At 73.8% G+C, this 57,281-nt stretch carries 50 protein-coding genes, 1 pseudogene and 1 riboswitch (1 of these 52 running past the window's edge); of the genes and pseudogenes, 19 read left to right on the top strand and 32 right to left on the bottom strand.

Features of this window, described 5'->3' with window-relative positions:
• The 3 genes in view from ACF073_RS34815 to ACF073_RS34805 are tightly spaced (each overlapping or abutting the next) and all read right to left on the bottom strand, a layout consistent with a single transcriptional unit that may run on beyond the window.
• Positions 1-1,088: the 5' portion of an NAD(P)/FAD-dependent oxidoreductase gene (locus tag ACF073_RS34815; RefSeq protein ID WP_392075476.1), read on the bottom strand. 274 nt of this gene lie to the left of the window's left edge; 1,088 of the gene's 1,362 nt are visible here — the first part of the coding sequence; its start codon is at positions 1,086-1,088; its stop codon lies beyond the left edge, outside the window.
• The gene (locus ACF073_RS34810) at positions 1,085-2,488 is read right to left on the bottom strand and encodes an FAD-dependent oxidoreductase (RefSeq protein ID WP_392075475.1); all 1,404 of its coding nucleotides are present in this window, start codon (positions 2,486-2,488) and stop codon (positions 1,085-1,087) included. Before ACF073_RS34810 ends, ACF073_RS34815 begins: the two co-directional genes overlap by 4 nt.
• The gene (locus tag ACF073_RS34805) at positions 2,485-3,915 is read right to left on the bottom strand and encodes an FGGY family carbohydrate kinase (RefSeq protein WP_392075474.1); all 1,431 of its coding nucleotides are present in this window, start codon (positions 3,913-3,915) and stop codon (positions 2,485-2,487) included. The genes ACF073_RS34810 and ACF073_RS34805 overlap by 4 nt, the downstream gene beginning before the upstream one ends.
• Before the next feature lie 276 nt (positions 3,916-4,191).
• On the opposite strand from ACF073_RS34805, the gene ACF073_RS34800 reads away from it, so the two are divergent.
• The 9 genes from ACF073_RS34800 (at position 4,192) to ACF073_RS34760 (ending at position 15,465) form a co-directional block, all read left to right on the top strand.
• The gene (locus ACF073_RS34800; RefSeq protein ID WP_392075473.1) at positions 4,192-5,178 is read left to right on the top strand and encodes a hypothetical protein; all 987 of its coding nucleotides are present in this window, start codon (positions 4,192-4,194) and stop codon (positions 5,176-5,178) included.
• Between the two features lie 230 nt (positions 5,179-5,408).
• Positions 5,409-6,947: an amino acid permease gene (locus ACF073_RS34795; protein WP_392075471.1), complete on the top strand. Its 1,539-nt coding sequence runs from the start codon at positions 5,409-5,411 to the stop codon at positions 6,945-6,947.
• A gap of 187 nt (positions 6,948-7,134) precedes the next feature.
• Positions 7,135-8,226: a mechanosensitive ion channel family protein gene (locus ACF073_RS34790; RefSeq protein ID WP_392075470.1), complete on the top strand. Its 1,092-nt coding sequence runs from the start codon at positions 7,135-7,137 to the stop codon at positions 8,224-8,226.
• 167 nt (positions 8,227-8,393) lie between these two features.
• The gene (locus tag ACF073_RS34785; protein ID WP_392075469.1) at positions 8,394-8,714 is read left to right on the top strand and encodes a hypothetical protein; all 321 of its coding nucleotides are present in this window, start codon (positions 8,394-8,396) and stop codon (positions 8,712-8,714) included.
• A 117-nt stretch (positions 8,715-8,831) separates the two neighbouring features.
• Positions 8,832-9,494: a hypothetical protein gene (locus ACF073_RS34780; protein WP_392075468.1), complete on the top strand. Its 663-nt coding sequence runs from the start codon at positions 8,832-8,834 to the stop codon at positions 9,492-9,494.
• Between the two features lie 224 nt (positions 9,495-9,718).
• Positions 9,719-11,938: an NADP-dependent isocitrate dehydrogenase gene (locus ACF073_RS34775; protein ID WP_392075467.1), complete on the top strand. Its 2,220-nt coding sequence runs from the start codon at positions 9,719-9,721 to the stop codon at positions 11,936-11,938.
• A gap of 196 nt (positions 11,939-12,134) precedes the next feature.
• A complete protein-coding gene (locus ACF073_RS34770; RefSeq protein WP_392075466.1) occupies positions 12,135-13,454 on the top strand; it encodes a bifunctional o-acetylhomoserine/o-acetylserine sulfhydrylase in 1,320 nt (439 codons plus the stop codon).
• Positions 13,455-14,594 (top strand): homoserine O-acetyltransferase, encoded by a 1,140-nt coding sequence (locus tag ACF073_RS34765; protein WP_392075465.1) that lies wholly within the window; start codon positions 13,455-13,457, stop codon positions 14,592-14,594.
• Positions 14,595-14,673: 79 nt separating this feature from the next.
• Complete coding sequence (locus tag ACF073_RS34760) at positions 14,674-15,465, top strand: N-formylglutamate amidohydrolase (protein WP_392075464.1); 792 nt, start codon at positions 14,674-14,676, stop codon at positions 15,463-15,465.
• Positions 15,466-15,510: 45 nt separating this feature from the next.
• On the opposite strand, the gene ACF073_RS34755 is transcribed toward ACF073_RS34760, so the two are convergent.
• Genes ACF073_RS34755 through ACF073_RS34745 form a run of 3 tightly spaced genes read right to left on the bottom strand, consistent with a single transcriptional unit; the run spans position 15,511 to position 18,061 of the window.
• Positions 15,511-15,999, bottom strand: coding sequence for a hypothetical protein (locus tag ACF073_RS34755; protein WP_392075463.1), 489 nt, complete (start codon positions 15,997-15,999; stop codon positions 15,511-15,513).
• Positions 15,996-16,634, bottom strand: a complete 639-nt coding sequence (locus ACF073_RS34750; RefSeq protein WP_392075462.1) for an RNA polymerase sigma factor — start codon at positions 16,632-16,634, stop codon at positions 15,996-15,998. The genes ACF073_RS34755 and ACF073_RS34750 overlap by 4 nt, the downstream gene beginning before the upstream one ends.
• Positions 16,631-18,061 (bottom strand): S8/S53 family peptidase, encoded by a 1,431-nt coding sequence (locus ACF073_RS34745; RefSeq protein WP_392075461.1) that lies wholly within the window; start codon positions 18,059-18,061, stop codon positions 16,631-16,633. Before ACF073_RS34745 ends, ACF073_RS34750 begins: the two co-directional genes overlap by 4 nt.
• Positions 18,062-18,137: 76 nt before the next feature.
• Between ACF073_RS34745 and ACF073_RS34740 the strand changes: the two genes are divergently transcribed.
• Complete coding sequence (locus ACF073_RS34740) at positions 18,138-20,750, top strand: CHAT domain-containing protein (RefSeq protein ID WP_392075460.1); 2,613 nt, start codon at positions 18,138-18,140, stop codon at positions 20,748-20,750.
• 55 nt (positions 20,751-20,805) lie between these two features.
• On the opposite strand, the gene ACF073_RS34735 is transcribed toward ACF073_RS34740, so the two are convergent.
• Entirely contained in the window at positions 20,806-22,530 is a 1,725-nt protein-coding gene (locus ACF073_RS34735; protein WP_392075459.1) for a LuxR C-terminal-related transcriptional regulator, read from the bottom strand.
• Between the two features lie 95 nt (positions 22,531-22,625).
• Here ACF073_RS34735 and ACF073_RS34730 point away from each other — a divergent pair, with 95 nt between their 5' ends.
• Positions 22,626-23,741, top strand: a complete 1,116-nt coding sequence (locus ACF073_RS34730) for a M12 family metallopeptidase (protein ID WP_392075458.1) — start codon at positions 22,626-22,628, stop codon at positions 23,739-23,741.
• A gap of 119 nt (positions 23,742-23,860) precedes the next feature.
• On the opposite strand, the gene ACF073_RS34725 is transcribed toward ACF073_RS34730, so the two are convergent.
• The 11 genes from ACF073_RS34725 to ACF073_RS34675 all read right to left on the bottom strand — a co-directional run bounded on the left by ACF073_RS34725 (position 23,861) and on the right by ACF073_RS34675 (position 34,388).
• Positions 23,861-24,991 (bottom strand): LLM class flavin-dependent oxidoreductase, encoded by a 1,131-nt coding sequence (locus tag ACF073_RS34725; RefSeq protein WP_392075457.1) that lies wholly within the window; start codon positions 24,989-24,991, stop codon positions 23,861-23,863.
• Positions 24,992-25,003: 12 nt separating this feature from the next.
• On the bottom strand, positions 25,004-26,095 hold the full coding sequence (locus tag ACF073_RS34720; protein WP_392075456.1) for an LLM class flavin-dependent oxidoreductase: 1,092 nt from the start codon (positions 26,093-26,095) through the stop codon (positions 25,004-25,006).
• On the bottom strand, positions 26,092-27,471 hold the full coding sequence (locus ACF073_RS34715; protein ID WP_392075455.1) for an NtaA/DmoA family FMN-dependent monooxygenase: 1,380 nt from the start codon (positions 27,469-27,471) through the stop codon (positions 26,092-26,094). The genes ACF073_RS34720 and ACF073_RS34715 overlap by 4 nt, the downstream gene beginning before the upstream one ends.
• Positions 27,472-27,496: 25 nt before the next feature.
• Positions 27,497-28,735: an LLM class flavin-dependent oxidoreductase gene (locus ACF073_RS34710; RefSeq protein ID WP_392075454.1), complete on the bottom strand. Its 1,239-nt coding sequence runs from the start codon at positions 28,733-28,735 to the stop codon at positions 27,497-27,499.
• Positions 28,736-28,858: 123 nt separating this feature from the next.
• A complete protein-coding gene (locus ACF073_RS34705; RefSeq protein WP_392075489.1) occupies positions 28,859-28,972 on the bottom strand; it encodes a putative leader peptide in 114 nt (37 codons plus the stop codon).
• Positions 28,973-28,986: 14 nt separating this feature from the next.
• On the bottom strand, positions 28,987-29,817 hold the full coding sequence (locus tag ACF073_RS34700; protein ID WP_392075453.1) for a GNAT family N-acetyltransferase: 831 nt from the start codon (positions 29,815-29,817) through the stop codon (positions 28,987-28,989).
• A gap of 65 nt (positions 29,818-29,882) precedes the next feature.
• A complete protein-coding gene (locus ACF073_RS34695) occupies positions 29,883-30,902 on the bottom strand; it encodes an ABC transporter substrate-binding protein (RefSeq protein ID WP_392075452.1) in 1,020 nt (339 codons plus the stop codon).
• An 84-nt stretch (positions 30,903-30,986) separates the two neighbouring features.
• Complete coding sequence (locus ACF073_RS34690) at positions 30,987-31,778, bottom strand: amino acid ABC transporter ATP-binding protein (RefSeq protein ID WP_392075451.1); 792 nt, start codon at positions 31,776-31,778, stop codon at positions 30,987-30,989.
• Positions 31,775-32,758, bottom strand: a complete 984-nt coding sequence (locus tag ACF073_RS34685) for an amino acid ABC transporter permease (protein WP_392075450.1) — start codon at positions 32,756-32,758, stop codon at positions 31,775-31,777. Before ACF073_RS34685 ends, ACF073_RS34690 begins: the two co-directional genes overlap by 4 nt.
• A gap of 354 nt (positions 32,759-33,112) precedes the next feature.
• Positions 33,113-33,223, bottom strand: a riboswitch (SAM riboswitch).
• 77 nt (positions 33,224-33,300) lie between these two features.
• Positions 33,301-34,188, bottom strand: a complete 888-nt coding sequence (locus ACF073_RS34680) for a glutathione S-transferase C-terminal domain-containing protein (protein ID WP_392075449.1) — start codon at positions 34,186-34,188, stop codon at positions 33,301-33,303.
• 77 nt (positions 34,189-34,265) lie between these two features.
• Positions 34,266-34,388, bottom strand: coding sequence for a putative leader peptide (locus ACF073_RS34675; protein ID WP_392075448.1), 123 nt, complete (start codon positions 34,386-34,388; stop codon positions 34,266-34,268).
• Between the two features lie 141 nt (positions 34,389-34,529).
• On the opposite strand from ACF073_RS34675, the gene ACF073_RS34670 reads away from it, so the two are divergent.
• The 7 genes from ACF073_RS34670 to ACF073_RS34640 all read left to right on the top strand — a co-directional run bounded on the left by ACF073_RS34670 (position 34,530) and on the right by ACF073_RS34640 (position 41,735).
• Positions 34,530-35,690 carry an NAD(P)/FAD-dependent oxidoreductase gene (locus tag ACF073_RS34670; protein ID WP_392075447.1) on the top strand — a complete coding sequence of 387 codons (1,161 nt, stop codon included), beginning with the start codon at positions 34,530-34,532 and terminating at the stop codon, positions 35,688-35,690.
• The gene (locus ACF073_RS34665) at positions 35,687-35,989 is read left to right on the top strand and encodes a (2Fe-2S)-binding protein (protein ID WP_392075446.1); all 303 of its coding nucleotides are present in this window, start codon (positions 35,687-35,689) and stop codon (positions 35,987-35,989) included. Before ACF073_RS34670 ends, ACF073_RS34665 begins: the two co-directional genes overlap by 4 nt.
• A complete protein-coding gene (locus tag ACF073_RS34660; protein ID WP_392075445.1) occupies positions 35,982-37,379 on the top strand; it encodes an NAD(P)/FAD-dependent oxidoreductase in 1,398 nt (465 codons plus the stop codon). Before ACF073_RS34665 ends, ACF073_RS34660 begins: the two co-directional genes overlap by 8 nt.
• 106 nt (positions 37,380-37,485) lie before the next feature.
• The gene (locus ACF073_RS34655; RefSeq protein ID WP_392075444.1) at positions 37,486-38,382 is read left to right on the top strand and encodes a dihydrodipicolinate synthase family protein; all 897 of its coding nucleotides are present in this window, start codon (positions 37,486-37,488) and stop codon (positions 38,380-38,382) included.
• Positions 38,383-38,394: 12 nt separating this feature from the next.
• Complete coding sequence (locus tag ACF073_RS34650; RefSeq protein WP_392075443.1) at positions 38,395-39,396, top strand: proline racemase family protein; 1,002 nt, start codon at positions 38,395-38,397, stop codon at positions 39,394-39,396.
• A 12-nt stretch (positions 39,397-39,408) separates the two neighbouring features.
• Positions 39,409-40,104, top strand: a complete 696-nt coding sequence (locus ACF073_RS34645; protein ID WP_392075442.1) for a GntR family transcriptional regulator — start codon at positions 39,409-39,411, stop codon at positions 40,102-40,104.
• Between the two features lie 200 nt (positions 40,105-40,304).
• Positions 40,305-41,735 (top strand): amino acid permease, encoded by a 1,431-nt coding sequence (locus ACF073_RS34640; RefSeq protein ID WP_392075441.1) that lies wholly within the window; start codon positions 40,305-40,307, stop codon positions 41,733-41,735.
• Positions 41,736-41,784: 49 nt separating this feature from the next.
• On the opposite strand, the gene ACF073_RS34635 is transcribed toward ACF073_RS34640, so the two are convergent.
• The 5 genes from ACF073_RS34635 to ACF073_RS34615 all read right to left on the bottom strand — a co-directional run bounded on the left by ACF073_RS34635 (position 41,785) and on the right by ACF073_RS34615 (position 46,708).
• On the bottom strand, positions 41,785-42,999 hold the full coding sequence (locus tag ACF073_RS34635; protein WP_392075440.1) for a sensor histidine kinase: 1,215 nt from the start codon (positions 42,997-42,999) through the stop codon (positions 41,785-41,787).
• A gap of 31 nt (positions 43,000-43,030) precedes the next feature.
• Positions 43,031-44,785 carry a cation acetate symporter gene (locus tag ACF073_RS34630; protein WP_392075439.1) on the bottom strand — a complete coding sequence of 585 codons (1,755 nt, stop codon included), beginning with the start codon at positions 44,783-44,785 and terminating at the stop codon, positions 43,031-43,033.
• Between the two features lie 52 nt (positions 44,786-44,837).
• A complete protein-coding gene (locus ACF073_RS34625) occupies positions 44,838-45,215 on the bottom strand; it encodes a hypothetical protein (RefSeq protein ID WP_392075438.1) in 378 nt (125 codons plus the stop codon).
• A gap of 137 nt (positions 45,216-45,352) precedes the next feature.
• A complete protein-coding gene (locus ACF073_RS34620; RefSeq protein WP_392075437.1) occupies positions 45,353-46,162 on the bottom strand; it encodes a LytR/AlgR family response regulator transcription factor in 810 nt (269 codons plus the stop codon).
• A 375-nt stretch (positions 46,163-46,537) separates the two neighbouring features.
• Positions 46,538-46,708, bottom strand: a complete 171-nt coding sequence (locus ACF073_RS34615; protein ID WP_031170336.1) for a hypothetical protein — start codon at positions 46,706-46,708, stop codon at positions 46,538-46,540.
• Positions 46,709-46,847: 139 nt separating this feature from the next.
• Between ACF073_RS34615 and ACF073_RS34610 the strand changes: the two genes are divergently transcribed.
• On the top strand, positions 46,848-47,021 hold the full coding sequence (locus ACF073_RS34610) for a CsbD family protein (protein WP_392075436.1): 174 nt from the start codon (positions 46,848-46,850) through the stop codon (positions 47,019-47,021).
• A gap of 97 nt (positions 47,022-47,118) precedes the next feature.
• On the opposite strand, the gene ACF073_RS34605 is transcribed toward ACF073_RS34610, so the two are convergent.
• The 9 genes and pseudogenes from ACF073_RS34605 to ACF073_RS34565 all read right to left on the bottom strand — a co-directional run bounded on the left by ACF073_RS34605 (position 47,119) and on the right by ACF073_RS34565 (position 57,071).
• Entirely contained in the window at positions 47,119-47,457 is a 339-nt protein-coding gene (locus ACF073_RS34605; RefSeq protein WP_392075435.1) for an STAS domain-containing protein, read from the bottom strand.
• On the bottom strand, positions 47,454-48,740 hold the full coding sequence (locus ACF073_RS34600) for a PP2C family protein-serine/threonine phosphatase (protein ID WP_392075488.1): 1,287 nt from the start codon (positions 48,738-48,740) through the stop codon (positions 47,454-47,456). Before ACF073_RS34600 ends, ACF073_RS34605 begins: the two co-directional genes overlap by 4 nt.
• A complete protein-coding gene (locus tag ACF073_RS34595) occupies positions 48,740-49,543 on the bottom strand; it encodes an alpha/beta fold hydrolase (protein WP_392075434.1) in 804 nt (267 codons plus the stop codon). The genes ACF073_RS34600 and ACF073_RS34595 overlap by 1 nt, the downstream gene beginning before the upstream one ends.
• Positions 49,544-49,749: 206 nt before the next feature.
• Complete coding sequence (locus tag ACF073_RS34590) at positions 49,750-50,595, bottom strand: RNA polymerase sigma factor SigF (protein ID WP_392075433.1); 846 nt, start codon at positions 50,593-50,595, stop codon at positions 49,750-49,752.
• Positions 50,596-50,764: 169 nt separating this feature from the next.
• A complete protein-coding gene (locus ACF073_RS34585; RefSeq protein ID WP_392075432.1) occupies positions 50,765-51,457 on the bottom strand; it encodes a carbon-nitrogen hydrolase family protein in 693 nt (230 codons plus the stop codon).
• Positions 51,458-51,490: 33 nt separating this feature from the next.
• A complete protein-coding gene (locus tag ACF073_RS34580) occupies positions 51,491-53,038 on the bottom strand; it encodes an AMP-binding protein (protein ID WP_392075431.1) in 1,548 nt (515 codons plus the stop codon).
• 278 nt (positions 53,039-53,316) lie between these two features.
• Positions 53,317-53,499 carry a hypothetical protein gene (locus ACF073_RS34575; protein WP_392075430.1) on the bottom strand — a complete coding sequence of 61 codons (183 nt, stop codon included), beginning with the start codon at positions 53,497-53,499 and terminating at the stop codon, positions 53,317-53,319.
• Between the two features lie 189 nt (positions 53,500-53,688).
• Positions 53,689-54,525: pseudogene (locus tag ACF073_RS34570) on the bottom strand (sensor histidine kinase); the annotation flags it as partial.
• Between the two features lie 1,112 nt (positions 54,526-55,637).
• Positions 55,638-57,071: an erythromycin esterase family protein gene (locus tag ACF073_RS34565; protein WP_392075429.1), complete on the bottom strand. Its 1,434-nt coding sequence runs from the start codon at positions 57,069-57,071 to the stop codon at positions 55,638-55,640.
• Positions 57,072-57,281 lie beyond the last annotated feature (210 nt).

The following is a 57,281-nucleotide window of genomic DNA, read 5'->3' as shown; positions in this document are numbered from 1 at the left end:
CAGGGTGCGCCCGCCAGGAAGTCCAGGACCGCGCCGGCCGCCCGGACGCCCTCGCGGGCCGCGGTGCCGGCCGGCTCCACGGCGTGCAGCAGGTTGCCGGCGGCGAAGACACCGGGGCGCGAGGTGTGCGCCGAGCCGCCGACGGCGGGGCCCCGGGTGCCGGGGTCGAGGGCGAGGCCGCCGCGCCGGGCCAGCTCGTGCTCGGGGACGAAGTCTCCGGTGAACACCACGGTGTCACAGGGCAGGACGGTCGTACGGCCGTCCCGGTGGCGGACGCGCACACCGGACAGCCGGCCGTGCCCGAGGAGTTCGGTGACGGCGGTGCCGGTGAGCAGCGGGACGCGGTCGCGCAGCCGGGCCGCCTGGGCGCGGGCGCGGCCGGTCTGGGCGCGCGGGTGTTCCGTGACCAGGGCGACGACCTCGGCGCCTGCCGCGCGCAAGGTGCCGGCCGCCGCGTAGGAGATGTCCGCCGCGCCGGCCACGACCGCGCGGGTGCCGATGTGCTGCCCGAACAGGTGGACCGCCTGCTGGAGTTCACCGGTGGTGTAGACGCCGGCGGGGCGGGTGCCGGGCACCAGCCGTGCGGTGCGCGGGCGTTCACGGGCGCCGGTGGCGAGGAGGACCGCCCGTGCCTCGATCGTCTCGGGGCCGCCGGGGCCGACGGTGCTGAGCACGGGTCCCGCCGTCGCCCAGTCCAGTGCGGTCACCCCGGTCCTGAGCGTGGCTCCGGACCGCTCGGCGGCCTCCGTGAGCAGCCGGGCGTAGCCGGGTCCGGTGAGCGGGTGGGTCCAGGTGCCGAAGCCGCCGTGCGCGCAGTGCCGGGGCACTCCGCCGGGCCGCGCCTCCCGCTCCAGCACCTCCACGCGCCCGGCACCCGCGGCGGCGAGCCGCGCGGCGGCGGCGAGCCCCGCGGGTCCCGCGCCGACGACGAGAACGTCGACACGACGCGGAACGGAGAGGGACGAGACGGACGAGAGGGACGGGAGGGACGGGAGGGACGAGGCGTCCGGGGCGGTCCGGCCGGCCGGTTCGCCTGGCCCGCCGAGACCGTCCCCGCGTGCGTGCCGCCCGGTTCCGTCGCCGCTCACGCCCGGCCCCGCTCGAACAGCTCGCGGACGGTGGCCCCGCAGTAGAACCCCTGGCAGCGGCCCGCCCGGGCGCGGGTGCGGCGGCGCAGGCCCTCCAGGCTGCGCGCGGGGACCGTGGCGGCCAGGGCGTCGCGGATCTCGCCGCGGGAGACGCGCTCGCAGTGGCAGACGAGCGTGCCGTACTCGGGGTCGGCGGCGATGAGTTCGGGCCGCTGGTAGGGGCGCGGGCAGGCCTCGCCGAGGTTGGGCATGGTCAGTGGCTCCGGCTCGCGCACCGGGCCGAGGTCGAGCCCGCCGGCGGCCAGCAGCCCGGTGACATGGGCGGCGATGGCCAGGGACGCGGTCAGGCCGGTGGAGCGGATGCCGCCGACGGTCACGTACGCCTGCTCGGGGTGTGCGGCGATCGCGTAGTCCTCGTGCCCGGTGGCCGCGCGCAGCCCGGCGTAGACGGCGGTCACCTCCTCGTCGACGAGGGCGGGCAGGACGCGCCGGCCCTGCTCGCGCAGCGCGGCGAGGCCGTCGGCGGTGGAACCGGTGGCCCGTTTGTCGCGCAGGTCCTCGGCGGTGGGGCCGAGCAGGACATTGCCGTAGACGGTGGGGGCGACCAGGACGCCCTTGCCGAGGGCCGTCGGTACGGGCAGCAGGATGTGCCGGACGAGGGGGCGGGCGAGCTTGTCGTACACCAGGAGCTGGCCGCGGCGCGGGGTGACGGTGAAGTCCTCGTGTCCGAGCGCGCGGTCCAGGGTGTCGGCGTGCAGTCCGGCGGCGTTGACGAGGTGGCGGGCGTGCAGGGCGCCCCGGCCGGTGGTCAGCCGGTGCCCGTCCGGGGCCCGCCGCACCTCCCGTACGGCGGTGTTCAGGTGCAGGTCGGCGCCGGCCCGGACCGCTTCGGTGGCGTAGGCCAGGGTCGTCGTCCAGGGGCAGATGACGCTCTCGCCGGGGACGTGCAGGGCACCGAGCGCGCCGGGGCCGAGGTGCGGTTCGCGGGCGTACAGCGCGTCGGGGCCGAGCAGGACGGTGTCGTGGTACGCGTTGCGCCCGGCCTTCTCGGCGAGCCGGGGCAGCGCGGCCAGTTGCTCCTCGTCCCAGGCGACCAGCAGGGCGCCGACCCGTTCGACGGGGATGCCGGTCCGGGCGGCGTAGGCGCCGAGCCGCTCGTACCCCTCCCGGACCAGCCGGGCCTCCAGGGTGCCCGGCGTCGCGTCGAACCCGGTGTGCAGGATCGCGGTGTTCGCCTTGGAGGTGCCCTGGCCGACATCGTCCTGGGCCTCCACCAGGGCGATCCGCAGCCCGGGGCGGAGGGCGAGTTCGCGGGCGATGGCGCAGCCGACCACACCGGCGCCGACGATCGCCACGTCGTACGGCGTCGACGGCAGCGGACCCTCCGCGGTGACGGTCATGAGCCGAGCAGGGTCGCGACCGCCGAGCGGAAGCCGGCGCGGCGTTCGTCGGCCAGGCCGGCCGGGATGCGGGGTTCGTACACGGCGGCGGGCTTCCAGTCGGGCAGGGCGTCGTCGACGGCGAGCGCGGGGTCCGCGCCGAGGCGGGCGAGGGCGGCGGCGCCCAGCGCGGTGGCGTCCGGCAGCGCGGACACCTCGACCGGGCGTTGCAGCAGGTCGGCCTGGGTCTGCATGAGGAGCGCCGAGCGGGTGAGGCCGCCGTCGACGCGGAGCGTGTCCAGGGGTGCGCCCAGGTCGCTCGCGGCGGCCTCGGCGAGTTCGGCGACCTGGGCGGCGATGCCCTCGCACAGCGCGCGCACCAGGTGCCCGGGGGTGGTGTCGAGGCCAAGCCCGGTCAGCGAGCCGCGCAGATCGCCGCGCCACCAGGGGGCGGCGAGCCCGGCGAGGGCCGGGACGAAGGTGACCCCGCCGCTGTCGGGGACGGCGCCGCCGACCGGATCGAGGTCGGCGGCGGAGGCGATGACACCGAGGTCGGTGAGCCAGCGGACGGCGGAGGCGGCCGTGTAGACCTGTCCGTCCAGGCAGTAGCTGGTGTGTCCGGCGAGCCGCCAGGCCACACAGCTGACCAGGCCCGAGCCGCCGCGCCGGGGGCGGTCGCCGGTGTGCGCGAGCAGGAACGCGCCGGTGCCGTAGGTGCACTTGGCGGCGCCGGGGCCGGTGACCCGCTGGGCGAGCAGGGCGGCCTGCTGGTCGACGCAGAGTCCGGTGAGCGGGATCTCCCGGCCGAACGCCGTGGTCGTGCCCACCGGTCCGGCCGCGTCGGTGACCTCGGGCAGGCGCTCGTCCGCCAGGCCGTAGAGGTCGAGGGCGCGCGGGGACCAGGCGGCGCGGTCCAGGTCCAGGAGCTGGGTGCGGCCCGCGGTGGCGGCGTCGGTGGCGAAGGCGCCGGTGAGGCGGTGGACCAGCCAGACGTCGGAGGTGGTGACGACGCCCTCGCGGGTGAGCCGGCGGCGGATCCAGGCCATCTTGGGCGCGGCGAAGTACGGGTCGAGGGGCAGGCCGGTCAGCTGCCGCAGTTCCCCGGCGTGCTCGGCGAGTTCGGCGCAGACGGTCTCGGCACGCCGGTCCTGCCAGACCAGGGCGTCGGTGAGGGGGCGTCCGGTGGCCGGGTCCCAGGCGAGGACGGTCTCGCCCTGATTGGCGAGGCCGAGCGCGACGACGTCCTCGCCGGCCTCGGCGAGCGCGCGCCGGCCGGCCTCGACCACGGAGTCGTACAGCTGAGCCGGGTCCACCTCGACCAGGCCGCCGGGCAGGTACCGGGGGCGCACCTCGGCGAAACCGGCGCCGAGAACGCCGCGTTCGGGACAGACCACGAGCGCCTTGGTGCCGGACGTGCCCTGGTCGACGGCGAGCACCGGCCCCGTCATCGCGTATCCTCCGCTCCGGCCCTGAAGATCACCGCGCCAGCCTGCCGCCGCGGCGGGTCCGGCGTCAAGGTCTTGCGGTGTCCGCCGCCCGAACCGGCCCCCGCGGCCAACTTGGCTTGCGGGATGGTTGACTTGGCAACAATGGTACGGCGGAACCTCCACCTCTATAGTGACCGCCGACCGCAGGAGAACATCTTCATCACCGCCCAGGGGAGGGCTGTTGCATCGTCACCCCGCCACCTCGCCCGTGCCCCCGTGGCAGAGGGACGGCGGCTGATGGCCAGAGAAGGAGCCCGCCCCTCCTACGACCCCGCCGGCCCCGACCACGCGCTGCGCGCCGCCCTCCAGGACCTGCGTACGGGCCGCTGGATGGCCATGCGCACACTGCTCGCCGAGACCGTCGAGTGGTGGCAGTGGACCCAGCGCACCCAGGTCCTGGCCACCGCCGCGGCCGGCACCGACGTGGTGCGCGCCTGGCTCGCCGAGGAGCCGGGCAGCGTCCACGCGACGGTGATGCACGCCCGGGTCGCCGTGGAACGGGCGCTGCGGGCCCGGCGGGAGCAGCACCGCCGCACCCATGAGCTGTGGATCGAGGCGTGGGACGCCGCCCAGTCGGCCACCGTCACCGCCCCGCGGGACCCGGTGCCCTGGGTGTGTCTGCTGGCGCTGGCCCAGCTGGATCCGGAGCAGCGCTGGGACGAGCACCGGACCGCGGCGCCGGAGCCGATGCTTCCGCCGGGCCCCTGGGGGCTGCTGGCCGAGGCCGGAAGGCGCGACCCGTTCAACCGCGAGGCCCATCACCGGATGCTGCAGTTCCTCTACGCGCGTGGCGGTTCCGGCCGGCTCGCGGAGGCGTCCGGGTACGCCCAGTGGGCGGCGGGGCAGGCCCCGCCCGGCTCGGCGCTGCATCTGCTGCCGCTGTACGTCCGGGTCGAGCGCTACCGCCGGGACAGCGGGCACGACGCGGCGCTGGACCTGCACTGGGTGGCGGAGGAGGCGGCCCGCGAGGCGCGGCGCGCGCTGGACTCCTGGTTCGAGCGGACGCGGCCCGTCGAGCGCGCGCTGCCGGACCTGAACCATCTGGCGCACGCCCTGTGGGGCTGCCTCCAGTTCCCGGACGCGGCCCGGGTGTTCGAGGCGATCGGGCCGTACTTCACGCCGCCGCCCTGGATGTACCGCACCCCGGACCGGGACCGTGCCGTGGAGGTCTTCGTCCAGGCCCGGGACCGCTGCCGGGGCACGGCGGACGGTTCCCGCCCCTGACGTACCGGACACCGCGCGCGCGAAGTCCCGGACGCCGGCCCGGGACCGCCACGCCCGCCCCTCGTACACTCCGCCGCACCACACCCGCTCGACCGCACCCCCGCACCACACCCGCTCGACCGCTCCCCCGCACCACCCTGTGAACGCTCCTCCGCACCACCCCTTTGAACGCTCCTCAGCACCGCCCTGAACGTGCCCGTTCGAAACTGTTGATCTCCGGAGGTCTCCGCGTGTCCCCCACCCCCGATCCCTCGTCCGCCCCCTCCCCCGGGCTGCCGCAGCAGGACGAGGAGCAGCGCCTGCGCGAACTCGGCTACCGGCCGGTGCTGGCCCGCCGCATGGGCGGCTTCGGCAACTTCGCGATCAGCTTCTCGGTGATCTCGATCCTGTCCGGCTGCATGACCCTGTACGGCTTCGGCCTGAACACCGGCGGTCCCGCCGTGATGCTGTGGGGCTGGGCCGGCGTCGGCCTGTTCGTGCTGTGCGTCGGCCTGGCGCTCGCCGAGGTCACCAGCGCCTATCCGACCTCGGGCGCCCTGTACTACATGGCCGACCGGCTGGGCGGCCGGCGCTGGGGCTGGTACACCGGCTGGCTGAACCTGCTCGGCCTGCTCGGCGCGATCGCCGGCATCGACTACGGCGCCGCCCTGTTCACCGGCGCGTTCGCCAACCTCCAGTGGGGCTTCGAGCCGACGCCCGGCAAGACCATGCTGATCTTCTGCGTCATCCTGCTGCTGCACGCGACGCTGAACCTGTTCGGTGTGCGCCTGGTCAGCGTGCTCAACTCGATCAGCGTGTGGTGGCACCTGGCGGGCGTCGCGCTGATCGTGGGCGCGCTGGCGATCTTCCCGGACCACCACCAGTCGCCGTCCTTCGTGTTCACCAAGTTCGTCAACGAGACCGGCTGGGACAACCCGCTCTACGTCGCCGCGATCGGCCTGCTCCTCGCCCAGTACACCTTCTCCGGCTACGACGCCTCCGCCCACCTGTCGGAGGAGACCTCGCACGCCTCCGTGGCCGCGTCGCGCGGCATCGTCCGCGCCATCTGGGTGTCCTGGCTCGCCGGCTTCGCGCTGCTGGCCGGTCTGACCTTCGCCATCCAGGACTACGACGCCACCCGCGCCACCGACACCGGGGTGCCGCCCGCCCAGATCCTGCTCGACGGCCTCGGCACCGACGGCGCGAGCGCGCTGCTCCTCGTCGTCATCGTCGCCCAGCTGTTCTGCGGGAACGCCGAAGTCGCCGCCGCCAGCCGGATGGTGTTCGCGTTCAGCCGGGACGGCGCGCTGCCCGGCTCGCACCTGTGGCGCAAGGTCAGCGAGCGCACCCAGACCCCGGTCGCCGCCGTCTGGCTGTCCGTGGTCGTCGCCGGGGTCCTCGCCCTGCCGTCGCTCTACTCGGCGACGGCGTACAACGCGGTGACCGCCATCAACGTCATCGGCATCACCCCGGCCTACGCGATCCCGGTGTTCCTGCGGCTGCGCGCGGGCGACCGCTTCCAGCGCGGGCCCTGGCACCTGGGCCGCTGGAGCAAGCCGATCGGCTGGATCGCGGTCGTCTGGGTGGCGTGCGTGACGATCCTGTTCTGCCTGCCGCAGGCGTCGCCGGTCACGGTCGACACGATGAACTACGCCTCCGTCGCCCTCGCCGTGGTCCTGATCCTCGCCAGCGTCTGGTGGTACGTCGCCCGCAGGTCGTACGGCACGCCCACCACCGCCGCCTACGGCAGCGACCGCGACCAGGCGGAACTCGCCGAGGGCATCGTCTGAGCCGTCCGGCCGAAGAGCGCCGGTCCTGGTACGAACTGGTGTGCCGGATACGGCAGGATGAACGAGCGCGCCGGTCACCGGAGTTCCGGGGCCGGCGCGGTCGCACTTCCCGGACTTCGAGCAGGTGAACCGTGACGAGACTGCACAACCCGTCCTCCGCAGAGGCCGTGCGCCCCGGAGGTGACCGGTGAACCGCGCGCTGACCCTGGACGACCTCGTCCTCGCCGGCATCGCCCTGGGTGCCGGCCTGGTGCTCGCCTTCATGTCGCGCACCCTGCTGCGCTGGCTGGCCAAGCACGCCAAGCGGACCCGCTGGAGCGGCGACGACGTCATCGTGGACGCGCTGCGCTCGGTCGTGCCCTGGGCGGCGATCGCGGGCGGCGCGGCGGTGGCGGCGGCCGTGCTGCCGCTCACCAGAAGCGTGCAGCACCACACCCACCAGGTGCTCCAGGTCTGGCTGATCATCGTGGTGACGTTCTCCGCCGCCCGGGTGATCGCCGGTCTGGTCCGCTCGGTCACCCAGTCCCGCTCGGGAGTGGCGGGCTCGGCGACCATCTTCGTCAACATCACCCGGGTCCTGGTCCTGGCGATCGGCTTCCTGGTGGTCCTGCAGACCCTCGGCATCTCGATAGCGCCGCTGCTCACCGCCCTGGGTGTCGGCGGCCTCGCCGTCGCCCTGGCCCTCCAGGACACGCTGGCCAATCTCTTCGCGGGCATCCACATCCTCGCCTCCAAGACCGTCCAGCCGGGCGACTACATCCGGCTCAGCAGCGGCGAGGAGGGCTATGTCGTGGACATCAACTGGCGTCAGACCACGGTCCGCCAGCTCTCCAACAACCTGGTGGTCATCCCCAACGGCCAGCTGGCCAAGGCCAACATGACCAACTACACGCGCCCCGAGCAGGAGCTGACCGTCCTGGTGCAGGTGGGGGTGAGCTACGACGCGGACCTGGAGCACGTCGAGCGGGTGACCGCCGAGGTGGTCACGCAGGTCATGACGGACGTCACGGGCGCCATGCCCGACCACGAGCCCGCCATCCGCTTCCACACCTTCGGCGACTCCCGGATCGGTTTCACGGTGATCCTCGGCGTGGGCGAGTTCAGCGACCAGTACCGGATCAAGCACGAGTTCATCAAGCGCCTGCACCGCCGCTACCGCGAGGAGGGCATCCGCATCCCGGCCCCCACCCGCACGGTGGCCCTACAGCAGGGCACGGTGGTGATTCCGCAGCAGCGGACCGGCCAGGACGCGCTGTCCGAACCCTCCCTGGGCGACTAGGGGCGGACGCGGGGGCGGTGTCCCGCTATCGGCGGGGAAGGAGCCCGGTCCCGCCCTAAGGTCGGCTCGGCAGAGCGTGAGGGCGGGCGCGTCGCGCAGGCGGTGGCGAGGCGCCCGCCGCGGTGTGCGAGGGGGCTGGGGCGAGCGGTGGCCGACGAGCCGTCCTGGTGGCGGCCGACCTGGCGATCGCGGTGTTCGCCGGTGTGCTGTCGTTCCTGAGCTGGGACCGGGCGGATCAGGTGGCCGGTGTGGTCTCCGCCCTGGCCGGTGTGGCCGCCCTGGGAGCCGGCGTGTACGCCGTGCTGGCCCCGGCCGCCGCCGTACGGGTGGCGCGGACGGGGAGGGCGACGTCGAAGGGGCGCGGGGACGCGAACACCGGTCTGCTCTCCTCCGGACCGGCCGCCGCGCTCGGCCCGGTGTCCGTAGGCGACACCGGTGACGCGCGGGCGGACGGCGGTACCGCGAACACCTGCGTCCGGCAGCGGTAGCGGCGGGCCCTGGGCGAGGCGGGGCGTACGGCCGAGGGATCCCGTGTCGCCCGCCGTGCGCGGGAGGTCGCCGAGGCGGCACCCGGCGGCTACGGGCGCCTGCTGGACCTCACCCGCGTGGCCGAGGGCGCACCGCACGGGGTGTGCGGACGAGGGGGACGCGCTCCTCTGCCGCCAGCTGGACGAGGCCGGGCGGCGGAACTGGCGGCGGAGATCCTCGGCCTCGCGCTCGCCTCGGACAGTCCGTCCCGCCCGAGCTGGCGGCGGTACAGCGCGGCCGGCGCCTTCCTCGCCGCGGGAGAGCCCGACGCGGCCCTGGGGCTGCTCGGGAGCCTGCCGGCGGACATGGTCCCCGAGTTCCTCGCGGACATGGTCCCCGAGTTCCTGAGCTCGGTCGTGGAGGGACTGGCGACACAGGGGGACCTGGAGCGCGCCACACGGATCGCCGCGGAGACCGACGACCCGGCCATGGCCGGGCGCGGCCTCGGGTTCATCGCCGCGGGTACGGCGGCGGCCGGCGACGACGCCCGTGCCGTGGAGCTGCTCGACGCGATCATCCGCCCCGCCGTCCGGGATCGGGCGGTACCGGAGCTCGTCGCGGAGCTGTGCCGGGCGGGTGCGCGGGCACCGGCGGGTGCCCTGGCCTGCACCGTCACCGATCCCCTGAACCGGAGCAGGGCCCTCGCGGCGGCCGTCCGGTCGCTCGGCGCCGTACCCGAGGGGCGCGGGCTGCTGGCCCAGGCGCTGTCCCTGGGCCCCTGGGCCCCTGGGACCAGCTGATCCAGGAGATCGCCGAGGTCGCCCCGGAACACCTGGGGCCGCTGGCGGACCTCGCCCCGCGGAAGCCCGTATCGAACATGCGTGCATAGCGGACACGGCACGCCCCCTGATCGCACGGGTGCGGGCGGACGGCATCTTTTCCGGCCAGGACCCCTGTCGAGCCCACCCCGATCACGAGATATCTTGATGTCGAGCAATGTTGCAGACGTGGAGCGGAGCACCCGGTGACTGACTCGACCATCATCTACACCTACACAGACGAGGCCCCGGCCCTGGCGACGCACTCGTTCCTGCCGGTGATCAAGGCGTATGCCTCGCAGGCCGGTGTGCCCGTGGAGACCCGCGACATCTCGCTGGCCGGGCGCATCATCGCCGTCTTCCCGGAGTACCTGAACGAGGACCAGCGCATCCCCGACGCGCTGACCGAGCTGGGCGAGCTGGCCAAGACCCCCGCGGCCAACATCATCAAGCTGCCGAACATCTCGGCGTCCATCCCGCAGCTGAAGGCCGCCATCGCCGAGCTGCAGGACAAGGGCTACGCGCTGCCGGCCTACCCGGACGACCCGAAGACCGACGAGGAGCGCGAGATCCGCGCCCGCTACGACAAGATCAAGGGCTCGGCCGTCAACCCGGTCCTGCGCGAGGGCAACTCCGACCGCCGCGCCCCGGCCTCGGTGAAGAACTACGCCAAGACCCACCCGCACCGCATGGGCGCCTGGACCACCGAGTCCAAGACCGACGTGGCCACCATGGGTGAGAACGACTTCCGCTCCACCGAGAAGTCCGTGACCATCGCCGAGGACGGCGCGCTGCGCATCGAGCTGGTCGGTGACGACGGCTCCACCACCGTGCTGCGCGAGTCCGTACCGGTCCTGGCCGGCGAGGTCGTCGACGCCTCCGTGCTGCGCACGGCCGCCCTGCGCGAGTTCCTGACCGCGCAGATCGCCCGGGCCAAGGAGGAGGGCGTCCTGTTCTCCGTGCACCTGAAGGCCACGATGATGAAGGTCTCCGACCCGATCATCTTCGGTCACGTGGTGCGCGCGTTCTTCCCGAAGACGTTCGCGAAGTACGCCGAGACCTTCGCCGCGGCCGGCCTCACCCCGAACGACGGCCTCGGCGGCATCCTCAAGGGCCTGGAGAACCTGCCCGAGGGCGCCGAGATCAAGGCGTCCTTCGACGCGGAGATCGCCGAGGGCCCGACCCTCGCCATGGTCGACTCCGACAAGGGCATCACCAACCTGCACGTGCCGTCGGACGTCATCATCGACGCCTCCATGCCGGCGATGATCCGCACCTCCGGCCACATGTGGGGCCCGGACGGCCAGGAGCACGACACCCTCGCCGTGATCCCGGACTCCTCCTACGCGGGTGTCTACCAGGCGGTCATCGAGGACTGCCGGGCCAACGGCGCCTACGACCCGTCCACCATGGGCTCGGTCCCGAACGTCGGTCTGATGGCGCAGAAGGCCGAGGAGTACGGCTCCCACGACAAGACCTTCGAGATCGCGGTCACCGGCACGGTCCGGCTGGTCGACGCGGCCGGCAACGCCGTGATCGAGCAGGCCGTCTCCGCGGGCGACATCTTCCGCGCCTGCCAGACCAAGGACGCGCCGATCCGCGACTGGGTCAAGCTGGCCGTCACCCGCGCCCGCGCCACCGGCGACCCGGCCGTGTTCTGGCTGGACGAGGGCCGTGCCCACGACGCGCAGCTGATCGCCAAGGTCGAGCAGTACCTGGCGGAGCACGACACCGAGGGCCTGGACATCAAGGTCCTCTCGCCGGTCGAGGCCACCAAGCTGTCGGTGGAGCGCATCCGCCGCGGCGAGAACACCATCTCGGTCACCGGCAACGTCCTGCGCGACTACCTGACCGACCTCTTCCCGATCCTGGAGCTGGGCACCAGCGCCAAGATGCTGTCGGTCGTCCCGCTGATGGCGGGCGGCGGCCTGTTCGAGACGGGCGCCGGCGGCTCCGCGCCGAAGCACGTCCAGCAGCTGGTCAAGGAGGACTACCTGCGCTGGGACTCCCTCGGTGAGTTCTTCGCGCTCGTCCCGTCCCTGGAGCAGTACGCGACGGTCACCGGCAACACCCGCGCCAAGGTCCTCGCCGACACCCTGGACCGCGCCACGGCGACCTTCCTCAACGAGGACAAGTCCCCGACCCGGCGCGTCGGCGGCATCGACAACCGCGGCAGCCACTTCTACCTCTCCCTGTACTGGGCGCAGGAGCTGGCCAAGCAGACCGACGACGCCGACCTCGCCAAGGCGTTCGCGCCGTTCGCCGAGGCCCTCGCCGCCAACGAGACGGCGATCGTGGACGAGCTGATCGCCGTCCAGGGCAAGCCGGCCGACATCGGCGGCTACTACCAGGTCGACGCGGCCAAGGCGGACGCGGTCATGCGCCCGTCGGCCACCTGGAACGAGGCCCTGGCGTCCCTGAACTGACGCCCGCCGTCTGACGGTTCGCGAAGCCTCCGCCCCGGCCGGCACCACCCGGCCGGGGCGGAGCCGTGTCCCGGCACCGTTACGGCGGCATGTCGTGTGTGACGTCCTCATGTCACCTTCCGCGCAAGCCTGTCCGGCCGTGTGCCCGCGTGCTTACCTCGTCGCACATCAGCGCCCTCCCCGCACGAGGAGCACCATGAGCACGCAGCCCGACACCCCCGACAGCGCAGGCTGGTCCTTCGAGACGCGGCAGATCCACGCCGGGGCCGCCCCCGACCCGGCGACCGGTGCCCGGGCCACGCCGGTCTACCAGACGACGTCCTTCGTCTTCCGGGACACCCGGCACGCGGCCGACCTGTTCTCGCTCGCCGAGCCCGGCAACATCTACACCCGCATCCACAACCCCACGACGGACGTGTTCGAGCAGCGGATCGCCGCCCTCGAGGGCGGTGTCGCGGCGGTGGCCGTCGCCTCCGGGCAGGCGGCGGAGACACTGGCGATCCTGACCCTGGCCGGGGCCGGGGACCACATCGTCTCCAGCACCTCCCTGTACGGCGGCACGTACAACCTGTTCCGGCACACGCTGCCCAGGCTGGGCATCGAGGTGTCCTTCGTGGACGACCCCGACGACCCGGCGGCCTGGCGGGCGGCGGTCCGGCCGAACACCAAGGCCCTGTTCGCCGAGTCGCTCGGCAACCCGCGCGGCGACGTCCTCGACGTGCGGAGGGTCGCCGACGTGGCGCACGCGGCCGGAGTGCCGCTGATCGTGGACAACACCGTGCCGACGCCGTATCTGCTGCGGCCCCTTGAGCACGGCGCCGACATCGTCGTGCACTCGGCGACCAAGTTCCTCGGCGGGCACGGCACCGCGATCGCCGGCGTGGTGGTGGACGGCGGCACCTTCGACTTCGGCGCGCACCCCGAGCGCTTCGCCGACTTCAGCGAGCCCGACCCCAGCTACCACGGCCTGCGGTACTGGCCGGCGCTCGGCCCCGGCGCGTTCGCGGTGAAACTGCGGGTGCAGCTGCTGCGCGACCTCGGGCCGGCGCTCGCCCCGCACTCGGCGTTCCTGCTGCTCCAGGGCGTGGAGACGCTGAGCCTGCGGATCGAGCGGCACTCCGCGAACGCGCAGGCCCTCGCCGAGTGGCTGGAGCGGCGCGACGAGGTCGCCGCCGTCCACTACCCCGGCCTCCCCTCCAGCCGCTGGTACGAGAGGGGCCGGCGGTATCTGCCGCGCGGCGCCGGAGCGATCGTCTCCTTCGAGCTGCGCGGCGGGGTGGAGGCGGGCAAGCGGTTCGTGGACGCCGTCGAGCTGTTCAGCCATCTCGCCAACATCGGTGACGTCCGCAGCCTGATCATCCACCCGGCGTCCACCACGCACAGCCAGCTCACCGAGGAGCAGGCGGCGGCGACCGGCACCACCCCGGGCCTGGTGCGGCTGTCGGTCGGCATCGAGAGCCTCGCCGACCTCAAGGCGGACCTGGAGGCCGGCTTCCGCGCGGCCAAGGGCGCGTAGGTGGGCGCGGGCGCCACCGCCGGGGTGCCGCCTGCCACCGGGGCCTGGCGGGAGGGGGACCCGCCCGGACGGCGCCGGTGGTACGCCGCCGAGCAGCCGCTGCCCCTGGAGTCGGGGGGCGAACTTCCCGGTGTGCGCCTGGCGTTCGAGACCTGGGGGCGGCTCGCGCCGGACGCGTCGAACGCCGTGCTGGTGCTGCACGCGCTCACCGGGGACAGCCACGCGGCCGGGCCCGCCGGGCCGGGACACCCCACCCCGGGCTGGTGGGACGCGCTGATCGGCCCGGGGCGGGCGCTGGACACGGACCGCTGGTTCGTCGTCGCGCCGAACGTCCTCGGCGGCTGCCAGGGCAGTACCGGTCCGGCCGCCGCCCGCCCGGACGGCCGCCGGGCCTGGGGCGGTGCCTTCCCGTTCCTCACCCAGCGCGACCAGGTCTCGGCGGAGGCCGGGCTCGCGGACGCGCTCGGCATCGGCCGGTGGGCGCTGGTCCTCGGGGGCTCGATGGGCGGGATGCGGGCGCTGGAGTGGGCGGTGTCGCGCCCGGAGCGCACCGACGCCCTGCTGCTGCTCGCGACGACGGCGGCGGCCAGCGCGGAGCAGATCGCCTGGGCCGGCATCCAGTTGCACGCGATCCGCGGAGATCCGCACTGGCGGGGCGGCGACTACCACGACACAGGACACGGACCGCACACCGGTCTCGGCCTGGCCCGCCGGCTCGCCCATGTCACCTACCGCAGCGAGCCCGAGCTGCAGGCCCGCTTCGGCCGGCTCCCGCAGGACGCGCAGGACCCGTGGCGCGGCGGCCGGTACCGGGTGGAGTCCTATCTCGACCATCACGCCGCCAAGCTGATACGCCGCTTCGACGCGGCCAGTTACGTCGTCCTCACCGAGGCGATGAACGCCCACGACGCCGGGCGGGGCCGGGGCGGGACACGGGCCGCTCTCGCCCGGGTGACCGCGCGCACCCTGGTGGCCGGGGTCGACTCCGACCGGCTCTACCCGCCGGACCAGCAGCGGGAGCTGGCCGCCCTGATCCCGGGCGCGGACCGGCCGCGTACGGTGGAGTCGCCGTACGGACACGACGGGTTCCTGATCGAGACGGAGCAGGTCGGCGCGCTGGTGCGGGAGTTGCTGGGCTGAACACGGACCCCCCTGTTGTCAGTGCCGTGTGACACCTTGATCCTGCACCCCACCACTGACAACACCCCTGGAGCAGCCCGTGACCCGGTCAGCGCCCGCCTTCGAACTCCTGCCCGGCGCCGCCGAGTCGCCGGTGCTGCTCCATGTGCCGCACTCGGCACGGGCCGTACCGCGCGAGGTGCGCGAGGGCATCGTGCTGCCCGAAGCGGAGCTGGCGCGGGAACTCGACCACATCACGGACGCGCACACCGCCGAACTCGCCGAGCGGGCCGCCTCGCTGGCCGGGCTCAGACCGTGGCGGTTCGTGAACGGGCTGTCCCGGCTCGTCGTGGACCCCGAGCGGTTCCCCGACGAGCGGGAGGAGATGACGGCCGTCGGCATGGGCGCCGTGTACACGCGGACCACGCACCGGGAGGTGCTGCGGCCCGCCGGGACCGACCCGGAGCCGCTGCTGGCCCGTTACTTCCGGCCGTACGCGGCGGCCATGACGGAGGCGGTGGCCGGCCGGCTGGCCGCCACCGGGCGGGCCGTCGTCATCGACGTGCACTCCTATCCCACCGAGCCGCTCCCCTACGAGCTGCACGGGTCCGGGCCGCGCCCGCCGGTCTGCCTGGGCACGGACGCCTTCCACACCCCGCCGGAGCTGGCCGAGGCCGCCCGCAAGGCGTTCGCCGGGTTCGGGGAGACGGGACTGGACAGCCCGTTCGCCGGGACGTACGTGCCGCTGGAGTTCTACGGCACCGACGTGCGGGTCCACGCGCTGATGGTGGAGATCCGGCGGGACACCTATATGAGCGAGCCGGGCGGCCCCGCCGGGCCGGGGCTCGGCGGGCTGGCGAGCGCGCTGGCCGCGCTGGTCGACGCCCTGTAGCCGGCGGGCGGGTGCGCGACCCGCCCGCCGGCCCGGCGGGCGCTCTCAGGCCCGCAGCCACTCGGTGACGATCACCTCGGCGCCGGTCCGCAGCCGCAGTGCGAACGGGCCGGCGGGCGGTGTGTCACTGGTGAACCTGCCGAGGGTGTCGGCGGCGACCGGGTGGGCGGCCCCCGGACCGCCGAGCACCTCGATGCGCGCCGACTGCGGCGGCAGCACCTGGCCGATCAGCCCGTCCACGGTGACCTCCACGTCGACGGTCGTCTCGCCCGCGCGGAAGGTCAGCATGCGCGGCACGTCCAGGACCCCCCTGACCGGCTGCGCGTCCACCAGCGAGTCGAAGGTCAGCTCGGCGAGCCGGGCGTCCAGGTCGTGCAACGCGAAGGCGTCGAGGGCCGTCTGGAGCAGCTCGGCCGGGACCGGGTCCAGGACGGCGGCGGCCTGTCGCAGTTCCTCCTCCAGCAGCGCGTCCGCGAACGCGTCCGCGTCGATGCCGGCTTCCCGGCCGGTCCGCTTGTCGTCGTCGCCGTTCACACCGCACCCCGCGCGTCCATCCGGGCCCGCAGCCGGCGCAGACAGCGCTGGCGCAGCGGACCGATGCTGCCGACCGCGATACCGAGGGCGGCCGAGATCTCTCCGTAGCTGGGCGGCGGCGAGGACATCAGCACGCGCAGCAACTGCCGGCAGCGCTCGCCCAGTCCGTCCAGCTCCTGCCACAGGCGGCGGACCCGCTCGGCCCGGTCCGCCGCCTCCTCCGAGTCGATGAGCGACTCCTCCGGCGTCCGGTCCTCGCTGGCCCGGTCCAGCACCCGCGGATCATCGGTCAGGGTCAGCCGCGTCAGGCTCTTGAGCACCTTCAGGCACTCGTGCCGGGCCGTGCTGGCCAGCCAGGCACCTGCCTTGTCGGGTTCCCGTATGCGGCCCAGGTGCTGGGCGAAGCGGAACCAGGTGGTCTGGAAGACCTCGTGCCCGTCGGCGTCCGACAGCCGGTGGGCGCGCACCACCGACCAGACCAGCGGGCTCATCCCCTCCACCAGCGCCTTCCAGGCCGCGGCGTCCCCGTCGACGGCGGACTGGACCAACGCGCCGACCTCTGTTCGGTCCACGGCTCCACCCCTTGTGTACGGAACGTCATCGTACGCCGTGGAGGGGAGGGTTCCGGACCTCATGCGGGCAGCGCCGGGAGCATGGCCGGGACGGGACGCCAGGTGGGCGGGCGCAGCGCGCGGACCCGCTCCCCGCGCACCTCGGCCCGGTCCGTGGTGGCCGCGAGCAGCGCGGCACCGGCCGCGCGCGGGTCGCGCTCCCGGTACGCCGCCATCCTGGCGGCGACGAGCCCCGCGACCACCGGGGTGGCGAACGAGGTGCCGCTCCACTGCGCGAGGCCCTCGAACATCACCTGGTCCGGCTTGCCGCCGGTGCTCTCCCGGCCCTCGCTCAGCACACCGGTGTGGCGTGGGTACTGGCAGGTGCAGGCGTAGTCGGCGTGGCCGAACCGGCAGGCGTCGAAGGTGGAGTGCTGGTAGATGTACGGCACGGGGGTGGTGAAGCCGGTGAGGGCGCTGGTGAGGCGCTCGCCGGGGGCGTGGACGCGCACCCAGGGGCCGTGGTTGGTGAAGCAGGCACCGGACTCGCCGTCCATGCGGAGGGCGCCGACCGACAGCACGCTGTCGGCGTACTCGGGCAGGGCCGCGTAGGCGGCGGGCCAGAACGGGGTGTCGCAGCCGTTGTTGCCGGCGGCGGCCACCAGCAGGGTGCGCTGGTCGCGCAGTTCGCGCATGAACGCGTCCAGACCGATCAGGCCGTCGGTGTCCGCGCCGGGCGAGCCCGCGGAGAGGCTGATGATGTCGGGCCAGCCGTCCCGGTCGACCGCTTCGAAGAGCAGGGCGCCGAACTCGGACTCCAGCACGGCACCGGCGTCGTTGAGCGTGCCCCGGACGGTGATGTCGGTGTTGGGCGCGACGGCGGCGAGGATCCCGGCGATGAACGTGCCGTGTCCGACGTACTGGCGGAGCACGCCGTCCCCGTCGGTCTCGGTCAGCTGGGCGTCGCCCGTGGTGTGGGCGAGCAGCGGGTAGGAGCGGTGGTCGTGCATCAGGCCGGTGTCGACCACCAGGACGCCGACCGCGGTCGTCGGGTCGTAACGCCCCTCGGCGGCGGCGGGGTTGGCCGGCTCGGTGCGCGGAACGGGCACCGGCTCGTCGCCGGGACAGGCGTTGACCGGGGCGATGTGCACCACGTGGTTGCGGCCGGCGAGCCGGCGCCCCTGGCGGGCCTCGGCCTCCCGTACGGCACGCAGGGCGTGCGGCACCGAGTCCTCGCCCTCCGCCGGGTCGCCGACCCGGATGCGGGTGACACCGGTGCGTCCGGCCTGCGGGCCGACCCGGGCCACGTGGTCGGGGACGAGACCGGCGGTCTCGGTGAAGTGGGCGCGCACGGTGTGCTCGACGAATCCGGCCTCCTCGCCGTCCCGGACGAGGACGACGCCCTTCTCGTAGAGCAGCCCGGCGGAGTCGTCCGGTCCCATGGTCAACGGGACGTCGGGCAGGGAGCGTTGGATGTGATGGAACTGCTCGTGGAATCGCTGTGGTGCCATGTGGCGTCCTCCCCCTCAAGACGGTGTCCGACAGTGAGAGTCCCGGGCCCACCGTCTGATACAGCAGGCCACTACCATGCGAGACGTGACAGCGGGAAGCCAGTCGATTCTCGAACTGCTGCCCATGGTGTTCGCCGATCCCGGCGAGGCCCGGGCACGCGCGGAGCAGGTCCTGCGCGCCGGTTCGCCGCCGCTGCACGCCAGCGTGGCCCATCAGGTGCTCGGTATCTGGCAGCGGGACTTCGGCGATCTGCGGATCGCGCTGCGGCATCTGCGCCGGGCCCGTGACCTGGCGGCGCACGCCGACTCGGCCGACCGCGAGGCCGATGTGCTCGCCACGCTGGGGGTCGCACTGGTGCACGCCGGGCGCACGCGCCAGGGGCTCACGGCCTTCGAGCGCGGGGTGGCCCGGGGCAGCGGGCACACCCGGGCCCGGGTGCTGTACCGGCGGGCCTATGTGTGGTGGGTGCTGGGGCGTCACCGGGAGGCGCTGGAGGACGTACGGCGGGCGCTGCCGGTGCTGCGGCAGGCCGCCGACGACATCTGGACGGCGCGGGCGCTCACCCTGCGGGCCACCGTGCACCTGGCGCTCGGCGCGGTGGACCGGGCCGTCGCGGACTTCACGGCGGCGGAGCGGCTGTGGGACACCACGGGCCAGGAACACGACAAGGCGGACGCGGTGGAGAGCCGGGGCCTGGCCGCGTTCCGGTCGGGTGACATCCCGGCGGCGCTGCGGCTGCTGGACGAGGCCGAGGAGCGCTACGCCAAGCTGGGCACCCCCACGTACAACCTGTCGATCCGGCGCTGCGAGGTGCTGATGGCGGCGGGACTCGCCCCGGAGGCGCTGGCCGAGGCGGACGCGGCGATCGGGGTGCTCGACCGGATCGGCGGGCAGTCGACGCGCAAGGCCGAGCTGCTGCTGGCCGCCTCGTGGGCCGCCCGCTCGGCGGGGGACGCGCACACCGCCGTCGCCCGCGCGGCCGTCGCCGTACGGCTGTTCTCGGCACAGCGCAGGACGTGGTGGGCGACGCACGCCCGGCTGGTGCTGCTGGAGGCGCGGATGGCGGCGGGGCGCCGGTCGGGGCGGATGGTCGCGGACGCGGCGGCGGTCGCCGAGCGGCTGGCCGCCTTCGGCTCGCCGGCGGCGGCGGAGGCCTCGCTGCTCGCGGGCCGGATCGCGCTGGCGCTCGGCTGGACGGCGGACGCGGAACGGCATCTGGCGGTGGCCGCCCGCAGCCGGCACGGCGGACCGCCGCCGGCCCGGATGACCGGCTGGGCGGCGCAGGCGCTGCGGGCCAGGGCCGCGGGTTCGCGGCGCGGGGTGCTGGAGGCGTGCCGGCGCGGCCTCGACGTGCTGGACGACCACCGGATGACGCTGGGCGCCTCGGAGCTGCGTGCCCACGCGACCGCGCAGGGCGCCGAACTGGCCGCGCTGGCACAGGAGGTGAGCCTCGCCCAGGGCAGTCCGCGGCGGCTGCTGGTGTGGAGCGAGCGGTGGCGGGCGACGGTGCTGTCCACGCCGCCGACCCGGCCGCCCGACGATCCGGCGCTGCTCAGCGGTCTCACCGCCTACCGGGAGATCGCGGCCCGCGCGGAGGCCGCCCGGATGGAGGGTCGTCCGGTGCCGGCGCTGGAGCGCGAACAGCGGCGCCTGGAGCTGGAGATCCGCTCCCGCACCCGGCACATGGGCGGCGCTGCGGCCGACGCGGGCGACCGTTTCGACGTGCGCCGGCTGCTGGACCGGCTCGGCGACGGGCACCTGGTCGAGCTGGCCGTGGTGGACGGCCGGGTGCACGTCCTGCTGTGCGGGCAGGGCAAGGTGCGGCGGTTCGCCGGCGGTGCGCTGGCGGAGGCGGTGGCCGAGGCCGAGCATGTGCAGGCCGGGCTGCGGCGGCTCGCGCACCCGGGCGCGGAGGCGCGGCTGCCGCTGGTGGAGGCGGCGGGCCGGCGGCTGCAGGAGCTGCTGCTGGCCGGCGCGGCGGAGCGGCTCGGCCCGGGTCCGGTGGTGATCGTGCCGCCGGGGTCGCTGCACCGGGTGCCGTGGGCGCTGCTGCCCGCGCTGCGGGAGCGGGTGCTGAGCGTGTCGCCGTCGGCGGGCAGCTGGCTGAGCGCCCGGGAGACGGCGCCTCCGCCGGACGGCCGGGCGCTGCTGGTGCGCGGTCCCGGCCTGGCGACGGGCGGCGCCGAGGTGCCGGAGCTAGCCGACAGGTACGGCACGGCGACGGTGCTGGAGGGCGAGGACGCCCAGGTGCCCCGGGTGCTGGCGGAGCTCGACGGCGCCGGTCTCGCGCATCTCGCGGCGCACGGCACGTTCCGCGCGGACAGCCCGCTGTTCTCCGCCCTGCGGATGGCGGACGGCCCGCTGATCGTGCACGACTTCGAGCGCCTGGCCCGCAGCCCGTACCGGATCATCCTGTCCAGCTGTGACACGGCCCGCCTCGCCTCGGTGGGCGCGGACGAACTGCTCGGCCTGGTCACCGCGTTGCTGCCGCTGGGCACGGCCGGGGTGGTGGCGAGCAGCGCGCCGGTCAACGACGCTGCGGTGGTCCCGCTGATGCTCGCCCTGCACAAGGGCCTCGGCGCGGGCCTCTCCCTGGCCGAGGCCCTTCGCGACGCCCGCGCGTCCCTGCCCGGGGACGCCGTCCACCAGGCGACGGGCTGGGCGTTCGCGGCGTTCGGCGCGGCGTGAGGGCGGCTGCCCGGCCCCTCTCGCGCACCGGCCCCCGCGACCCGGGGCGCGGCGGCTAGGCCGTTTCCCGCTCGGGTCCGTCCACCAGCCAGGGCAGCGCCCCGCGGTCCCCCGTGCCGAGCCGCGTGTAGGCGCCGTACAGGTGGTTGCCGACCGTCCGCACCGACAGCGTCAGTCTCTCGGCGATCTCCCGGTTGCTCAGACCGGCTGCCGCCAGGGTGACGATCTGCTGCTGGCGGGCGGTGAGTTCACCGAGGACGAGTCCGGCCAGCGCCGGTGTGCGGGCGCCCTCGCAGCGCCGGGCGAGCGCCAGCGCCCGGGTGCGGGACAGCCGGGCCGCCCGCGGATCGCGGTGCGCCCGTACGGCCTGCGCGTGGGCCTCCGCCGCGTACAGCAGGAAGCCCCGTGCGGCCAGGGCCTCCGCGGCCCGGTCGAGTGCGGCCCCGTCGCCGCGGGCCAGCGCGTCCGCGTGCCGCGCGAGGACGCTCCCGGCCGGCAGCCGTCCGGCGGCCCGCGCGGGCTCGCCGAGGCGTACGGCGTCGTAGGCCGCGCGGACGTCGTCCGGGTCGGCCACCTCGCCCACCTGCCCTTCGGCCAGCGCCAGTTCCCCCCGGCAGCCGCCGTCCAGCGGATTCTCCCGCAGCCCCTCCCGGGCCCATGCCGCGGCCTCCCGCAGTTCGCCGCGCAGTCGCGCGAACCGGGCGCGGACCGCGGCGTACCCGGCCGGCAGCGCGGTTCCCTGCGCCACCAGCCACTCCCCCACGGGGGTCGGCAGCGGCCGGACGTCGAGCCGCTCCATCCGCCGCACCAGGGTGCGCTGTTCGGCGGCGAGCGCGGGTCCGTGGGCGTCGTCGGCGCGGGCCAGCCTTCGGGCCCGCAGCCGGCCGGCCGCGGCCCGCAGCGCGGCGCCGTGCAGGGGGTGGGCGAGGGTGACGGCACCCGCGTCGTCGACGTCGATCAGGCCGTCCGCCTCCAGGCGTTCGAGAACGTCCGGGTCCAGTCCGTCCAGGGGCAGCGGCAGTGGCTCGGCGAAGGCGAGGCGGTCCAGTACGGCGCGTTCGCCGGGTCCTGACCGTTCGAGGGCGGGGGCGAGCCGTTCGCGGACGGCCGCGGTGACCGGCAGCGCGCCCCGCCAGGCCCGCTCCCCGGTACCCGGGACGGGGGTGAGCCGACCGGACCCGGCGAGCGCGGTCAGCAGGTCGCGCAGCAGCCGCAGATCGCCCCGGCACGCCCGGTGCAGCCGGCGCACGGTGAGCGGTTCGAGCCCGGCGCCGGCCAGCAGCTGGGCGGTGTCCTCCCGGGACAGCGGGGCGAGGGCGAGCCGGGGCAGCAGCTCCCCGGTCCACAGCCGGGACACCGCGGCGGGCGCGGGCACGCCGTCCGCCGCCGCCACGACCAGGCGGGTGCGCCCGTGCACGGCCAGCTGGTGGACCAGGGCGGCGGAGGTCTCGTCCAGCAGCTGCGCGTCGTCCACGACGAGGAGCCGCAGCCCGGACAGCGCGCGGACCGCGTGGTGCAGCGAGACGGTGTCCGGGACCAGGTGCGCGAAGGCCGCGAGGGGCAGGTCGCGGGCCTCGGGCGTGCCGGTCACCCGGGCGTGGTCGGTGCCCCGGACGGCCTCCGTGATCAGCCGCGTCTTGCCGTGGCCCGCCGGGCCGGTGACCACGATGCCGGGCCGGCCCGAGGCCAGCCCACCGCGCACCAGCTCCAGTTCGTCCGCGCGGCCGGTGAACGGCCAGGGCAGTTCCAGCGTCTTCGCGTCCTGTTCGTAAGTCCTCACCTCATGCTGAGCGCGCCTACTCAGGTTTGATACAGGGCGACTTGAGTAGCCCCCGACTCAGGCGCCCGGCCGCCGCGTACGGGCACGCTGGCCGCATGACCCGACGCCTCTGCTCGCTGCCGCGGCAGCCGGTCCCGCCCTTCGGGCCGGGGCTGACCGCCGAGCGGCTGGGAGCGCTGCTCTCCGGGCGGCGGATGTGGGTCAACGGCACCGTTCTGCACTACTGCTTCCTGGACGCCGCCTCCGACGCCTCGGTCATCCCGGTGCCCGGGACCGGGGAGCTGCGCCGGGTGCCGTGGGCCGGGGGCGAGGGGGCCCGGGAGGTGGTCCGCGCGTGCTTCCGGGAGTGGCAGGACCTCGGCATCGGCGTCACCTTCGCCGAGGTCGGCGACCGCCACGAGGCGGAGCTGCGGATCGGGTTCCAGCCGGGTGCCGGGTCCTGGTCGGCGGTCGGCCGGGACGCGCTGTCGGCCGGCCGGGGCGAGCGCACCATGAACCTCGGCTGGGACGTGAGCGCGCCCGCCGAACGGGGGATCGTCCTGCACCAGATCGGGCACGCGCTCGGCATGGTGCACGAGCACCAGAGCCCGTTCGCCGGGCTGCACTGGGACGACGAGGCCGTCTACGCCGAGCTGGGCGGCCCGCCGAACTACTGGAGCCGGGAGACGACGGACACGAACGTCCTGCGCCAGCTGGACGCCTGCGAGGCGGGCTGCTCGGTGTGGGACCCGCAGTCGGTGATGACGCTGCCCTTCGGGCCGGGCCTCGTGCTGGAGCCGGAGCAGTACCGCGGGGGGCTGCGCCCGTCCGGCACGCCCTCCCCGGCCGACAAGGAGTTCGTGCTCCGCTGGTACCCGCCCGCGGGGCCTTCCCCGGTCGGGGCCGGGCTCGGCCGGGGGCAGGCGCAGGCCGCGCTGGTGCCGTTCCGGTCGGCGCCGCTCGGGCTCGGTCCCGGCGAGCAGGCCGACTTCACCGTCGAGCCGCCGGAGACCCGCGAGTACACCGTGGGCACCTTCGGCGACGCCGACACCGTGCTCGTGGTCTTCGAGGAGCGCGACGGGGAACCGCGCTTCCTCGCGGGCCACGACGACGGCGGCACACCGCACAACGCCGCCGTCCGGGTCCGGCTGATCAAGGGCCGCCGCTATGCCGTCCGGGTCCGTCTGTACTCGACATGGGGGTCGGGGGAGACAGCGGTCATGTGCTGGTGAGGCACACGGACGGCGCGGAGCCACAGTCCGGCGCCGGGGGGAGCGGACGTGGACGTCACCTACGGGGGAGGTGACGTCCACGTCCTCGCCGTCGTCCGTGCGCGGCCCCGCCGTCCGCGTCAGCGGTTGTGCCACTCCTTCGCGAGCAGTTCGTAGGAGCGGACCCGGGCCCGGTGGTCGTGGGTGATGGTGGTCACGAGGAGTTCGTCGGCGGCCGTCGCCTCCTGGAGCTGGGCGAGGCGGTCGGCGACACGGCCCGGCGAGCCGACGAACCGGGTGTCGAGCCGGTCCTGCACCAGCGCCTGGTCCGCGTCCGTCCACGCGTGGCGGCGGGCCTCGTCCGGTGACGGGTAGGCGATGGCGCCCTCCGCCGTGCGGATGCTGCGCACCCACGGGCCGTAGCCGGCGGCGAGTTCGCGCGCGGTGTCGTCGTCCTCGGCGACCACCACGTCGGCGGAGACGCTGACGTACGGCTCGGCCAGCTCGCCGGAGGGCCGGAAGGCGGCCCGGTAGCCCTCCACGGCCTCCAGGACGGTGGCGGGGCTGATGTGGTAGTTCGCGGCGAACCGCAGGCCGCGCGCCCCGGCGGTCTCGGCGCTCACCCCGCCGCTGCTGCCCAGGATCCACACCTGCACCTCGGCTCCCTCGCCCGGCACGACATGGACCTCGATGCCGTCCGGGGAGCGGTAGCCACCGGCGAGCAGGGCGAGGATGTCGTCGATCTGCTCGGCGTACTCCTGCGGCTGGGCGTGCGGCAGCTGGAGCAGCCTGCGCTGGAGGGCGACTCGGGGCGAGCCGAGAAGGTGCTCCAGGGAGAAGCGGGGCGGGATCAGCAGGCCGTTGGGGGCCCGGCCCGCCACCACCGGGGTGGCCGCGGGGCGCGGGGGCCGCGTTCCCGGCGGGCCGCCGCCCGCCGAGCGGCCCAGGCCCAGGTCGAGGCGGCCCGGGTGCAGCGCGTCGATCAGGCCGAACTCCTCGACCGTGGACAGCGCCGTGCGGTGTCCGAGCTGGACCGCCCCCGAGCCGAGCCGGATGGTGGAGGTCGCCGCGGCGGTCAGGGCCAGCACGACGGCCGGGGAGGTGCCGGCCACGCCCGGGTTGAGGTGGTGTTCGGCGAACCAGTAGCGGGCGTAGCCGAACCGCTCGGCGTGGCGGGCCAGGTCGATGGAGTTGCGCAGCGCCTCGGGCGCGTTCGAACCGGACGCGATCGGCACCAGGTCGAGGACGCCCAGCGGAATGCCCACGGACATGACGGTGACTCCTCAGCGGTCGGCGGGCACGGGTGCGAGGTCCGGCCGGGGCCGGACCGGTGCCCAGGGGAACGGCGGGTCGGGGATGTGCCGGCGCAGCACCGGGGCGACCTCGGACTGGAACAGCTCAAGCGAGTTCCGGTGCTGCGGGCCGGTCAGTCCGCCCCCGTCCGCGCCCACGTGCAGCACGGTGTGCCCGAACTGCTCGTGGTAGCGGTGCACTTTGTCGATGACCTGCTCGGGGCTGCCGATCAGGGCCGAGCTGCGCGCCACGAAGTCCTCCAGGGTCTCGAAGACCACGGGCAGCCCCGCGGCCCGCTGGAAGGCCAGGTTGCTCTCGAAAATCGGGCGGTACGCGGTCAGCGCCTCCTGCGAGGTGCGGGCCACGTGGAGCGCGGCCGTACCCGCGCCCACCGCGATGTCCGCCGGGTCGTGCCCGTGGTGCTCCCAGCGTTCGCGGTAGTGGCGGATCAGCTCGGCGTACGGCGCGATCGGGTGGGTGACGTTCGCCGAGAACAGCGGGTCGCCGTAGCGGGCGGCGAGCTCCACGGACTCCTTGCTGGTGGCGCTGCCGTGCCAGACCCGCAGCGGCTGCTGGTACGGCCGCGGCCACACCTCGGCGTCCGTCAGCGGCGGCCGGAACCGGGTGTCGGCCGTCACCCGGTCCTGCCGCCAGATCCGCCGGAACACCTCGTAGCTCTCCGCGTTGCGGTCCCACTGGTCCTCGGGGGTGACCTGGAACAGCTCCCGCTGGGCGGCGCCGTTGCCCTTGCCGATGATCAGGTCGAGGCGCCCCTCGGAGAGGTGGTCGAGGGTCGCGTAGTCCTCGTACGCACGGACCGGGTCGAGCAGGCTCAGCGTGGTGACGGCGGTGAACAGCCGCAGCCGGCGGGTGAGGGCCGCGACATGGCTGAGCACCACCGTCGGCGCCGAGGACAGGAACGGCCGCTCGTGCCGCTCCCCCACGCCGAACCCGTCGAAGCCCAGCTCCTCGGCGAGCACCGCGTTGTCCAGGACCTCGCGGAACCGTTCGTGCGTCGGCTTGTGCACCCCGGTGACGGGGTCCGGCCGGTGCACGATCAGGGTGATCGCGAGGAACTTCACGACGCGGCCCGTTCGGGTGCGGCGCCGGCGGCGTCGGGGTGGGCGAGGCCGAGGTGGTCGCGCAGGGTCGTGCCCTCGTAGTCGGTACGGAACACGCCCTGTTCCTGGAGGAGCGGCACCACCTGGTCGGCGAACGGGTCGAGCCCGCCGGGGGTGATGTGCGGGACCAGGATGAAGCCGTCGGAGGCGTCGGACTGCACGAAGTCGTTGATGGTCCGTGCGACGGTGGCCGGGGAGCCGATGAAGGACTGCCGGTTGCCGGTGTTGATGACCAGGTCCCGGATGGACCACTTGTTGGCCTCGGCGAGCTGCCGCCACTCGCGGGCGATGGCGACCGGGTCGCGGTACATCCGCACCTGGGCGCGGCCCCGGGAGATGTGCTCCTCGCCGACGACCGGGTCGACGTCGGGCAGCGGGCCCTCCGGGTCGTACGCCGACAGGTCCCGGTTCCAGACGAATTCCAGGTGCTTGATGGCGGTGGCGCCGCTGACCTGCTGCCGGCGGACCTCCCGGGCGAGTTCGGCGGCCTCTTCGTCGGTGTCGCCGAGGACGAAGGTCGCGGCGGGCAGGATGAGCAGCTGGTCGGGACGGCGGCCGTACTTCGCCAGGCGGGACTTGACGTCCGTGTAGAAGGACTGGCCCTCCTTCAGCGTGGAGTAGCGGCTGAAGATGGCGTCCGCGCCGGAGGCTGCGAACTCGCGGCCCTCCTCGGAGTCGCCCGCCTGGAAGATGACGGGACGGCCCTGCGGGGAGCGCGGGACGTTGAACCGGCCCTGGATGTCGAAGTGCTGCCCCCGGTGGACGAAGGAGCCGGCCCTGGCGTCCCGCAGGAAGGCGCCGGTGGCCTGGTCGGCGAGGATCTCGTCGCCGCGCCAGGAGTCGAACAGCTCGTGCGCGGTGGCGAGGAACTCCTTGGCGCGGGAGTACCGCTCGTCCTGCGGCAGGAAGCCGCCGCGCCGGAAGTTCTCTCCCGTGAAGGCGTCCCAGGAGGTCACGACGTTCCACGCGGAGCGGCCGTCGGAGAGGTGGTCGAGGCTGGCGAACTGGCGGGCCACCTCGTACGGCTCGTTGAACGTGGAGTTGATGGTGCCGGTCAGGCCGAGCCGGTCGGTGACGGCGGCCAGCGCGGCCAGCACGGTGAAGGTGTCGGGGCGGCCGACCACGTCCAGGTCGTAGATCGTGCCGCCCTGCTCGCGCAGCCTGAGTCCCTCGGCGAGGAACAGGAAGTCGAACTTGGCGCGTTCGGCGGTCTGCGCGAAGTGCACGAACGAGCTGAACTCGATGTGGCTGCCCGCGGCCGGGTCGCTCCACACGGTGGTGTTGTTGACGCCGGGGAAGTGGGCGGCCAGGTGGATCTGCTTCAGCGGCTTGCTCATGGTGTACGGACGTCCTCTCCGGCTCTCAGGCCGCGGCGTAGCGGTTGGCGGGGCGGGTGAGGCCGAGGAGGCCGCGCAGGGTGCCGGACTCGTAGGCGTCCCGGAAGCGGCGTCGGCGCCGCAGTTCGGGCGCCAGGTCCCGGGTGATCCGCGGGAGATCGTGGCCGGCGACGGCGGGCCGCAGCCGGAAGCCGGTCAGGCCGGCCGCCGCCAGTTCCTCCAGCAGGTCGGCGAGTTGCCCGGCGGTGCCGGTGAAGATCCGGGCGTCGCTGGTGTACGGCTCGCCGGCCAGCGTGTCCAGGCGGTCGAGGCGGGCCTCGGCCGCCGCCCGGCTGTCGTCGAGGAGGACGACGAGGTCGCCGAAGACGTGCAGGGTGTCCCCGGCGCGGCCGGCCGCCTGCTGCTCGGCGCGGATCTCGGCGACGATCGCGCGGGCCTCGGCCGCGTCGTGCGGGGTGACGTAGCCGATGTCGGCCTGGCGGGCCACGAGCCGGTACGGGACGGTGCGGTGGGCGAGCGCGGTGACCAGCGGCTGGCCCTGCGGCGGGCGGGGCGTGATGGAGGGGCCCTTGACGCTGAAGTGGCCGCCCTCGAAGTCGATGTAGTGCAGCTTGTCCCGGTCGATGAAGCGGCCGGTCGCCTCGTCCCGGATCTCGGCGTCGTCCTCCCAGCTGTCCCAGAGCCGGCGCACGACCTCCACGTAGTCGTCGGCCTCGTCGAACAGCTCGGTGATCAGCTCGTCCGCGTCCGGGGAGTCGAAGGAGTCGATCCGGCGGACGGTGCGGCGGCCGAAGTGCGCGGCCTCGTCGGGGCGGGCGGTGACCCGCACGCGCACGCCGGCGCGTCCGGTGCTGACGTAGTCCAGGGTGGCGATCGCCTTGGAGATGTGGAACGGCTCGGTGTGTGTGGTCACCACCGTCGGGATCAGACCTATGTGGCGGGTGACCGGGGCGACCCGGGAGGCTATGAGGACCGCGTCGAGCCGGCCGCGTATCTGGTCGGTGCGCTCGTCGGGGGCCAGCGGCCGGGAGGACTGCGGGCCGAGGCCGTCCTCGATGGTGACGAAGTCGAGCAGGCCGCGTTCGGCCTCGGTGATCAGGCCGGCCCAGTACCCGGCGGTGAAGAGGTCCTGGGGGCGGGCGGCCGGCTCGCGCCAGGACGCGGGGTGCCAGCCGGTGCCGTCCAGGGCGACGGCGAGATGCAGGGGTGCGGGAGAGGCGGGAGAGGCAGCTGGAACGGGGGAAGCGGGGGAAGTCGAGGACACGGCGGTGCCTTCCTAGATGTCGGTACGAGAGACACCGGCTCGCGGGGCCTGCGTCGGCCGGGCATGCGTCGGCCGGGGGCGAGCGCGGCGGAGGGGGACCCGGCCGGGGGGCCGGGCGGCAGGTCAGTGGCGACAGAGCGCGGCGGACACGCGCTGGAGGTCTATGTGCGGCCGGGAGTGCAGACGGACGGAACGGTAGGCGTGCGGGAGGCGCGGCGGGCGGGCCTTCGGGCGCATACGGATCACGGCCGTCACCTCCCTCCGTCGGGCGCGGCGGGCCGGTTCGGCGACCGCCTGGCGGATCTCGTCAGGACACTCAACGCCCGGCCGGCGCCGGATGTTCCCGGGGTGCGGAGCCGCACGATGCGGTTGCGGCGGCGCAGGGTGAACCCGAGCGACTCGTACAGCCGGATCGCGGCGGTGTTGTCGGCGGCGGCGTGCAGGAACGGCGTGTCCCCGCGGTCCCGGATGCCCGCCGCGACCGCCCGTACCAGCCGGGTCGCCAGTCCCCGGCCGCGGTACGCGGGGTCGGTGCACACGGCGCTGATCTCGGTCCAGCCGGGCGGTCGCAGCCGCTCCCCCGCCATCGCGACGAGCCTGCCGTGGTGCCGGATGCCGAGGTAGGTGCCCATCTCGACGGTCCGGCGCAGGAAGGGGCCCGGCCGGGTGCGGGCGACCAGGCCGAGGATCTCGGGAACGTCGTCGGGTCCGAGGCGTACGGCCTCGGGGGCCGGTTCGGCCCGCAGCGCGGTGTCCACGAGCTGGACGCCCTCGCCGTCGCCGAGGACCGTCCAGCCCCGCGGCACCCGTCCGGCGGGTTTGACGCGCACCTCGGCCCCCGCTCCGAGGAGGGTGCCGAGGTCGGCCCAGGCCGCCGGGTCCGCCGGGTCCGCGAGGGCGGCGAAGGCGTAGAGGTCGGCCTGGTAGCGGGCGGCGCGGCCGAACCGCTCGGCCAGGTGGGCGTGCGGACCGTCGAGCGCGGCCCAGACGGCGTTGTCGAGGACGGGGGCGGCGGGAGGCAGGAGGGGGGCGGCGGGCAGGGGCGGGGCTCCGCCTCCGCGGGCGTCGGACGGGTGGGCCACGGAGGCGGAGTCCTCTCTTGAGCGACGTGCACGGTCGGGGTCGGGGTCGTACCGCGGTCGGTGGGTCAGGAGTTGTCCGCCGGCAGTCCGGGCGGGTTCACCTCCGACTTCGCCACGGCCTCGTTGGAGAGGTTGTAGGCGGCCAGCCACTTGGCGTACTGCCCGTTGTCGATCAGGTGGTTGAGGGCGGCGGCGACCGGTTCGGCGAGCCCGCTGTCCTTCTTGGAGGTGGCGGCGATCAGGCCCTGGAGGGACGCGCCCGCGCCGGAGAAGGTGCCGGCGTTGCGGGTCGGGGCGGGCGTGTTCGCGGTCTGCCGGGCGCGGTAGGCGACGGCGGGGTTGGGGCCGAAGTAGGCGTCGACCTTGCCGCTGCTCAGCGCCAGGTTGATGGCGTTCTGGTCCGGGAAGTACTTGACGGTGAGCTTCTTGCCCTCCTTGGCCAGCTTGGCCTTCCACTCCAGGAGGATCTTCTCCTGATTGGTGCCGGAGCCCACGGTGACCGTCTTGCCGGCGAGGTTCTCGTAGTCGCCGTCGAAGTTCCAGGTGCTCTTCTTGACCACCTCGAAGGCCAGGTTGTCCTTGCGGTAGGAGGCGAACTCGTACTTCTTCTTGCGCTCCTCGGTGTCGGTGACGTTGGAGAAGGCCACGTCGACCTTGCCGCTGTCGATGCCGACGAAGAGGTTCTCCCAGGTGGAGTTGCGGATCTCGGGCTTCAGGCCGAGCACCGCGGCCACCAGGCGGCCGAGGTCGGGTTCGGAGCCGGTGAGGGTCTTCTGGTCGCTGCCCACGAAGTTCAGCGGAGCGGATCCCGAGGGCAGGGCTCCGACACCGATGACGAGCTTGCCGCTCTTGCGGACGGAGGCGGGCAGCCGGGCGCTGATGGACTTCACCTCGGAGACCTTCAGTCCGGTCTCCTTGGCGGCTCCGTTGGAGAGGCGTCCCACGGTCACGGTGCCCGCGCTGTCGGTCGTGGTGGCGGCCTCGCTGTCGCCCCCGCAGGCGGTGAGTCCGGTGGCGAGGGCGGCGACCGCGGTGGCCGCCGTGATGCCGCGTATCAGGCCGCGTCGGGAGAGGTGGGTAGGCATGGCGTGGCTGTCCTTGTCTCGCTGATGAGGGCGGTGGGCGTGCTGCCGTGGGGGGAGTTCGTGAGCGCGGGGGGAAGGCGGGGGTCAGAGGACCTTGCCGAGGAAGTCCCGGGTCCGTGCGTGCCGGGGCTTGTCCAGCACCTCGCCGGGCGGGCCCTGTTCGACGATCCGGCCGCCGTCGATGAAGACGACCCGGTCGGCGACCTCGCGGGCGAAGCCGATCTCGTGGGTGACGATGACGAGCGTGGTGCCGCTGGTGGCCAGGTCCTTGATGACGGCCAGCACCTCGCCGACGAGTTCGGGGTCGAGCGCCGAGGTCGGCTCGTCGAAGAGGATGATCCCGGGGCGCAGGGCGAGGGCGCGGGCGATGGCGACGCGCTGCTGCTGGCCGCCGGACAGCTGCCGCGGATAGGCGCCGGTCCGGTCCCCGAGGCCGACCCGTTCGAGCAGTTCGCGGGCGAGTTCCTGGGCCGCCGGCCTGGTCAGCCTGCCGGTGGCGACGGGCGCGGCGGCGACGTTGTCGAGGACCGTCAGGTGCGGGAAGAGGTTGAAGTTCTGGAAGACGAAGCCGATCCGGCCGCGCTGGGCGAGGATGGCGCGCTCGCTGAGTTCCTTCAGCCGTCCGCCGTGCCGTCGCACGCCGATCAGTTCGCCGCCCACGCTGACATGGCCGATCTCGGGCTTCTCCAGGTGGTTGACGACCCTGAGCAGCGTCGACTTGCCGGAGCCGGACGGGCCGATGATCACCGTGACCTCGCCGGGGCGGACGGTCAGGTCGATGCCGTCGAGCACCCGGTGGGTGCCGTACCACTTGTGCACGTCGTGTATTTCGAGCGCCGCGGGGGCGGTCTTCTCCGGGGTCCGGACGGTGGTCATACGGCGGCCTCTCCGCGCAGTCGGGCCCGCAGGTCTGTCAGGGCGTCACGGGCCTTCTGCAGGGGGGTCGGCGGCAGGGTGCGGGTGGCGCCCCGGGCGTAGTGCCGCTCGACGTAGAACTGGACGACGGAGACGGCGCTGGTCAGGATCAGGTACCAGACGGTGGCGACCATCAGCAGCGGGACGACGTCACCGGGGTAGGTGTTGCCCATCGACTGCACCGTGCCGAACAGGTCGAGCAGGGACACGTAGAACACCAGGGACGTGCTCTTGATCAGGCCGATCAGCTGGTTGACGTAGTTCGGGGTGATGGACCTGAGGGCCTGCGGGAAGACGATCCTGCGGAACTGGTAGCCCCGGGGCAGGCCGAGCGCGGCGGCGGCCTCGTGCTGTCCCTGGTCGACGGAGAGGACGCCGCCGCGGACCACCTCGGCCGCGTACGCCGCCTCGTTCAGGCTGAGGCCGATGACGGCGATGGCCATGTCGGTGGCCAGCTTCGACTCGTCGAAGCTGACGAAGGCCGGACCGAAGGGCACGCCGAGGCTCAGCGTCTTGTACAGGGCGCTGAAGTTGTAGAGGAAGATCAGCACAACGATCAGCGGCACCGAGCGGAACAGCCAGGTGTAGGTCCAGCTGACGGCGCGCAGCACCGCGCTTCCGGAGAGCCGGGCGAGCGCGAGCAGGACGCCGCCGACGAGCCCCAGTACGGCGCTGAACGCGGCGACTTCGAGGGTGACGAGGAGGCCGTCGAGGACGGTGGGGCGCAGGAACCAGTACTGGAAGCGGTCCCATTGGTAGAAGGGGTTCGTGACCAGTCCGTGCAGGATCTGCGCGACGAGCACGAGGACGACCGCGGTGACGGTCCACCGCCCGGGTCTGCGCAGCGGCTGGACCCGCTGTGCGGAGAGGCTTTTTGACGGCGGGTCGGTGGGAGTCGGCGCCTCGGCGAGGGAGACGGCGGCGCCTGGGGGTTCACTCATGAGGGGCTCCGGCGAAATCGGACACCCCGCGGCCGCGGACGAGCGGGCATGGGCCGCGACGGCACTACGGCACGAGGCGGCGCACGGGCACGCGCACAACCGGGGGATGGGCGGACAACGGCACACCGGGCGGACGGTGTGCGGCGGGAACGCGGGGGCTGGAAGGGAACGTCAGCCCCGGCAGCGGGCAGCGCCCGGCGCGGTACACAGTGCGCTGTTCACGCGGAGCAGATCGACGGCGCGGTCGGCGACGAGGAGACCGGCGTACGACGGTACGCAGCTCTGCGGGCGGCTCGCGGCCGTCCTGGGAGCTGCGTACATGGCGTCACCTGTCACTGTTGTGGGCCCGGGAGGGCCTCGCGCTTACCGAAAACGTCGTCCGGTCCGGTCGTCACCTGGGGCACCCCACCGCGATGCGAGGGTTGCCGGTCAGCGAGCCAGGGCTTGGTGCTGACGCTCATGACCGTTCTGAGCCGTAAGTAAGGCAGTTGCCCGTTCGAATGTCAACGGCCGTCCGCCCAGTGGACGTCCACGGACCGCTGTCACCTGCGAGAAGCGTCCGGGGAGTCCGCCGCGTGGGCCGCCCAGTCCAGGATCTGGACCGCGGCGCCGGCGGCCTCAAGACCCTGGCAGCGGCCGTGGTGGCGGCGGGCGATGCCGTCGAGGTCGAGCCGGCGGCCGAAGGCGGGGTGGGCGGCCAGCCGGCGGGCGTAGGCCCACAGGGCGCGGTGCCCGGCGATGCGGTGCACGGCGGCGGCGTCCAGATGGCAGCGGTGGACCGTGTCGAGCTGCACCAGCGACACCCACAGCTCGATGTCGGCGGCGCTGAGCCGGTCGTCGGCCAGGTACTCCTCGCCGGCCAGCCGCCGGTCGAGCCGGTCGAGGGTGTCCAGCAGCGTGTCGAGCGCTCCGGCCCGCTCGGCGGGGCCGGCACCGGCCCGTCCGGCGCGCTGCGCGGCCTCGTCGATGCCCTCGGCGCACATCCGCTCGACGGCCTCGATCACGGACTCCAGACCGGCCGGGTACAGGCGGGCGTCGCCCTCGTGCGGGAACCGGTCCAGGTCGCGCAGGATGTCCGGGGCGTGGGTGCTGACGATGCGTCCGGACCAGTCGTCGCTGAGGACGGGCCCGAGCGCCGGTCCGGTGAAGTGGTGGGCGCTCGCCTCGTACAGCGGGCGGAGCGCCGAGTGGCCGCCGCCGGGACAGTCGGGGACGGCGGGCAGGAGGGTGACCGGACAGCCGGTGTCCAGGGCGAGCAGGCTGTGGCCGATGGCGAGGCGCAGTCCGTCGGGACAGGCGGTCGACAGATGGAGCCGGTAGCGGTGCGGCACGGCGTAGTGGCCGCTGCGGGCGTCCCGGCCGATGCGGCCGCGGAAGGCGGGGGCGGCTCGGCGGGCGGACGGAACGGCGGCGAGCGGAGTGACGGACATGCTTCTCCCCGGGTCGATGGGCGGGCGAACGGACGCCGGAGCGGGCACGGCCGGCCGGCGGGGCGAGCGGGACCGGTTCAGCGGCGGTGGCTGATCGCGCTGCAGACGCGCTGCAGGTCGATATGGCGGCGGGAGGTGAGCAGGGGTGCGCGCAACGGCGTCCGGCCCGTGCGGCCGGTGCCCGTTTCATGGCGCGTCATGATTCCCTACCTTTTCACTAGGATTCCCTCCCTGGAGTGTCGATCGGGCTCCGTACGACGTCAAGAGGCTGTCCACGGCTGGGAATCGGGGCGCATGCGGGGGGCTCCTCAGCGAGAGAAACATGTGACATAGTACTGACCGTGGCGAAGCGGCTGACGTGCGATGTCGTGGTCGTCGGAGCCGGGATGGTGGGCGCGGCCTGTGCGCTGTACGCCGCGCGGACCGGCCTCGACGTGCGGGTGGTGGACCGGGGCCCGGTGGCCGGCGGCACCACGGGAGCGGGCGAGGGCAACCTGCTCGTCTCCGACAAGGAACCGGGTCCGGAACTCCGGCTCGCCCTGCTGTCGGCCCGGTTGTGGGCGGAGCTGGCGCCGGAGCTGGGCACGGCGGTCGAGTACGAGCCCAAGGGCGGCCTCGTCGTCGCGTCGACGCCCGGCACCCTGGCCGCGCTGCGGGACTTCGCCGCGGGCCAGCGGGCCGCCGGTGTCACGGCCGTACCGGTCGACGGGGACCGGCTCGCCGCACTGGAGCCGCACCTGGCGCCCGGCATGGCGGGCGGTGTGCACTATCCGCAGGACGCCCAGGTCATGCCCGCACTGGCCGCGGCCCGGCTGCTCCGCGCCTCCGGTGCCGCCGTGCACACCGGCCGGACCGTGACCGGCGTGCTGCGCGCGGCGGACGGCACGGTGTACGGCGTCCGCACCGACCGGGGCGACCTGCACGCGCCGGCGGTGGTGAACGCGGCCGGCACCTGGGGCGGCGAGCTGGCGGCGCTGGCCGGGGTCCGGCTGCCGGTCCTCCCCCGGCGCGGCTTCGTCCTGGTCACCGAGCGGCTGCCGCGCATGATCCGGCACAAGGTGTACGCGGCGGACTACGTGGCCGACGTGGCCAGCGGCTCGGCCGCCCTGCGGACCTCGCCGGTCGTGGAGGGCACGGCAGCCGGACCGGTGCTGATCGGCGCCACCCGGGAACGGGTGGGCTTCGACCGCACGCTGTCGCTGCGCGCGGTACGGGCGCTCGCGGCCGGGGCGATCGGGCTCTTCCCGTTCCTCGAACGGGTCAGCGCGCTGCGGACGTACGCGGGCTTCCGGCCGTATCTGCCGGACCACCTCCCGGCGATCGGCGCCGACCCGCGCGCGCCCGGCCTGTTCCACGCCTGCGGACACGAGGGCGCCGGCATCGGGCTCGCCACCGGCACCGGACAGCTGATCGCGCGGGCGCTCACCGGGAAGCCGCCGGAGCTCGACCTCACACCGTTCCGGCCGGAGCGGTTCGACACCGACGGAGGCGACACACCGTGAATCCACTGGAGTTGGCGCGGGCCCGGCCGGGCGAGGCCCGCACCGTCACCTTCGACGGCCGGACCCTGGCCGCGCTGCCGGGCCGGACGATCGCGGCGGCGCTGTGGGAGGCGGGCGTGCCGGCCTGGCGCAGGACGCGGGCCACGGGCAGGCCCCGCGGGGTGTTCTGCGGGATCGGGGTGTGCTTCGACTGCCTGGTGACCGTCAACGACCGCCCCAACCAGCGGGCTTGCCTGGTGCCGGTGCGCCCGGGGGACGTGATCCGCAGCCAGGAGGGGACGGGCCGGGACGATGACTGAGCGACCGTGTCTCGCCGTGATCGGCGCGGGCCCTGCCGGGCTCGCCGCGGCCCTCGCGGCCGCCGCCCGGGGCGTGCGGGTCGTCCTGGTCGACGCCGCCGAGCAGGCGGGCGGCCAGTTCTACCGGCAGCCCGCCGCCGCCCTCGGCGTGCGCAGGCCCCAGGCCCTGCACCACCAGTGGCGCACCTGGGAGCGGCTGCGGGCCGGCCTGGAACGGCACCGCGCGGCCGGCCGGATCACCCATCTGACGGACCACCATGTGTGGTGCGTGGAGCGCGCTCCCGGCTCCGGGTCGTTCGCCGTGCACGCCCTGCTCGGTCCCGCGCAGGAGGAGGGGGTCACCGTACGCGCCGCCGCCGTGCTGCTGGCCACCGGCGGGTACGAGCGGGTGCTGCCCTTCCCGGGCTGGACGCTGCCCGGCGTCGTCACGGCGGGCGGGGCGCAGGCCATGCTCAAGGGCGGTCTGACGCTGCCCGGCCGGACGGCCGTGGTGGCCGGGACCGGGCCGCTGCTGCTGCCGGTGGCGACCGGCCTCGCCGCGGCCGGCGCCCGGGTCGCCGCGCTGGTCGAGTCCGCGGGTCCCGCCGCGCTGCTGCGCCGGGCGCCCGCCCTGGCCGCGCGGCCCGGCAAGCTCGCCGAGGGCGCCGGGTACGCGGCCCGGCTGCTGCATCACGGCGTGCGCACCCTGACCGGGCACACCGTGGTGGCGGCACACGGCACCGACCGGCTGACGTCGGTGACGGTGGCCGCACTGGACCGGGACGGCCGTGCCCGCCCCGGCGGCGCCCGCCGCATCCGCTGCGACACCCTGGCCGTGGGCCACGGCCTGCTGCCGCACACCGACCTCGCCGAGACCCTCGGCTGCGCCCTGTCCGGCACCGCCGTACGGGTCGACGACGAGCAGCGCACCGACGTGCACGGCGTCTGGGCCGCCGGGGAGGCCACCGGGGTCGGCGGCGCGGCGCTCGCGCTCGCCGAGGGGCACATCGCCGGGCGCTCGGCGGCCGCCCGGCTGTATGGCACCGTCCCCGATCCGCGCGGCTGGGCCGCCGCCGCCCGGGACAGGACCCGGCTGCGGGAGTTCGCCGCCACGCTCGACGCGGTGTACGCACCGCCCGCCGGCTGGGCGGACCGCGTCCCGGACGACACGGTGGTGTGCCGCTGCGAGGAGGTCACCGCCGGTGCGGTGCGTGAGGCGGCCGGCCCGCTCGGCGCCGGGGACCTGCGGACCGTGAAGCTGCTCACCCGGGCCGGGATGGGCTGGTGCCAGGGCCGGATGTGCGCGCCCGCGGTGGCCGGCCTCGCGGGCTGCCCGCTCACCGCCGGACGCAGGCCGTTCGCCCGGCCGGTGCCCCTCGGCGTCCTGGCCGCCCTGCCGGACCCGGTCTGAACGCACGCGCCCGGCTTCCCGAACACACCGCCCACCCCTCCCGCCACCGCCCACCGCACACCATCCATCAGTGCTATGTCACACCCTATTGAATGGGGGATCATCCATGTCCCACCCGGAGAACCGTCCCTGGCGCGGCGTCCTCGTCGCCACCGCCCTCCCGCTCCGCGAGGACCTGACGGTCGACCACGACCGCTACGCCGAGCACTGCGCCTGGCTCGTCGCCCAGGGCTGCGACGGCGTCGTACCGAACGGCTCGCTCGGTGAGTACCAGGTGCTCGCGCCCGAGGAGCGCGCCCGGGTGGTGGAGACCGCCGTGGCCGCGATCGGCGGGGAGCGGGTGATGCCGGGCGTCGCCGCGTACGGCTCCGCAGAGGCCCGGCACTGGGCGGAACAGGCGGGCGAGGCCGGCTGCGCCTCGGTGATGCTGCTGCCGCCCAACGCCTACCGCGCCGACGAGCGGTCCGTCCTCGCCCACTACGCGGAGGTCGCGCGGGCGGGCCTGCCGGTGGTGGCGTACAACAACCCGATCGACACCAAGGTCGACCTGGTGCCCGAACTCCTCGCCCGGCTGCACGGCGAGGGTCTCGTGCACGCCGTCAAGGAGTTCTCCGGGGACGTCCGCCGCGCCTACCGGATCGCCGAACTCGCCCCGGAACTCGATCTGCTGGCCGGCGCCGACGATGTGCTGCTGGAGCTGGCGGTGGCCGGCGCCAAGGGCTGGGTGGCCGGCTACCCCAACGCGCTGCCGCGCGCCTCGGCGGAGCTGTACCGCGCCGCGGCGGCCGGCGACCTCGGCACCGCGCTCCCCCTGTACCGTCAGCTGCACCCGCTACTGCGCTGGGACTCGAAGGTGGAGTTCGTCCAGGCGATCAAACTCTCCATGGACGTCGTCGGGCGCTACGGCGGTCCGGTGCGCCCGCCGCGCCTCCCGCTGCCGCCCGAGCAGTCGGCCGCGGTCCGCGCGGCCACCGAGAAGGCCGTCGCCGCCGGCCTCGCGTGAAGGAGCCCGACCATGCGCAGCACACTCGTCCTGCACGCCGTCGACTCGCACACCGAGGGCATGCCGACCCGGGTGATCACCGGCGGGGTCGGCACCGTCCCCGGCGCGACGATGAACGAACGGCGGCTTTACTTCCGCGAACACCGCGACCACGTCAAGCGGTTGCTGATGAACGAGCCGCGCGGCCACTCCGCGATGAGCGGCGCAATCCTCCAGCCGCCGTCCCGCCCCGACTGCGACTGGGGCGTGATCTACATCGAGGTCTCCGGCTATCTGCCGATGTGCGGGCACGGCACCATCGGGGTGGCCACCGTACTGGTCGAGACCGGCATGGTGGAGGTCGTGGAGCCGGTGACCACCATACGGCTCGACACCCCGGCCGGGGTCGTGGTCGCCGAGGTCGCCGTGGAGAACGGCGCGGCCCGCCATGTCACGCTGCGCAACGTGCCCTCGTTCGCCGTCGCCCTCGACCGCGAGATCACCCTGCCCGACGGCCGTACCGTCACCTACGACCTGGCCTACGGCGGCAACTTCTACGCGATCCTGCCCCTCGACGCCTTCGGGCTGCCCTTCGACCGTGCCCGCAAGGACGACATCCTCGCCGCCGGCCTGTCCCTGATGCGGGCCGTCAACGAGCGGGAGGAGCCGGTGCATCCGGAGGATCCGTCGATCCGCGGCTGCCACCACGTCCACCTGTACGCGCCCGGTGCCACGGCCCGGCACTCCCGCCACGCCATGGTGATCCACCCGGGCTGGTTCGACCGCTCCCCGTGCGGCACGGGTACCTGTGCGCGCATGGCGCAACTGCACGCGCGCGGCGAACTCCCTTTGCACACCGAGTTCGTGAACGAGTCCTTCATCGGCACCCGCTTCACCGGGCGGCTGCACGGCACCGCCCGGGTCGCCGGCACACCGGCCGTGCTGCCCAGCTTCACCGGCCGCGCCTGGCTCACCGGGACCGCGCAGTATCTGCTGGACCCGGCCGACCCGTTCCCCGAAGGCTTCGTCCTCTAGACTCCCCCGGTGATGCGTGACATGGCACAGAACGCGCGGGGCGCCGAGATGCCCGAGCTGCCCCGGCTCGGCGGCCGGCGCAGCAGCTACCGCGAGCGGGTCGCGGACGCCCTGCGCGCCGCGCTGATCGCGGGCGAGCTGCGGCCGGGCGAGGTGTACTCGGCGCCCTCGCTCGCCGCCCGGTTCGGCGTCTCGGCGACGCCGGTCCGCGAGGCGATGCTCGACCTGGCCAAGGAGGGCCTGGTCGACACCGTGCCGAACAAGGGCTTCCGGGTCACCGCCGTCTCCGACAAGCAGCTGGACGAGTACACGCACGTCCGCGCGCTCATCGAGATCCCCACGGTGGTGGCGCTGGCCCGCACGGCCGACCGCGTCTCGCTGGAGGCGCTGCGCCCGGCGGCCCGGGAGATCGTCACCGCGGCGGTGGCAGGCGATCTGATCGCCTACGTGGAGGCCGACACCCGGTTCCACCTCGGTCTGCTCGCCCTCGCGGGCAACGCCCACCTGGTGGAGGTCGTCGCCGACCTGCGCAAGCGCTCCCGTCTGTACGGGCTGACCGCGCTGGTGGAGGCGGGCCGGCTGCTCGCCTCCGCCGAGGAGCACCTGGAGCTGCTGGACGCCCTGCTGGAGCGGGACGAGCAGGCCGTGCACGCGATCATGACCCGGCACCTGGGGCATGTGCGCAGCCTGTGGGCGTCCCCGGACTGACCGCCTCCGCTGCCCGGCACGCCCCGGCGCCGGCGCCGCACATCTCGCGGTGCGAGGGCCGCGCCACGACGCATTTTGCGTGATCAAGGGACCCTTACGGGACATCACGCGGCGATTTTGCGTCAGATCGACACATCCCGGACCATGGGGTCCGTCCCGGCGATCCCGGCGACATCAGCTCCATGAGAGGCGCACCACCCATGCACAGCACCGGGACCGTCCCCCCGTCGGCTCCGGCCCCCGCGGCGATCCCCGCGGAGCCCCCCACGGTTCTGGCCGAGGACCCGCACGGCCCCGCCGGCCGGCACGCCCGCAGCTTCGGCCTGCCCGTCGCCACCGCGCTGGTCATGGGCAACATCATCGGCGGCGGCATCTTCCTGCTGCCGGCCTCCATCGCCCCCTACGGCACGGTCAGTCTGGTCGCCTTCGGCGTGCTGACCGTCGGTGCCATCGCGCTCGCCCTGGTCTTCGGCCGGCTCGCCGCGCGCGACCCGCGCACCGGCGGACCCTATGTCTACGCCCGTGAGGCGTTCGGCGACTTCGCCGGCTTCCTCGCCGCCTGGTCGTACTGGATCACCACCTGGGTGTCGAACGCCGCGCTCGCCGTCGCCGCCGTCGGCTACCTGGATGTGCTGATCCCGGTGAACGGCCACCGCTGGACCGCCTGCCTCGCCGCGCTGTCCCTGCAGTGGCTGCCCGCCCTCGCCAACTTCGCCGGCACCCGCTACGTGGGCGCCGTCCAGCTGGTGTCCACGGTGCTGAAGTTCGTGCCGCTGCTGCTCGTCGCGATCGGCGGGCTGTTCTTCTTCGACCCGGACCGGCTCGGGCCGTTCAACGCCGGCGGCCAGAGCGCGGTCGGCGCGGTCTCCGCCTCCGCCGCCCTGCTGCTCTTCTCCTACCTCGGGGTGGAGTCCGCCGCCGTCAGCGCGGGCGAGGTCCGCGACGCCCGCCGCAATGTGGGCCGGGCCACCGTCATCGGCACCGCGGGCGCCGCGCTGGTGTACCTGCTGGGCACCCTGTCCGTGTTCGGCACGGTCGCGCACGACCGCCTGGTGACCTCCACCGCGCCGTTCTCGGACGCCGTGAACACGATGTTCGGGGGCAGCTGGGGCGGTACGGCGGTGGCGCTCGCCGCCCTCGTGTCGATGACCGGCTGCCTCAACGGCTGGACCCTGCTGAGCGCCCAGACGCCGTACGCGGCGGCGCGCGACGGCCTGTTCCCGAGCGCGTTCGCCCGCAAGCGGCGGGGCGTGCCCACGGTCGGGGTCGGTGTGACGGTCGTCCTCGCCTCGCTGCTCACCGTCTACAACTACCTGTCCGGTTCGGGCAAGGTCTTCGAGGTCCTCGTCCTCGTCACCACGTTCACCGCGACCGTGCCGTATCTGCTGGCCGCCGCGGCGCAGATCTTCCATCTCGTCTCCGGCCGGCCCGAGGCGGTCGACCGGGCCCGGCTGGTGCGGGACTCGGTGGTCACCGCCGTGGCCGCGGCCTTCTCGATCTGGCTGATGGCGGGCGCCGGGTACGCGGCGGTGTACCAGGGCGTGCTGTTCCTGTTCGTCGGGGTCCTCGTCTACGCGGTGATGGCGGCGCGGCGACAGCGCCGGGAGGCTCCGGCGGCCGGGACGCCGTAGCTCGGCCGCCGGGGCGCGGACCGGGCCGGGCGGGCCGCCGGCGGTGGCGTCAGGCGCTCCCGGACGCGGCGCGCGGCGGCCCGCTGTGCACCCCGTTGCGGTACTTGGGGACACGGATCGTGATCTTCATCCCGGCGCCGACGGCGGTCTCGATCACCAGGCCGTGACCGTCGCCGTAGACCTGCCGCAGCCGCTCGTCCACGTTGCGCAGCCCGATGCCGGTCGAGGGGCTGCCCTCGCCGCGCAGGATCCGGCGGAGCCGGTCCGGCTCCACCCCGACTCCGTTGTCCTCGATCACGATCCGGGCCAGCGCCCCCTCGTCCTGCGCGACGATGGTGATCCGGCTGCGCTCGACGCTCTCCTCCAGACCGTGCTTCACCGCGTTCTCCACCAGGGGCTGCAGACACAGGAAGGGCACGGCGACGGGCAGCACCTCGGGGGCGATCCGCAGGGTCACCTCCAGCCGCTGTCCGAACCGGGCGCGGACCAGTTCGAGGAACTGCTCGACGGAACGCAGTTCCTCGGCCAGCGTGGTGAACTCCCCGTGGCGGCGGAACGAGTAGCGGGTGAAGTCGGCGAACTCCAGCAGGAGTTCCCTGGCCCGCTCGGGGTCGGTGCGGACGAACGAGGCGATGGCCGCGAGCGAGTTGTAGATGAAGTGCGGGGAGATCTGCGCGCGCAGCGCCCGGATCTCGGCCTCGATGAGTCCCGTGCGGGTCCGGTCCAGCTCGGCCAGTTCGAGCTGGACGGAGACCCAGCGCGCCACCTCCCCCGCGGCCCGGACGGTGGACGCCGACTCCCGGACGCCGAGCACGACGAGGGCGCCGAGCACCCGCTGGTCGACGGTGAGCGGTGCGGCGGCGCCCCAGCGCACGGGGCAGTCCGGGTCCTGGCAGTCGACGGCGAAGGTCCGGGTGCGGCCGGTGTCCAGCACCTGGCGGACCCGGCCGAGGACGGTGTCCTCGTGGTGCCGGCCAGGGCCGTCCCAGGCCAGCGTCCGGTCCTCGGCGGTGAGTCCGAGAGCGGCCGGGCCGAACAGCGGCCGGAGCCGGCGCACCGCCTTGCGGGCCGCGTCCTCGGTGAGTCCGGCGCGCAGCGGGGGCGCGGCCATGGAGGCGGTGTGCAGCGTGTGGAAGGTGGCGCGCTCCCCGGGGGTGCCCAGGTCCGTCGCGTCCCGGGCGCCGCGGCGGGCCGGCAGTGCGCCGAGGGCGAGGCCCGCCGCGAACAGCAGGGCGCCCGCCACGGCGACGAGGAGCCCGGTCACGGGCGGGTCCGGGCGGCGGGCCGGCGGTTCGTCATGGGGTCGTCTCTCCTCGGCGGAGGGCCGGCACGCCGTGGCCGGCCGGGCGTTCGGGCAGGTGCAGGCGGGCCATGGCGGCCTCGGTGCCGGCCGGGATCCGGTCCCGGGTGGCCAGCGAGACCAGGACCATGGTGAGGAACCCGAGCGGTACGGACCACACGGCGGGCCAGGCGAGCAGGGTGTGCACCCAGCCGTCGGCGAGCGGCCCCGCGATGGTCAGCGCGACCGCGGTGAGGGCGCTGCCCCCGCCGGTGAGCAGTCCCGCGATGGCGCCGGCCGCGGTCAGTCCGCGCCACCAGATGCCGAGCAGCAGCAGCGGGCAGAAGGACGAGGCGGCCACCGCGAAGGCGAGTCCCACGGCGTTGGCGACGGGCAGTTCGCTGGCGGCCACGCTCACCGTGACGGGCACGGCGACGGCCAGGAGCGTAGCCAGCCGGAAGCGGCGGACACCGAGCGTGGGCAGCACGTCCTGGCTGAGCACGCCCGCGACGGAGAGGGTGAGCCCGGAGGCGGTGGACAGGAAGGCGGCGCAGGCGCCGGCGGCGATCAGGGCGCCGAGGAGGTCGCCGGCGGCACCGCCGACGACCCGCTCCGGCAGGACCAGGACGGCGGCGTCCGTGTTGCCCGTGAGCAGCAGGTCCGGGGCGTAGAAGCGGCCGAGGAGGCCGTAGAGGGGCGGCAGCAGGTAGAAGCCGCCGACCAGGGCGAGCACGATCACGGTGGTGCGCCGGGCGGCCCGGCCGTCGGGGTTGGTGTAGAAGCGGACGAGCACATGGGGCAGCCCCATGGTGCCGAGGAAGGTGGCGAAGATCAGCCCGTACGTGGTGTACAGCGGGTGATCCTCCTTGCCGCCGGAGAGCGGCGCCGCCCAGCTGGAGGCGCCGGTGCGCCGGCCGTCGTCGGTCACGCGCTCGGGCACGGCGGCGTCGGGCGGGAACCGCAGCGTCGTGCCGGCCCGGACCTCGTGCACCCCGGGGTCCAGCTCCAGGGGGCCGTCGGCGTAGCGGCGGCCGTCGACGTCGCCGGTCGCGACGGCCCGCAGCGGCTCCTCGATCCTGAGGCGGACGGTGCTGTCGACGGTGACCTGGGTGTGCCGGCGGAAGGCCGGCGGCTCGTCGAGGGCGCCGGCCGGATGCGGGTCGCCGTGCCAGGCGATGACCAGGAACACGGCGGGCACGAGGAGCGCGGTCAGCTTCAGGCAGTACTGGAAGGCCTGGACGAAGGTGATGCCGCGCATGCCGCCCGCCGCCACGGCCAGGGTGACGACGGCGGCGACCAGCACGCCGCCGAGCCAGCGCGGTGCGCCGGTGACCAGGCCGAGGGTGAGGCCCGCGCCCTGGAGCTGGGGCAGCAGATAGAGCCAGCCGACGCCGACGACGAGCACGCTGGCCACGCGCCGGGCGGCCCTGGACTCCAGCCGCGCGTCGGCGAAGTCGGGCAGGGTGTACGCGCCGGAGCGGCGCAGCGGGGCGGCGACGAAGGCGAGCAGGACGAGATAGCCGGCCGCGTAGCCGACGGGGAACCAGAGCATCTCGACGCCCTGGGCGGCGACGAGTCCGGCGATGCCGAGGAACGAGGCCGCCGAGAGGTACTCGCCGCTGACGGCCATGGCGTTGAGGTACGGCGGAACGGTGCGCGAGGCGACGTAGAAATCGGAGGTGGTGCGGGAGACGCGCAGCCCCGTCGAACCGATCACCAGGGTCGCGACGACGGCCGCCGACACGGCCACGATGCCGTACGTCTGGTTCACCCGGCGGCTCCGGGTGCGCGGCCGAGCCCGCGCGGCTGGGCACCGGTCACCGTCAGGGCCCTCCGAGGAGGTCCGCGGTGTCCCGTTCGTTGCGTTCGGCGCGTACGACGTACCACCGGCCCATGACGACGAGCGCCGGGTAGGCGGCGACGCCGAGGACGGCCCAGACGATCAGGGCGCTGCCCGGCCGGACCGCCGGGTCGGGCAGCGCCGCGAAAACGAGGGGGAGCAGTCCGATCAGCGCGACGAGCAGACCGAACGTCGTCACTCCCAGTCTGAGTTGACGGCGCATCAGCGAGTGGAGCAGGAGGGGGTCGACGGCGGGGTCCGTCTCGTACGGCCGGGCGGGGCCGGCGGGGCCGTGAGCGGCGCGGGGGGCCCGTTGAGCCCCCGTGACCACTTCACGTCGAGGAGTCCCAGGTGCACTCATGCCGCGTCCTCCGGCCCGCGATGATCACACTTCGCAGTGGAGTGTACGCATCATGAAACCCGAGGGACAGCCTCCGCTCATGCCCCGGTCCACGGGGGGGGAAGGCCCGGGTACCCGGCGCGGCAACCGCAGGCCGGTCAGTGCCTGTCGCCCGTGCCGTCCTCCGTGGCCCTCCTGATGAGCAGGTCCCGCAGCATCCGGGCGTTCCTGCGGCTCACGGCCAGCGCCGTGGCGCCGATCACGACCGTCAGGCCCCCGGCGTCGACCCGCAGTTCGTCGATGCGGGCCAGGGACACGAGGTGGCGCCGGTGGATCCGTACGAAGCCCCGGGACCGCCAGTGCTCCTCCAGCGTGGCCAGCGGGATCCGCACCAGGTGGGTGCCCTCGGGGGTGTGGAGCCGGGTGTGTTCGCCGCGGGCCTCGGCGCGGATGATGTCGGCGACCGGCAGCGGACGGGTCACTCCCTCCCCCTCCACCGGGATGTGCTCGGCGAGCGAGGCGGCGCCGGAACGCGTTCGTCCGGCCGCGTCGCCGGTCCGCGCCTGCCGGGCGGGGGCGCGGCCGGCCCCGGCCAGCTCGGCGACCCGGCCGACCGTCTCGGCGAGGCGCTCGCGCCGCACCGGCTTGAGCAGGTAGTCCACGGCCTGGAGTTCGCCCGCCTGGCGGGCGAACTCCTCGTGCGCGGTGACGAAGACGACCGGGGGCGGGGCCGCGGCGCCGGCGAGGAGCCGGGCGAGATCGAGACCGCTGAGCCCCGCCATGCGGATGTCGAGGAAGACCGCGTCGACCGCCCCCGCGCCGTCCGGTGCCTCGTCCAGGGCACGGGCCAGCCGGCGCAGCGCCCCGGCCGGCCCGAGGACCCCCTCCGCGGTCCGCACCCGGGGGTCGGTCCGCAGCAGGAACAGCAGCTCCGCGAGGGCCGGTTCCTCGTCGTCGACGGCCAGCACCCGCAGGACCGCACCGGGGCGCGGCCGACCCTCCTCCGCATCCCCCTGCCCCGCTCCGGGCCCGCCGCTCACCCCCGCACCCCCGGCACGGCGGCCGGGGCCTGCGCTGCGTGCGGGGACATGGCGGCTCCTCGGGGCAGAGTACGAAGAGAGCGGCCGTGCGCCGGCACCGCTCGTCCCGGCGGCCCCCTCACGCACAAGCACGGGGCGCGGCACGGGCGGGTTCACCGGCGCGGCTCGCCCCGGCCGCCCGGGGCCCGTATCGCCGGCCCTCCCGGTCCCCCTCCGCCGGGAAATCATGACGAAGAGGCCGTGCCGGATGCCTCCGACACGGCCTCTGCCTCTTCAACCGGGTGCCCCGGGGACGGGGTCAGCTCACCATCGGTACCAGCGCCCGCGGCCGCCGCCGGCGCTGGTGGAGCGCATGACGAAGCCGAGCAGCCACAGCACCAGAACGGCGACCGCCACCCACCAGAGGATCTTGACGGCAAAACCGGCGCCGAAGAGGACCAGGGCCAGAAGAAGTACAAGCAACAGGGGAACCATAGTTATCAACCTCCTGAGCTGCCGAATGCCCGGCTATTCCTCGTCCATTCCCCCGGCATCGCTTTGTTTGTGCGGGGAAAGCCGGGGCACGAGTGGGCTACCGAGAAAGCGGCACCCACGCTACGAGGAGGCGCATTCCATGTCTGCCGGCGAGAAGGCCAAGGCGAAGACCGAACAGGCTGAGGGCAAGGTCAAGGAGGCCGCGGGAAGGGCCGTGGGCAACGACCGCTTGGCTGCCGAGGGACAGGCGGAGAAGAGCACGGGCGACGCCCGCGAAGCCAAGGAAAAGACCAAGGACGCGTTCAAGCACTGACGCCGCTCCCTCTCCATCGTTCGAAGGGCCCTCCCGCATGCCGCGGGAGGGCCCTTCGAAATGGACCAGATATTCAGGCGGGCCGGATATACGGGCGTCAGGGCCGGGTGGCACTGTCGCTGTCGGGGTGGATGGGGAAGATCTGGTCGAGGCCGACGATGCGCAGGGTGCGCAGGGTGGGGGCGGGTACGGCCGCGAGCGCGATGCCCGCCTGTGCGGCGAGGGCGTGGTTGTGGGCGGCGATCAGCACGCTGAGACCGCTGGAGTCGCAGAATTCCATGCCACCCAGGTCCAGGACGAGCAGCTGGCCCGGCTGGAGGGTGATCGTGGGGATCAGGGCGCGCAGCTCGCCGGCGGTGGAGTAGTCGAGTTCGCCGAAGATTTCCAGAACGGGACCGGTGGCAGCGTCTCGGGCGGTGATCTTCAGTGGGCTCATTCGCTTCTCGTCTGCGGATCGGGGGCTGGAACACCCAGGGCGAGCAGGGCGGTGTCGTCGTCGAGGCCGTCTCCGAAGGTCTGCAGCAGACCTGTCAGTGCCGCGATCAGGGCGGGCGGGGGCTTGCCGGCGTGGCGGGCGATGTACGCGAGCAGGGCCTCGTCCCCGAACAGGCCGGTGCGGTCCTCGCCGGTGCGGGCCTCGGTGATGCCGTCGGTGTAGAGCACGAGGGTGTCACCGCGGGCGAGGACGGTCGAGGCGGTGGCGAAGCGTGCGGAGGGCAGCACGCCGACGAGGAGGCCGCCGGGGGTGGGCAGGAAGTCGGCGCTGCCGTCGGCACGTACGACGATGACCGGGGGGTGACCGCCCGAGGCGATGCGGACGGCGACCTGCCCGGTCTCGGCGTCGGGTTCGAGGGTGCCGAAGACGACCGTGCAGTAGCGCGGGTCCCCGCCGCCCGCGTAGCGCTCGTGGAGCACCGCGTTCAGGGTGGTCAGCGCGGAGACGGGGTCGGGGTCGTGCAGGGCGGCGGCGCGCAGGGTGTAGCGGGTCAGTGAGGTGACCGCGGCGGCCTGGGGCCCCTTGCCGCACACGTCTCCGAGGAAGAAACCGAACCGCTTGCCGTCGATGGGGAAGACGTCGTAGAAGTCCCCGCCGAGCCGGTCGGGATGTGCGGTGTGGTAGTACGCCGCCGCCTCCACTCCGGGCACCGGCGGCAGGGTGTCGGGCAGCAGTGACTGCTGGAGCACGGCGAGGGCGTCCTGCAGCCGGGCGCGGTCGGCCTCCGCCTGCTTGCGTGCCTCTTCGGCCGCCTTGCGGCCGCGCAGGAGTTCCTCCTCGTAGGCGCGGCGCTCCCGGGCGTCGAAGACGGTGGTGCGGATCAGCAGGGGCTCGCCGGTGTCGCCGTGCTTGACCACGGAGGAGACCAGTACCGGTATCCGGGCACCGCCCGTCTGCTTGATCTCCAAGGCGATGCCGTTGATCTCGCCCTGCATGCGCAGCAGCGGCGCGAAGTGCGTCTCGTGGTACAGCCTGCCGCCCACGGTCAGCAGGTCGGTGAACCGCATCCGGCCCACCACCGCCTCGCGCGTCAGGTCCAGCCAGTTCAGAAGCGTGGTGTTGATCTTCGCGACGGTGCCGTCCATCAGGGTGGACAGATATCCGCACGGCGCTTCGTCGTACAGTTCCTCGGCGCTGTCCTCCAGCAGGGCGGCGAACGCCGCGCCGGCGGTCTTCTCGCCGTCGGCCTCGTAGGGGTCGGGGTGCTGCCCGGTGCGGCACATCATCGCAGGTCCGCCAGGAAACTCCGTATGGCCCCGTTGGTGGCTTCGGGCGCGGACAGGTGGGGGCAGTGTCCGGTCGCGTCGAGAGTGAGCAGCGTCGAGCCGGGGATCGCCTGGTGGACGAAGGCACCCACCTCCCGGGGGGCGATCACGTCCTGGGCGCACTCCAGCACCAGCGTCGGCACGTCGACGCCCTTGAGGTCGTCCCGCGAGTCCGACAGGAACGTGGTGCGCGCGAAGACGCGGGCCATCTCGGGGTCGGTGGCGCAGAAGCTGTTCTTGAGTTCGTCGCCGAGTTCGGGGCGGTCCGCGTTCCCCATGATCACCGGCGCCATCGCCGCCGACCACCCCAGATAGTTGGACTCCAGCGACGCCAGCAGTTCGTCGATGTCGTCGGCGCTGAACCCGCCGTGGTAGCCGTCGTCGTCGATGTACCGCGGGGACGGAGCGACCATCACATGCGCCCCGATCCGTTCCGGGGCCATGCCGGCGGCCAGCACGCCGATCATCGCGCTGACGGAGTGGCCGACGAACACCGCCTCGCGCAGGTCGAGCGCCTCGCAGATCTCGACCACGTCGCGGGCGTAGCCCTCCAGGGTGGCGTAGCGGTCCTCGGAGAACGCCGACGCCTCCGAGCGGCCCGAGCCGACGTAGTCGAACAGCACCACCCGGTAGTCCTCGGTCAGGGCGGGCAGTGTCAGCCGCCACATGTTCTGGTCGCAGCCGAACCCATGCGCCAGCACCACCGTCCGCCCGTTCGGGTTACCGGTGACGGTGACGTTGTTCCTGCGAGCGATATCCATACCGCGAGTCTCTCAGGCCCTGCCCGTTGTTCCGAAAAGGCCCCGGATTCTCCATGTTCGGCCCGACGCCTTCACATGTCGGCGTACGGCAGGAACGTGCCTGCTGGTGTCTGGTCGGCATACGGCAGGCCGGCGGGGCCGGCGACCAGGCACGAGGAAGCCCGCCGCGTGTGCGGCGGGCTTCCAGGGGGCGGCGGCCGTCAGGCTCAGTGGTGGGTGAGCATGCCTTCGCGCAGCCGGGCGAGTGTGCGCGACAGGAGCCGGGAGACGTGCATCTGGGAGACGCCGAGGTGTTCCCCGATCTGGGCCTGGGTGAGTTCCTCGACGAACCGCATGTGGATGATCTGCCGGTCCCGCTCGTCCAGCTCGGCGATCAGCGGGGCCAGGGCGTGGAAGTCCTCGACCAGTTCCAGCGCCTGGTCTTCGCTGCCGATGAAGTCCTGCAGGGCGCCCTCGCCGTCCTCGTTGCCGCTGAGGGCGGCGTCCAGGGAGGAGGAGTTGTAGCCATTGGCGGCCAGGCGGGCCTCCCGCACCTCTTCCTCGGGCAGGCTCATCAGCTCCGACAGCTCCTTGACCGTCGGCGTGCGCCCGAGGCGGCCGCGGAGTTCCTCCGTGGCGCGGGCGAGCTGGACGCGGGCTTCCTGCAGCCGGCGGGGCACGTGCACGGCCCAGGTGGTGTCGCGGAAGAACCGCTTGATCTCGCCCACGATGTAGGGGATGGCGAAGGAGGTGAACTCCACCTCCCGGGACAGCTCGAACCGGTCGATCGCCTTGATCAGACCGATCATGCCGACCTGGACGATGTCCTCCATCTCCTCCGCACCCCGGCTGCGGAACCGGCCGGCCGCGTACCGGACCAAGGACATGTTCATCTCGATCAGCGTGTTACGGGCGTAGCTGTACTCCGGCGTTCCCTCCTCCAGCACAGCCAGCTGGTCGAAGAACAACCGCGACAGCTCGCGGGCGTCCTTCGGCGCCACCCGGGAAGGGTCGACGACCTCCGGCAACCGGGCCGTCCGCGTGTCCATTACCGGGGTGCTGATGAGCGCCATTCTGTTCCCCTCCTAAAAAGTACGAGCCAACCGCTGCTGCCCCCCGAAACGGCCGACGATGCTCCGCCTACCCCGTCATCCCGCACCCATGCCGGTGTTTCTGTCCGACGGCCCGCCGGGCGTCCGCTCCGGCTCCGCGCCAGGGCGGCATGGGTACCCACGGCTCGACTCACCTGGTGAAGACCGTCCGCGCGATCCCGCCGGGGGCCGAGCTCGCCTCCGCGAGCAGTTCCCCGTCGGCGGACCAGATGCCCGAGCGGCCGGACGTGCGGTCGAAGCCGCCGCCGGCCGGACCCGCGAAGGCGGCCGTGGCGACCCACACCCCGTGGTCGGCCGCGACCCTGCGGGCGCGCTCGCCGTGGACCTCGGCCTCGTGATCGGCGTGGACGACCCCGGCCACGTACCCGTCGATGCCCAGCGCCGCCGTCCTCGCGGCATGCTCGGGGATGCCCGTGTCGCGGCAGACGGCGAGCCCCAGCCGCCACCCGTCCACGTCGATCACCGCGGGCTCCCCGGGCACGAAGCGGACGGCCTCGCTACCGTGCAGGTACACCTTGCCGTAGGCCACCCGCGCGCCCTCGCCGTCGACAGCCAGGATGCCGATGCGCGGACCGGGCACGGGGGCGCCGACCAGGGCGAGCGTCCCGCTCTCGGCACACGCGGCGACGACGGGGGCCAACCGCTCGTCGTCCGGAAGGACCGGTGCGGCGTCCAACTCGTATCCCGTCAACGACATCTCGGGGAAGACCACCACCCGCGCGTGCGCCGCCCGGACGGCCTCTCCATGGGCCACCGCGTTGGCCTCCACGTCATAGGCCGTGCACCTCGGCTGCGCCACCGCGATGCTCAACGGCTGCTCCACGCCTGACTCCCCTCGTCGAATCGCGAGGTCAGCCTACCGAGCGGCCGCAGAGCGAGCCGCGGCGCGGCGGCGCAGTTCCTTCTTGTCGGGCTTGCCCACGTCGGTGAGGGGCAGTTCGCCGGGGAAGGTGATGCCGGCCGGCTCGTACATCGCGCCGCGTTCGGCGCGTACGAAGGCGCGCAGTTCTTCCGCGTCGGTCGTGGCACCGGGGGCGAGCAGCACGGCGGCGTGGACGCGTTCCATGCGGTCCTCGTCGCGGACACCGAAGACGGCGCTCTGCAGCACCTGCGGGTGGCTGTTGAGCAGGTCCTCCAGTTCGGTGGTGTACACATGGCCGCCGACGACCACGATCATGTCCTTCAGCCGGTCGACCACGGTCACGTAGCCGTCGGCGTCACGGAATCCGATGTCACCGGTGTGCAGCCAGCCGTCCTGGAGGATCTCCGCGGTGAGCCGCGGCTGCTTCCAGTAGCCCTGCATGACCATGTCCGAGCGCACCACGATCTCGCCGTGTGCACCGTCGGGGAGCGCGTTGCCGTCCTCGTCGCGGATCTCGACCTCGACGCCGTCCAGGATCTTTCCCGCGCTGCGCAGCCGCTCGGGGCGAGCGTGGTCGTCCGGGGACAGGGTGCTGATCAGACCTGCCTCGTTCTGTCCGTACCCCTGCATCAGTACGGGTCCGAGGCGGCGTACGGCGTCGGCCAGTCGTGCCGGAGACGCCTGGCAGCCGCCGTAGACGACCTGACGCAGCGTGGAGGTGTCGGTGTGCTCCATGCGCGGGTGGTCGAGCAACTGGTAGAGCAGGGGCGGCAGCAGCCACAGATGGGTGATGCGCTCGCGCTCGACGGTGTCGAGCACCTGCCCCGCGTCGAAGTCGTCGAGGAGGACCACGGTGCCGCCGTACTCCAGCACGGCGTCCATGAGCATGCCTGCGGCGTGGGCGATGGTGGTGGCGACGAGCTGGCGGTGCGTCAGGGCGGCGGCCTCGTCGAACGGGCGCGCGGAGCGCTGCGCGAGCACCTGCCGGTAGGTGGTGCATATGCCCTTCGGATGGCCGGTGGTGCCACCCGTGTGCCGGATGGCACATATGTCGTCCGGCTGGGCCTGGCTGACGAAGGGCTCTTCGGGCTGGGCCGCGCAGAGCGCCAGCAGGTCTTCGCCCGTCTCGGCCGGGCCGAGCACCAGCACCGACTTGACCGGCACCGCCCCGGTGATGCCGGCGGCCCGGTCGGTCATCCGCGGATCGACGACAAGTGCCCGGCTCTCCACGTCGCGGACGATCGCGGCCTGCACGTCGGCGGCGAGCTTGCTGTACAGGTGGTTGACCCGGGCGCCGATCAGATTGGCCGCGTACCGCACGGCCACGGCCTCCGGCAGATTGCCGCTGAGCAGCGTCACCGTCTGGCCGCGCTCGATGCCCTGGGCCTGCATGGCCCACGCCATCCGGTGCACCAGGGCGCTGAACTCGCCCGCGGTGACGCGCTGGTCGCCGTAGACCAGAGCCTCGCGGTCGGGGTTCTCCCGCAGGGCATCGAGGATGTGCTCCACATGGCTGCGGAAGCGTGGGGCGACATCGGACATGTGTGATCCTCCTGAGCCGGAACGCAGGGGTGCGCGGACCGGTCTGCTGGTTGTTCGTCTGTGGGGGGGGGATGGCGGCACACCTGTACCAAAGGTTGCCTGGGCCAACCATGTGTCGACTCTAGGACGTCACGCCGATCATCGCTAAATTCGGCGAGCCGACCTGCGCGACAATCGGCCATCGTCTCGGGCGTGCCGCACAAGCCCTGGTCAGGGGTGGTTTTCGGCCACTGCGCGGGCGCGGACGGCCGGTGCCTGTGCCCGGCTTCCCTGCCGGCTCAGCGGCGTTCGATGAGGTTGTTGAAGTAGGGGATCGCGGCAGCTGACGCGGCGATCCCCGTGAGGACGGCGTAGGGCAGCGGGGCCGCGGCAAGACCGGACAGTACGGCGGCGCCGATCCCGGTCAGGACGGACAGAAGCAGGATCAGGGCGGTGCGCAGAGTGAGCAGGGACGGGTCCACGGTGTCATCCTCCGGTCGGTGCGGTGCGCCCTCGGAGCGGTGCTGGGCCTCGCTGCGGGGGTGCGGGACACGATGGCGTGACCGTGGGGATGTTGGACAGCGGCAACAGGGGTGTTTCCGCAGGTGGGAACAGTTTTGCGGGGCGAGCGGCGCCGGGCTCGGCGGTCAGGCCGGCTGGCTCAGGGCGCGGAGCGGGAGCATGACGAGAGCGGTGGTGCCGCCGGAGTCCGAGGGGCGCAGCTGGATGCGGATGCCGTGCCGCTGCGCGAGCCGGCCGACGACGTACAGGCCCATGCGCCGGGAGACGGCGACATCGATGGCGGGCGGCGCGGCGAGGCGCTCGTTGATGAGCGTGAGGTCCTCCGGAGACAGGCCGATCCCCGTGTCGTGGACCTCCATGAGGACGCGGCCGTCGGGCAGCACGTGCGCGGCGATGCGGACCGTGGTCTGCGGGGAGGAGAAGGAGGTGGCGTTCTCCAGCAGTTCGGCGAGCAGATGGACGAGGTCGTTGATGACGGGGCTCGTCACATCCGCCGTCGGGAAGGGCGTGAGCTCGATCCGCTCGTACTGCTCCACCTCGGAGGCGGCGGCGCGCACCACGTCCACCAGGGGGACCGGGCGGCTCCAGTGGCGGTGCGGGTCCTCGCCGCCCAGGACCAGCAGGTTCTCACCGTTGCGGCGCATCCTGGTGGTCAGATGGTCCAGCCGGAACAGGGCCGCGAGCTGGTCCGGGTCGGCTTCCCGCGACTCCAGCTGGGACAGCAGGGAGAGCTGCTGCCGCACCAGCACCAGGGTGCGCCGGGACAGGCCGGTGAACATCGCGTTGATGCTGCCCCGCAGCACGGCCTGGTCGGAGGCCAGGCGCACGGCTTCCTGCTGCACCTCGTCGAAGGCGCGGGCCACTTGATTGATCTCGGCACGGTCGTGCACGCCCAGCGAGGCGACGGAGGTGTCGACGTCGAGCGGGTCGGACCCGGACAGCTGGGCGACGATCTCGGGCAGGCGCCGGCGGGCGACGTCCTGGGCGACCTCCCGCAGATGCTCCAGCGCCGCCGCGTCCTGTGCGGCAGTCAGGCGCAGCGCGTCGACCACGCGGTACGCGCGCGCCAGTTCCTCCTGAAGGTTCTCCGGCTCCCCCTGGAGGAAGGCCCGCCGCAGATGCTCCTCCTGCTCCGCCCGCTCCTGCCGGGCACGCTCGACGTCGGCCTCGATCCGCGCCAGTTCCTCCTCCAGCTCGCGGCAGAGCTCCCAGGCGGCATCACGCTCCGACTCGGCACGGCGGACAGCCGCCTCAAGGCGCTCGATCTCCGATCTGAGCTGCCCGCACTGGGCTCGCCACGCCTCTTCCTGTTCCTGGTGCAGCGCCACCCGCTCGCCGTGCCGGACGCTGTCCCGGCTGCGTGCGTCCCGCACCTGCCGCAGACGCAGCTCCAGCTCGCGCAGCTGGTGTTTCTGGTCGGAAACACCACGCCGCAGTTCCGTGATCGTCAGCTCGGCCTGTTCCTTCTCCAGAACCGCCACCTCCAGCCGGTCACTGGCCAACTGGGCCCGGTAGCGCTGCGGGTCCTGTGCCAGAAGGGCCTCGCGGTGCAGGCGGTACAGGTGCTTCTGCACCTCCAGGGTCACCTCCGGATCGCAGGTGCGGCACGCGGACTTCAACAGGGCGTCGAGAAACGCCTTGTCGGGGATGCGTACGCCGGACAGATACCGCGAGACGGAGGGCGCGCTGACGTGGTGATATACCGAGAACTGCCGCAATGACTTGCCTGTCGCCCGGAACAGACCGCGCAGAGCGATCACGAACTCCCGCAGCTCGGGCGGTAATCCCTCGGGGAGCGGCTTGAGACCGGGGACGTCCCCGCTGTCCTCGAACCCCCACGTGCGCAACGCGTTGCCTACGTCCACCGGGTCGTCTTCCTCCTCCGCCGGCACCTGTGCCGCCCTCGCCCGCAAGCCTGACAGGTCAACGCCTTTGATGCATGCGCGAGTTGGCGGAACAGGTGCTTCCTCGTCGCGGGAGCTCGCCCGGCCGCGCAGGTCAACGGCACCTCTCGGCGATCGGGGCGTACAGGTGCGGCGGACCGCCCGCGAGGCCGCGGGGCGGTCCGCCTCGTCCGCGTCCCTGGGACGCCTGTCGCCTACCGGGGCATGTCGGCGCTGAGGGTGGTGTCCGGGATGCAGATGACTGCGTCGAACGCCTCCAGGGCGGGCACTTCGATGAACGCGGTGTCCACCCGGGTGCGGACCGGCTCGGGCGATCCGTGGCGTCGCGCGTACGCACGCAGGGCCCGCGTATTCACCAGGGCCGGTTGCCCGGACACCCCCGCGAACAGGGCCTCGACGCTGTCCGGGAGCGCTTCGGGGGTGGCGGCCCGTCCCCAGCGCATCCCGAGCGGGTGCCCCCGGTCCGGCACGTTCTCCACCGTCTCACCGCCGTTGCCGGTCAGGGCGAGGGGGACATAGTCCTTGCCGAGCGCCCGGGAGAGCAGACTGCCCATGGTCGGCACGGCTGGTGCGCCCTGCGTCCGGTCGGCCGAGCGCCGGATGTGGGCGTTGTGCGCGACGAGTACGACGCGGGTGCCGGGCCGGGACCGGTCCAGGAACTCCAGCAAGGTGTCGGCCAGATAGCGCTCCCGGGCCGCCAGGTTCAGCCCGTCGGGCGTGCCGGCGAACGCCTCGGCCATGGCGCGCTGCGTCCGGTCGGTCGTCACCGCCGCGCGCACGTCCGACAACGAGGTCGCGTACGCCTCTGCGCCGCTCCTCTCGGTATAGACCTCACGCAGGTCCGTGAAGCGGCCGAGCAGCCGGGCGAGCGCGGCGGTGAGGCGGTCCTGCACCGCCGGTTCCAGGCCGAGCCTGGCGTAGACCGGCACCATGACCGTCCCGCCCGCGATCGGCTCGGAAATGTCCAGCGCGGCGTTCAGGAAGGGCAGCGCACCCGGGTCCACAGCGGTCAGGTAGGCGGCGACCGGCTCCAGGACGGGGCGGAGCGAGCCGCCCGCCATGGGGATGTCGCAGCCGGCGAAGCGAACCGGCTGCGAGGCCGCCTCGTTGTGGCGGCGCAGCCACCGCAGGGTCTCCCTGCATTCGACGGGCTGCCCCAGACCCTGGACGGACCCGCCCGCCTCATCGGCGCCGCTGCCCTGAGTCCCGCTGTCCGCCGGGGCCAGGAGGTCGTCGATGTCCCCCGGGCCGCCCTGGACCCAGGCGTCCACGGCGCGGCCCTCCGCGGCCCCGTACTCCATGGCGTAGCCGGTGAAGCCCGACCGCTCGATCAGAAAGCGCAGTACGCGGTGGCGCATCAGGGCGAACTCGCGGATCTGGTGGGAGCTCTCGCCGAGGGCGACCACGCGAGCGTCGCCGACGAGGTCGCGCAGCGGCTCCAGGTCGCCGAGGGGGCCCTCCAGGTCCGCTCCGGGTCCCAGGGGCGCCAGTCGGGAGGAGTGAGAGGTGACCCACCGCGTCAGCTCGACGGGGGCCGCCGCGAGGGCCGGCTCGGCCGCAGGATGGAGATCGCGCAGATCGCTGATGTGGGCGGGGGTGTGGTGGCCGTGGTGGTTCTTGTCGTTCATGAAATGTGCTCCGCGGTAGACGTCATCGTCGGAGCCGGGCAGCGCTGAGCACCGCACCGGCGTGGTACCGGAGTGCGGCGAAGCCGTCGGAGCGGAACGCTGGTCGCGGCTTGCCGCTAGGCAGTGTCTTCAAATGATCTTGCCTGGTGGATCATGGTGGCGTGATACGTCGTCATGAACTGTCTGATGCCGAGTGGGAGTTCGTCCGGC

It is taken from the genome of Streptomyces sp. NPDC015171 (genome assembly GCF_043079545.1).
Taxonomy (GTDB): Bacteria; Actinomycetota; Actinomycetes; order Streptomycetales; family Streptomycetaceae; genus Streptomyces.
The sequence above is the reverse complement of the archived record's forward strand: the minus strand, read 5'-3'. Positions and strand labels throughout refer to the sequence as shown.

Bases quoted from the DNA above. Each gene is read 5' to 3' on its own strand.
- ACF073_RS34805 (WP_392075474.1), bottom strand. From the start codon at position 3,915: ATGACGGGGCCGGTGCTCGCCGTCGACCAGGGCACGTCCGGCACCAAG.
- ACF073_RS34605 (WP_392075435.1), bottom strand. From the start codon at position 47,457: ATGAGCCCACTGAAGATCACCGCCCGAGACGCTGCCACCGGTCCCGTT.
- ACF073_RS34685 (WP_392075450.1), bottom strand. From the start codon at position 32,758: ATGAGTGAACCCCCAGGCGCCGCCGTCTCCCTCGCCGAGGCGCCGACT.
- ACF073_RS34645 (WP_392075442.1), top strand. From the start codon at position 39,409: ATGCGTGACATGGCACAGAACGCGCGGGGCGCCGAGATGCCCGAGCTG.
- ACF073_RS34705 (WP_392075489.1), bottom strand. From the start codon at position 28,972: ATGCGCCCGAAGGCCCGCCCGCCGCGCCTCCCGCACGCCTACCGTTCC.
- ACF073_RS34675 (WP_392075448.1), bottom strand. From the start codon at position 34,388: ATGACGCGCCATGAAACGGGCACCGGCCGCACGGGCCGGACGCCGTTG.
- ACF073_RS34715 (WP_392075455.1), bottom strand. From the start codon at position 27,471: ATGAGCAAGCCGCTGAAGCAGATCCACCTGGCCGCCCACTTCCCCGGC.
- ACF073_RS34660 (WP_392075445.1), top strand. From the start codon at position 35,982: ATGACTGAGCGACCGTGTCTCGCCGTGATCGGCGCGGGCCCTGCCGGG.
- ACF073_RS34800 (WP_392075473.1), top strand. From the start codon at position 4,192: ATGGCCAGAGAAGGAGCCCGCCCCTCCTACGACCCCGCCGGCCCCGAC.
- ACF073_RS34640 (WP_392075441.1), top strand. From the start codon at position 40,305: ATGCACAGCACCGGGACCGTCCCCCCGTCGGCTCCGGCCCCCGCGGCG.
- ACF073_RS34615 (WP_031170336.1), bottom strand. From the start codon at position 46,708: ATGGTTCCCCTGTTGCTTGTACTTCTTCTGGCCCTGGTCCTCTTCGGC.
- ACF073_RS34580 (WP_392075431.1), bottom strand. From the start codon at position 53,038: ATGTCCGATGTCGCCCCACGCTTCCGCAGCCATGTGGAGCACATCCTC.
- ACF073_RS34745 (WP_392075461.1), bottom strand. From the start codon at position 18,061: ATGGCACCACAGCGATTCCACGAGCAGTTCCATCACATCCAACGCTCC.
- ACF073_RS34730 (WP_392075458.1), top strand. From the start codon at position 22,626: ATGACCCGACGCCTCTGCTCGCTGCCGCGGCAGCCGGTCCCGCCCTTC.
- ACF073_RS34810 (WP_392075475.1), bottom strand. From the start codon at position 2,488: ATGACCGTCACCGCGGAGGGTCCGCTGCCGTCGACGCCGTACGACGTG.
- ACF073_RS34750 (WP_392075462.1), bottom strand. From the start codon at position 16,634: ATGAGGTCCGGAACCCTCCCCTCCACGGCGTACGATGACGTTCCGTAC.
- ACF073_RS34600 (WP_392075488.1), bottom strand. From the start codon at position 48,740: ATGTGCCGCACCGGGCAGCACCCCGACCCCTACGAGGCCGACGGCGAG.
- ACF073_RS34610 (WP_392075436.1), top strand. From the start codon at position 46,848: ATGTCTGCCGGCGAGAAGGCCAAGGCGAAGACCGAACAGGCTGAGGGC.
- ACF073_RS34695 (WP_392075452.1), bottom strand. From the start codon at position 30,902: ATGCCTACCCACCTCTCCCGACGCGGCCTGATACGCGGCATCACGGCG.
- ACF073_RS34565 (WP_392075429.1), bottom strand. From the start codon at position 57,071: ATGAACGACAAGAACCACCACGGCCACCACACCCCCGCCCACATCAGC.
- ACF073_RS34595 (WP_392075434.1), bottom strand. From the start codon at position 49,543: ATGGATATCGCTCGCAGGAACAACGTCACCGTCACCGGTAACCCGAAC.
- ACF073_RS34650 (WP_392075443.1), top strand. From the start codon at position 38,395: ATGCGCAGCACACTCGTCCTGCACGCCGTCGACTCGCACACCGAGGGC.
- ACF073_RS34690 (WP_392075451.1), bottom strand. From the start codon at position 31,778: ATGACCACCGTCCGGACCCCGGAGAAGACCGCCCCCGCGGCGCTCGAA.
- ACF073_RS34770 (WP_392075466.1), top strand. From the start codon at position 12,135: ATGAGCACGCAGCCCGACACCCCCGACAGCGCAGGCTGGTCCTTCGAG.
- ACF073_RS34740 (WP_392075460.1), top strand. From the start codon at position 18,138: ATGCGAGACGTGACAGCGGGAAGCCAGTCGATTCTCGAACTGCTGCCC.
- ACF073_RS34590 (WP_392075433.1), bottom strand. From the start codon at position 50,595: ATGGCGCTCATCAGCACCCCGGTAATGGACACGCGGACGGCCCGGTTG.
- ACF073_RS34725 (WP_392075457.1), bottom strand. From the start codon at position 24,991: ATGTCCGTGGGCATTCCGCTGGGCGTCCTCGACCTGGTGCCGATCGCG.
- ACF073_RS34680 (WP_392075449.1), bottom strand. From the start codon at position 34,188: ATGTCCGTCACTCCGCTCGCCGCCGTTCCGTCCGCCCGCCGAGCCGCC.
- ACF073_RS34655 (WP_392075444.1), top strand. From the start codon at position 37,486: ATGTCCCACCCGGAGAACCGTCCCTGGCGCGGCGTCCTCGTCGCCACC.
- ACF073_RS34625 (WP_392075438.1), bottom strand. From the start codon at position 45,215: ATGAGTGCACCTGGGACTCCTCGACGTGAAGTGGTCACGGGGGCTCAA.